The sequence below is a fragment of the Aquiflexum sp. TKW24L genome, assembly GCF_023502205.1.
GTDB lineage: Bacteria > Bacteroidota > Bacteroidia > Cytophagales > Cyclobacteriaceae > Cognataquiflexum.
Map to the genome: position 1 here is coordinate 57,672 of NZ_JAMFLG010000011.1, position 57,671 is coordinate 115,342.

Genomic DNA, 57,671 nt, shown 5'->3' on the forward strand with positions numbered 1-57,671 from the left:
TCCAAGATCCACCAAATACAAAGACCTGATCAAAGAAAACAGGATCGATCCATCTGTGCCGATTTACCAATATGACCCAAGTGCCAATGGCGTAGATGCAGTCACCTCCGCCACAGCCAAGTATTTTGCCAACAAAGGATTACTTTGGACCTACAGGGATGGCAAAAGGGTAGACTCCACATTCCTTCACCTCAGAGAGTGGATGAGTTGTATCCGGAATGGCGGCAATCCAAGTTGTGGGATCACGGAGGGATTTGAAGAAGCCATCACAGCACATATGGGTGGACTTTCTTACAAAATTGGTAGAAGAATAGAATGGGATGCCGAGAATGAACAGATCATCGCCCTACCTGGTGAAAACCTTGATGAAATTCTCGTTAACAATGATGATGTCTTTCTTTCACTAAAATAAAGGATTGATAGATTAAAAATTTGATGGGTTGTCAGAAATGGCAACCCTTTTTTTATGAGATGCCCTTCAACCCAAAGGGTATAAAATTTTTAGTTTAAGAAAAATTAGGTTTATTTTAGGCTAATCATTTCAAAAAAAAAATCATGTGCTAGGCTCAATAATTAAAGTGGAAATTACAAAGTTTGGCTTTGTTAAAATTTTGGATAAGATGGAAAATGAGAGTTAGTATTGTAAGGAAATGGAAAGATTTCTAAAAAGGCCAGAGAACTGAAATGAATGTGATTTGATCTAGATTTTAGGAGAAGTTAAGCGATATTGAAGCGTATATTAGAAAGTGATTGATCATGTAATGAAAAATAATGAAAGCTAGAGACTTACTTCTATACCATACCGAAGATCATAAAGTAAACGTGTCTGTTTATTTTCAAAATGGGAGTTTTTGGTTGACGCAAAAAGCCATGGCAGAAATGTTTGCTGTAAATGTACCTGCCGTGAGCAAGCACCTTAAAAATATATTTGATACAAAAGAATTGGATGTTGATTCAGTTGTTTCCATTTTGGAAATAACTGCCTCAGATAGTAAAACATATTCCACCAAATTTTATCGGCTTGAGGCAATCTTGGCAGTTGGATATCGTGTGAATTCCATACAGGCTACCGATTTCCGGAAATGGGCCACCCAAACCCTCAATGAGTTTATCGTTAAAGGATTTTTGTTAGATGATGAAAGGCTCAAGCAAGGCAAGAACTTTGGGCAGGATTTTTTTGATGAATTACTGGAACGAATTCGCGAAATCAGAGCCAGTGAACGCAGATTTTACCAAAAAATCACCGACTTGTATACCTTGAGCACTGATTATGACAAAGAAAGCCAACAGACCAAAGACTTTTTTGCGGCTGTTCAAAACAAGTTACATTGGGCTATTACCGGGAAAACTGCTGCCGAAATTATTTATACCGAAGCAGATGCAACTAAGCTATATATGGGTTTGAAAACTTGGAAAGCTGCTCCTGAAGGGAAAATAATAAAAAGTGATGTGGTAGTTGCCAAAAATTACCTTGCATACCAGCATATTGCAGAGTTGAATAGGATCGTTTCGGCCTATTTAGACTTGGCAGAAAACAATGCACAAAGAGGGATTGCCTTTAATATGTTGCAATGGACATCCTTTCTGGATAGGTTTTTAGAACTTTCCAATTATCCCATTTTAAGAGATAAAGGAAAAGTATCCATGCTTGAGGCGAAGCTTAAGGCAGAAGGGGAATATGATAAATTTAGGGTTGTTCAAGATCAGAACTATGAAAGTGATTTTGATAGAGAGATAAAAAAGCTAAAACCATAAGGATTATATTTCAATATCTAGGGTTAATGAGTCCCATTGAAATGGTTACGCAATATTTTTTGAATAAATCTCTCCTAGAGAAAGTCATAGTCATGAGGGAGTAAATTTAGATTTTGAGGGAATAAATACAGCTGTGAAGGGACAGTCTTAGGAATTAACTTCCTTATTTGACAGAAATAGGGTTTTTCTGAATAAAGAAGTGGACATTCATTATGGCAAAGCATTTTTTAAGGTAGAGATGCTATGCAAGGCAAGCATAGATATTCCTAAGTCGAATAGTTTAATCAATTAAACGATCGCTTCTTCAGACTCAGACCATTTTTTATACCCATTCCCAACTTTCGATTAAATTTCCCCTTAATTTCAACAAGCCAAAACAGTCTCCGATGCTCCAATTAATTGAAAACGCTTTCCGATATGATGATCGATGCGCCATCGTGGATCAAACTGATTCATATTCATACCGAAACCTTTTGGACAGGAGTAAGGTAATCGCTCTAAATCTCCTGCAAGGAAAAGAGGACCTTGGCCAAATGCGGATTGCCTTCATGATAGCACCGGGCTTTGATTATGCGGCGGTACAATGGGGAATATGGCGGGCAGGAGGCATAGCGGTACCGCTTTGTGTCACTTATCCTTTTCCTTCCCTCCAATATGTGGTGGAAAATACTGTCGCCGAAATGATCATTTGCGGTCCGGAATATGAAGAAATCCTGTCGCCCTTTTCTATGACACCGAACCTCCGGTTTATCAGGATGTCAGGTTTATCACAGAATGAATCAGGTGAATTGCCGGAAATAGAAAACCATAGAGGCGCGATGATTCTCTACACAAGTGGGACGACAAGTCTGCCCAAAGGAGTCCTGACCACCCACGCCAATATCGAAGCACAGGTCAGTACCTTGGTAGAGGCCTGGCAATGGAGTTCTACGGATTACACCCTTTCGATTCTGCCCCTACATCATGTTCACGGCATTATCAACGTCAATTCCTGTGCACTTTGGTCAGGAGCGACGGTAGAGTTTTTACCCAGTTTTGAAGCAAACAAGGTTTTTGAAATTTTCAATGACGGCAAGGTCAACGTTTTTATGGCGGTTCCCACCATTTATTTCAAGTTGATTGCGCACTTTGAAAACCTCCCTGAGACCGAGCAAAAGAAGGTTTCGGAGAGCTTGAAAAAATTCAGGTTGATGGTGTCGGGTTCGGCGGCGCTCCCTGTATCGGTGATGGAAAAGTGGCACGGCATCTCCGGACATTACCTGCTCGAAAGGTACGGCATGACCGAAATCGGCATGGCCATCAGCAATCCTTATGAAGGTGCTCGACGGGCAGGATATATTGGAATGCCACTCAAGGGAGTTGAGGTGAGACTTTGCGATGAGGCTGATAGGATAATTCCATCGGACCAACCGGGAGAAATCCAGGTCAGGGGCGGCAATGTATTCAAGGAATATTGGGGAAAACCTGAAGCCACAGCAAAAGCATTTACATCAGACGGTTGGTTCAAAACGGGCGATATCGCTGTAGTAGACGACGGCTATTTCAAGATCCTCGGAAGGGATTCGGTGGACATCATCAAATCCGGAGGATACAAAATCTCAGCTTTGGAAATCGAGGAAGTCCTCAGGAAATATCCGGGCATCAAGGACTGTGGCGTGATCGGGATCCCCGATGAGGAATGGGGGGAATTGGTAGGGGCGGCTTTGGTAACAGAATTGGAAGTAGATGTCAATGTGCTGAATATCTGGATGAGGGAAAGAATGCCGGCCTACAAAACGCCAAGAAAGTACCTCGTGGTGGAGGATTTACCTCGCAATGCGATGGGGAAAGTCACCAAAAATGAATTGAAAAAGCTGTTTTAACCTGAAAATATGAAAATAATTTACGGAGTCGCCCTTTTGGCACTTTCCTATCTGATCGGGCAGTGGTTGGGTGAGTTTTTTGGAAGTCTGCTCGGGATTAATGCCAATGTAGGGGGAGTAGGGTTTGCGATGATCATCTTGATGGTTTTGAAAGAATGGTTTATCAAAAACAGTTGGATGAGTCCTGATATCGATTTGGGCATCGACTTTTGGAACAAAATGTATATCCCTGTAGTCATTGCCATGGCGGCGAGTCTCAATGTCAAATCGGCGGTTTCGACAGGTACTTTGGCCATTGTGGCTGGGGCAGTTCCGGTGGTGGTTTCATTTTTTATTTTTCCATTGATCCTCAAAAATTTTCATAAAAACTGAGATGGAGATATTCCTGAACTTGGTAGAGAAAAACAGTCTGATTGTAGGCTTTTTGGTGATCGGGATCATTGTGGCTTTGTCCGAGCTTTTTTCCAAAAAGGTATTGAACTCCAAAATACCGGGATCGGCAATTGCCATTTTCTTGGGCTTGGTACTCGGGTATGTGGGCGGGGTATTTACTGGAGGAGAAAAGGGATTGGCAGACATTGCTATTTTCAAAGGAGTTGGGATTTTGGGTGGCGCCATGTTCCGGGATTTTGCGATTGTCGCCACGGCATTAGGGGCAAGTTTTTACTTGGTACGGAAGGCGGGTTTGTTGGGAATGATTTCTTTGTTTTTTGGAATAGGCCTTTTCTTTTTGATGGGAGTTTTGCTTGCCTATGCTTGGGGATATCGGGATGCGGCGAGTCTTTGCACGATCGGGGCTGGTGCTTGTACCTACATCGTGGGTCCGGTGACCGGTGCGGCGGTGGGGGCAAGTTCGGAGGTGATTGCGCTGAGTATTGCCGCGGGCGTGGTCAAGACCATTGCGGTGACCGTCATTACGCCAATTGCTGCCAAAAAGATAGGCCTGAACAGTCCGGAATCCGCCATGGCATTTGGAGGATTGATGGGAACATCTAGTGGAGTGGCTGCCGGATTGGCTGCAACAGATCCTAAGTTGGTGCCTTATGGCGCGGTGACTGCGACTTTCTACACGGGCTTGGGATGCCTGATCTGCCCTTCGCTGTTCTATATTTTGTTGGAAATGATTTTTTGATGAAAAAAAGATGACAATCAAAGAAGTTTCTCTTGACCAAATTCTCCCGATCCGCCAACAAGTCATGTGGCCTGATAAGCACATTGATTTTGTCCGAGTTTCGGAAGATGAACAAGGGATTCATTTTGGATTGTTTGCAGAGGGAAATCTGATTTCGGTGGTTTCGGTTTTTATCCACGGGCAGGAAGCCCAATTCAGGAAGTTTGCCACCTTGGAGCAGTATCAGGGAAAGGGATATGGTTCGAGACTTCTCCAATACATTTTTGATTTTTTGGAGGAAAAAAAAGTAAGCCGAATCTGGTGCAATGCAAGGATTTCAAAAGCAGGTTTTTATCAAAAATTCGGAATGAATACCACCGCAGCCGCTTTCGAAAAAGAAGGGATGGAATATGTGGTGATGGAAAGAGTTTTTGAAAAGCAAGGTTTTTGATATTATTCCGAAAAAATTTTCGCCGATTTTTAATTTTTTTTACCAAAAAAAACTGGATTGCCATTCTTTTTCCGCAACCGTTATAGATCGGGTGAAAATCAAGATTTGAACCCATTTTTCCATCAAAATATGCCGTTTGGGGGCCATTGGGCCAATTCATCGATTGGTAAGTGTTGAATTTTTAGAAGAATATTTTTCTATTTTAGAATTCCCAAAATGAGTTTTCTCCATTTTAGACAAAATCAGAATTTACCTCACCCAATCAACCTTCCCTGCATGAGCAAACCACGGCTTTCCTTTCAACAGATCATCAATATGAATGTCGGTTTTTTTGGCATTCAATATAGCTTCGGCCTGCAGCAGAGTGCAGTCAACCCGATTTATGACATGCTTGGCGCACAACCGCATGAAATCCCGATCTTGAATCTCGCCGGGCCGATGACGGGATTGCTGATCCAACCTATCATTGGCGCTTTGAGTGACAGGACATGGAGCCCAAGGTTTGGCAGGAGAAAACCCTTCTTCTTCATAGGCGCAGTTTTTTGTAGCATCTGTCTCTTTCTGTATCCATTCAGCAGTTCGCTTTGGATGGCGGCTGGCTTACTTTGGGTATTGGATGCGGCCAACAATACGGCGATGGAACCTTACCGTGCCTTGATTGCTGACAAACTTCCCGAAGAACAATATGCCACAGGTTTTTTGTCCCAAAGTTTCTTTACCGGACTGGGGATAACCCTCGCCAATATTTCCCTCTTTATTTTTCAGATGTACATTCCCGGTACGGCCGGGTCGCTGCCTGTTTGGGTGTATGCTTCCTTTTTCTTGGGATCGATTTGTTCCATAACCTCTGTGGGATGGAGTATCTACAAAACCCCCGAGATTCCACCGAGTAAGGAGGAGTTAGCTGTCTTGAATGAGAAAAATAAGGGTTTACCAAATCCTGTTATCCAGTTTTTCCTTTCGGTGTTTACCGCATTGTTGGTGTATGTTCTCTTTGCCTTGCTTTTGATTCCTTCGATTTTTGACAGGACTTTGATTCCTCGTCTGATTACCTCGATGGAGAAAAATAAATATTCCCGCATCGTTTTCGGCGAAAATCTGGAAATCATCCACTCAGTCGTAGACATGCCATCAGTGATGTGGAAGCTTGCCGTGGTCTACCTTTTCCAATGGTATGCGCTTTTTGTCTATTGGCAGAATGCCGCCAAAAGTATCGCCCAATCAGTCTGGAAAACTTCCCCTGCGGAGGATATGAAGCTGTTTGAAGAAGCAGTAGGATGGACCGGACTCGTCAATGGCTGGTATAATGTCGTGACCTTTATGTCCGCATTCGCACTAGTCGGGGTAGCCAAAAAATTTGGTCCCCGCAAAGTCCATTTCATCTGCCTGATTCTGGCGGGACTTGGTTTGCTTGCATTTCCCCATATCGAAAATAAATATGCCCTGCTCGTTCCTATGACCGGATTTGGTGTCGCTTGGGCGAGTATGATGGGTATCCCTTACCTGCTCGTGGTCAATGAAATCCCCAAAGAAAGATATGGTGTCTACATGGGGATTATCAATATGATGATCGTGATTCCGATGATTCTACAGACCTTGAGTTTTGGATTTATATCCAAATATATCCTCAGCAACGATCCCGGGTTTGCCATTACTTTTGCCGGGGCGTTGTTGCTTTTGGCAGCATTGGCCACATTGAGAATCAAAGAAACCCATGATATCGATACCGCATCAGCCCCGATGGGAGGCGGACATTGATATTCGTGCTGTTGTTTAATTTTAATTCAAAAAGAAAAAAATACCGTTTTCCATGGCCTCAGACCATTCATTGACAGACTTCATCCGCAATATTCTTTCTGCCAACAAGCTTGAATTATCCATCAAAGACAAAGCTTTTATCACGCGGCTGAATGCCGGAATGGCTTCGATCACCCACTTATACTATCAGATTTACAGTACCCATCCCAAAAAGGATGAACTCTTTGAGCAATTGATAGCGACTCTAGTCCGTGCCTATCAATCCCGGGAAAAAGACCTGCGCAAAAGGGATGAAGAAAAAGCCAAGAAAGGTCATTGGTTTTTGAGCAATGAACTTGTCGGTATGAGTCTCTATGTAGACCGTTTTGCGGGGAATCTGCCGCTGCTTAAAACCAAACTTCCCTATCTGGAAGAACTAGGAGTAAACTTCCTGCACCTGATGCCGATTTTTGAAAGTCCTGAAGGGGAAAGTGATGGCGGATATGCTGTTTCGGATTTTCGAAAGGTGGACAAAAAGTTTGGTAGCCTTGAAGATTTGATTGGGTTGAGAAAAGAAATGCAGCGAAAAGGAATGTACATGATGTTGGACATTGTCCTCAACCATACTTCCCACAGGCATGAATGGGCCGAAAAAGCCAAAGCGGGAGATTCCTATTACCAGGATTTCTTTTACATGTTTGAAAACAGGTGGATTCCAAATCAATACGAGGAGAAAATGCCTGAGATTTTTCCCGAAGCTGCACCCGGCAATTTTACCTATGTGGAGGAATGCCAAAAATGGGTCATGACGGTATTCCACAATTACCAGTGGGACCTCAATTACATGAATCCTTTAGTCTTTAGGGATATGTTGGACAAAGTGCTGTTTTATGCCAACCTCGGCGTAGATGTGCTGCGGGTAGACGCGCCGGCATTTATCTGGAAGCAAACAGGGACTACTTCGCAGAATCTTCCTCAGGTACATACGCTACTTCAGTTGATCAAGGAATGTGTCCTCGTGGCCGCTCCCGGAATGGCGATATTGGGAGAAGCGATTGTAGCGCCAAAGGAGATTGTCAAGTATTTTGGAACAGGAGATTATACAGCAAAAGAATGTGATTTTGCCTACAATGCCACCCATATGGCGGTGCAGTGGGATATGCTTGCCACCGGCGAAACAGATGTGATGCTTGCCGCCCAACATGCGATTTTGGAAAAGCCCTTTGGTACCTCTTGGATTTCTTATACCCGATGCCACGATGATATCGGGATGGGTTATGAAGATTATATGATTGAAATGACCGGTAAATCACCCTTCAGGCACCGCAGGTATTTGATGGATTATTATTCCGGAAACCTCCCCGGCAGTCCTGCTCGGGGAGCTTTATTTTCTTCTAATCCTAAAACAGGCGATGCCAGAATCAGCGGAACCTTGGCTTCTTTGTGTGGCCTTGAAAAATCACTATATGAAAATGATTCTTACGGGCAAGACCTTTCCATCCAAAAAATCATCCTCATGCAGGCGCATTCTCTATTTCTTGGTGGCTTGCCGATGTTGTACTATGGGGATGAAATCGGTTACACCAATGATTACAAGTTCAGTGACGATCCCGGAAAAAGCTACGACAACAGGTGGCTGCATCGGCCATTGATCGATTGGGAAAAAGCAAATAAGAGAAAGGTGGAAGGAACGATCGAAAACAGGATTTTCTCGCAAATGCAGGCCCTGATCAAGATCCGAAAGAAACTGCCTATGATAGGAGATTACAAAAACCTGACATGGATATCTCCGCACAACACCCACATCGCCGCTTTTATAAGGACTTTTGAAGGAAAATCATTTTATGGGGTTTTCAATTTCAGTGACAAATACCAAAATCTGACTTGGTTTGCATTTAGGGAAAAAGGAGAGTCACCCGAATCACTGTTCGATCATTGGTCACAAAAAGAAATCAAGGTTGGTCCTGATCATGAATACCTTTGGCTCGAACCTTACCAGTTTTGTTTATTGGAGCCAATTACTCAGGTTTAGGATAATGTCAAATAGGTTTTTTGGAGGATATATTTGATTAAATGTAAGGAATATCTGTAAGGAGGTCTGAAAAATTCCACTGATCAAAAATCAATACCTTCAGGTTTTTTAAAATAATACATTGCTGATAAATGATATAAGAGAATATTTTTCTCATTCATTTCAAGCCTATTTGAAAAACCTAATTTTGCTTACTTTGAACCCGCACCTGAATTTGACCAAAAACCTGAGCAAGGTTGTGGCAGTTTTTCTACTTCCGGTTTTACTTTTTATCTCCCCTTTGCTCATGGCGCAGCAGGGAGGCAAGGGAAAAGTGACAGGAAAAATCACTGATTCCAATTCAGGAAATCCACTTTCTTTTGCCACAGTAGCCATCTATAAAAGCCCCGAGCAGCTTGTCGAAGGAAATATCACGGATGAAAAAGGGGAGTTCAGCATCGACATTCCTTTTGGAACTTACTATGCTTTGGTCGAATTTATGGGTTTTGAGCCTTTCAAAAGTCCTGAATTTGAGGTTTCCAAAGAGCAGCCGGTTTACCGTTTTGCATCTCTCCAACTCAGTCCGACCATGAGCAATCTGTCGGAGGTGGTGGTGGAAGGTGAGAAGGCTTTTATGGAACTTGCCTTGGACAAAAGGGTATTCAACGTCGGACAGGACCTTGCCAATGCCGGAAGGACGACTGCTGATATATTGATGAACCTGCCTTCGGTGTCGGTAGATACGGAAGGAAATGTCAGCCTGAGAGGATCGGGAAATGTGAGGATCCTGATCGATGGGAAGCCTTCAGGTTTGGTCAGCTTCAAAGGCAGCCGCGGACTGCAGCAACTGCCGGCGAGCATGGTCGAAAGCGTCGAAGTCATCACCAATCCCTCCGCAAAGTATGAGGCCGAAGGGATGGCCGGGGTGATCAATATTATTTTGAAGAAAGACAACAACCAAGGCTTTAATGGGTCTTTTGAAGCTACAGTGGGCGATCCTCTCAATATTGGATTGGCTGCCAATCTGAATTATAGACATAAAAAAATTAATTGGTTTGTCAATTATGGCTTGGCTAAAAGGCGACAGCTTCGTAATGGAACATTATTTCAGGAAGCGTTTGGGGGAGATACCCTTTTTATTTCTGACCAATCCACCTCAGGTGTAGTCAATAGTCTGAATAACAATATCCGGGCGGGATTGGATTACTATTTCAATGAAAAAAGCATTTTGACAGGTTCGTATCTATGGAGAAGAAGTGATGCGCATAGGATCACCGATATCAGGTATGACGATTACATTTTTTCTAAAGACAATCTCCAGAGCTACAGCAAAAGAAGGCAGGATGAGACCGAAATGGAGCCCAATTCGGAGATTATTGTGAGCTACAAGCGCTCCTTTGAGCAGAAAGGACATGAGTTTGTTGCGGCCTTTACCTACTTGGATTATTGGGAAAATTCTGATCAACTGTTTACCGAGGAAACTTTCTCCCCTGAAGGGATTATGGACCCAAGCCAATCCTTGGTGCAGACTTCGATCAATGATGAGTTTGAAAAGCAATACCTTATCCAGATCGATTACACCAAACCAATTGGCACGGGTGGAGGAAAATTTGAAACCGGATTGAGAAGCAGTTTTAGGAATATGGAGAATGACTTTATTGTGGAGGAGCAAAATGAAAACGGTGATTTTTTCCCCATTCCATGGCTGGATAACATCTTTCTTTACGAAGAAAATATCCATGCCCTGTACGGCATTCTCGGAAATAAGTCTAACAAATTTAGCTACCAAGGAGGTTTGCGTGCGGAATTGACGGATGTGACGACAACTTTGGTCAAAACCAATGAAGTCAACCCGAGGAATTATATCAATTTATTCCCCTCCGCGCACCTGACTTACAATGTCAATAAGGAAAACGCAATGCAGATTAGCTACAGCAGGAGAGTGAGAAGACCTGTCTATAATGACCTGAGTCCATTTGTGACGTTTTCGGATGCGAGGAACTTCTTCAGTGGCAATCCTGACCTAGAGCCGGAATTTACCGACGCTTTTGAGCTTGGACACATCAAATATTTTGAGAAAGGATCTCTTTTTTCCACAATTTATTACCGGGATACCAAAGACAAAATCGACAGGATCAGGACAGTCGATAACCAAGGAAATGCAGTCACCATCACAGAAAACCTGAATTCAGAATTGGCTTATGGGATTGAGTTCACAACAGATTACGCCTTATTTTCTTGGTGGAAAGCAGATGTCAATTTCAACTTTTTCCATGCCAAGATAGATGGAAGCAATATTCAGGATGATTTTGTAGCGACGACTTACTCGTGGTACGCTAGGCAAAATTCACGTTTTATTTTTGGAAAAGGATATGATATCCAATTGAGGGCAAATTATCAGGCAAGACAAAAAACTGCTCAAGGAGTTAGAAAATCCATCTTTTTTATGGATTTGTCGGGCAGCAAGGACGTATTGAAAGGAAAGGGAAAACTTATTCTGACTGTGGCGGACATTTTTAATTCTAGAAGAGACAGGTACATCGTTGAGGGAACAGGATTTGTCACAACTGGAGATTTCCAAAATGTGGTCAGACAGGTCAATTTGACTCTAAATTACAGAATTAAGTAAGTCAAAATTTTCTTGTCCTTTTTTCCAGTTTCCCGATTTTTTCCTTAAACTGGAATTCCAGTTCATCGATAAAAATCAGCGGATTTTCATAAGTTTGAAGGACATGGTAGAGGTAATTACTTTCTAATTTTTGAAGTTGTTTGGCCAAGTTCTCTTTTTTGGAAAGCAATGCTGCCATCCTGATTTTAGGATCTACGGAAGGCAAGTCAATTGTCCGGTTTTCGAAAGTAGGATGCGCTAGGACGATGTTTTGGTAAAAATTTAGCAATGCTTCCAGATCACCATTTTTATATATTCCATTTAGCTGTGCGGTGAGGTCAGTAGCCGTCTTGATTGCATCTTCTTCTCCACCCGGACCAAGTTTGTCGGGGTGGACCTGAACGACAGCTTCCTTGTAAAGACGCTTCAGTTCCTGCCCTTCTCCTGCATTGACCTCTTGAACAGACTTATATCCTGGTTTTGAGGGTATCAATTGAACCGGTTCTTTGTAATTTTTCCCTCGCTTTTTTTGTTCGAGTCGCTTCGCTTTTTTCAATTTTTGTTTCTCTTTCATTTTTTCGTTCAACACAGTCAGGCGGAAAATGAGGGAATTCAATTTGAGTCGGATGGAATTTTCATAGTTATTTATTTCTTCTCCAATTCTACTAATCTTTTCTTCTAATTGGGAAATATCATCATTAAGTTTTTGGATCGAACCGTCTTTTGACGCCGAATTTTTTTTGATTAAATCACCCATGATTTCTTTATAAATTAAGAATAGTTGAGGCTTGGTTTTCGGGAATTTGGGATTTTTTTTTGATAAAGTTCGAATATTGGGAACTGGTTTGAAAAAAAATTATTTTTTTTCAAAAATTTTTTTGGCCAGTTTTTTCACTAATCCCCGAGTTTAGCAAAATTGGCAAAAACTGGTTTTAGCACTTTTTTGGAATTCATCACTAGTCCTTTGCACTTTATGCTCCTACTGCTCAGAATCGCCATTTTGGTAAAAATTAATTTGAACGATTTCCTTTTTTCATAGTCATTTTTTTATAAAGTTTCTGTAAGTAAGATTCTTGAAAAATTATTATGATTTCCAAACTATCTATGTACTTTAGCCTAGTAATTGACTGTTTTGTCAGAATTTGCTGACTCACCCTTGGCATTGTAAGTGGGAAAATAGCCGAAAAGCCCCTAGTAAAAAATCGATATAACTCTATCTAAATCGCCTCAATCCTAGCTTGTCTTAGTTAATTAATTTCTACTTTAAATAGATTGTTCATGAAGCAATTTTGCAAACAATCTGTATTGCTTGTCATCCTGTATATTTCCTGGTTTCAACTACAAGCATCACCAGATTTTTTTTATTCTTCCGTGGAGTCTTCCAATTTTGCCAAAAATTCGGGAGATGGCAATCATGTGCTTTTTGCTACCGATAGCCATGCATCCAAAGTGGAAAGGTTGGCTGATGCGGCCGCTGGTTTGGAAGTATTCAAAGTTTCCAATGTGATCATTGTTCAGGCTGGTGGAGAAATTCTTTATACCATCAGTGTTTTCAACGGGGGTCCTGATGTAGCAAATAATGTTACTGTGACAGATGTACTTCCGGCGGGGACTTCCTTCGTGTCCGCCACCAATGGAGGTACCTTCCAATCGGGGACTGTTACCTGGTCATTTCCAACTATTGCACCGGGTCTGACTGAGGTTTTGACTGTAAGGGTGTTGGTCAATATCGGAGTAGAAGAAGGTACAATCCTCACCAACATAGCACAAGCTTCAAGCCCTGATGATCCAGGATCACCAAAGGTATCCAATAATGCCGATGTAACGGTGCTGAAGGGCATCATGCCAATAGTGGTGATCAATAAAGTGGCTAATAAATCTATAGTGAGATTGGGAGATACCATTATTTACACCATCTCAGTTTCTAATGCAGGAAATGCTTTTGCGACCGGGGTCAGTGTCAGGGATGTGCTTCCAGCCGGGACAGCCTTTGTATCAACCGACAGGGGAGGTGTACATTCCAATGGAATAGTCAATTGGAACATTGGACTGCTTTCTCCTGGACAGACAGTCGTGATTACTTTGGAAGTTCTGGTAAATGGAAATTTTGTCGGTGGTGAGGTAATCACCAATACCGCATCAGTCACAAGTCCATCTGATCCTGCAACACCCAAAACTTCTATCCCTAGTGATGTAACAGTGGAGGAGGTGAAACCGGAACTGGCAATCACCAAAAAAGCCAATGCACCAACCGTATTTGCCGGCGAATTTATCTCTTACACAATTGAAGTGACAAATATTGGGACAGGACCGGCCACGAATGTGACTGTGACTGACCAATTGCCTTCCGGTACCTTTTTTATCTCAGCTAACAATTCTGTGACTCATAATGCTGGTTTGGTTACTTGGTCATTGGGAACAATCAATCCCGGAAATACAGTGACATTGAATCTGGTGGTTCAGGTGGGCCTGACTGTGCCAAATGGAACAGTTATCATTAACGGTGTTTCCGTGCAAAGCCCTGATGTCGCCGCGCCGGTATTGAACCAGCCTGACCCGGAAAATGAGGTAACGGTTATTTCCTTACCGGAATTGACGGTATCCAAATTGGCTGCTGCACCAAAAGTCAATCCTGGAAATAACATCACCTATACCATCACAGTATCTAACCTTGGAACAGCCAGCGCCCAAAATGTAAGCGTGACAGATGTGCTGCCGACAGGTACTACTTTTGTGAGTGCCAGCAACGGGGGTGCACACTCCAATGGTACAGTTACTTGGACCATTGCCAATCTACCCATTGGGGAGCAGGAAGATTTGACACTTGTTGTAAATGCAGCTGCAAACCTCACTGACGGCACAGAGCTTCCCAATACTGCATCAGCGGTAAGTCCTGCTGATCCGACTAACATTGTCACTTCCCCTCCAAGTATTGTAATTGTTGAAGTGATTGCACCGGTATTGGACATCACAAAACTTCCGGGTGCATTTGCTGCCAATGCAGGCGAGAACATCACTTATACAATTACCGTCCGAAATACAGGAAATGCGCCTGCCAACAACCTCATTGTAACGGATTCCCTGCCTACGAATACAACTTTTGTCTCTGCAGACAATGGAGGTGTATTTGCATCCAACTTAATCACTTGGACTTTGGGTACCTTAGAAGCGGGAAGTTCGATCAACCTTATTTTGGTGGTTAAAGTGAATCCAAGCGCTCCGGTTGGGACAAGAGTAAAAAACATTGCTTTTGCTAATAGCCCTGATAATCTGGATGGACCTGTGGAAAGCAGCGATGATCCGGGTCTGGAAGTGGTGATTCAGAATTTGGCTGAGCTGCAAATTACCAAAACTGCAGATAGACCCACCATCAGGTCTGGCCAAAATATCATTTATACAATTATAGTTACCAATAATGGCCCTAGTGATGCCCTCGGAGTAGTGGTAAATGATGCACTACCTTCAGAGACTACTTTTGTCAGTGCCAACAATGGTGGTGTTTTTGCTAATGAAAATGTCAGTTGGCTGGTAGGAACCATAAAATCCGGAGAGCAAATCACACTTCAGATGACGGTAACCTCCTCGGCTTCTTTGACAGATGGTGATGTTATCAGCAACGTGGCTACAGTCAACAGTCCGTCTGATCCTGCCGGAACCAAAACCTCGGCACCAAGCTTGGTCACAATTGACAACAGCTCCCCAATATTGGAAATCACCAAGATTCCAAATACTACTGCGGTTAATGCAGGAGAAGAGATTGCTTATACGATTACTGTTAAGAATTCAGGAAATGCTCCCGCTACGAATGTTAGCGTCACTGATGATTTACCGGAAGGGACAACATTTGTAGCCACAGGAAATGGAGGAACACATAATTCAGGGATTGTTACCTGGTCTTTAGGAACCATGGCGCCGGGGGATTCGATCATTTTGGTCTTGGTGGTAAAAGTCAATGCCGATGTCCTATCTGGAACCAAAATCATGAACATTGCCATCGCTGATAGTCCGGACGATTTCAATGACCCCATTGAAAGTAGCCCCGATCAAGCCCAAGAGATTACCATTTCCACTTCAGCAAATTTAACCATTACCAAATCCGCAGGAGCACCTGAAGTTTTGGCCGGTGGAGAAATAGTATATACCATTTCAGTTCTTAATAACGGACCAAGTGTAGCGAGAAATGTGGCCATCACCGATGTGTTGCCCGCAGAAACGACCTTTGTCAGTGCCAGTAATGGTGGATTAAATACCAATGGAACGGTTTCATGGAACATACCGTCTATAAATCCTGGCCAAAAGATTGATTTGATATTGACAGTAAATGCTTTGGCAACGCTAACCGACGGTCAGGTCATTGCCAATATTGCGACTGTGACATCACCAACAGATCCTGCAAGTCCAAAAGTCTCCGTCCCTAGCATAGTTACCATCAATAATTCTCTGGAAGATACAGAAGTGACTGTATCCAAAGTAGCCTCGGTAACCTCTGCCTCACCGGGAGAAATGGTCGAATATTCTATAGTGGTGACCAATACCGGTGAGTTTAATGCAAAGAATCTTATCATTACTGACACGATTCCTGATGGATTGGTGCCTTTGACCGCTTCGAATCTTGGTGTAATTGTAGACAACATTGTGACATGGAACATCCCGATTGTTGCACCTAATGCTTCCCTCACCCTGACAGTTTCAGTGATGGTCATTTTGGAAGAAGGTTCAGTTGTCAATGAAGTGTTGGTGACAGGAACTAATTTTGTGGATGTGGAGGCAGCCTCTCCTCCACTTACAGTAAATCAGGTGGATCTTAAACTGACCAAAGAAGTTTCTGCCAATATTGTCGCAAAAGGAAGGTCTTTTTCTTATAAACTTTCTGTCGAAAATGTAAGTGAAACAAAGGCCACAGTAGTCATTTTAAGTGATACTTTACCACTTGGCGTCAAGTATAAAAGTGCTACAGCGTCTAAAGGAGAAGTCAGTTTTGATATCGCTGCCAATGCAGTGGTACTTGAGATAGACGAAATTCTCCCTGCGGAAAAAATCACACTTGAAATTGAGGTAATAGCTGAGTCAATCGCCAGCATTGTCAATGTGGCTAATGTGGACTCCAATGAAAAAGATTCTAATCCGATAGACAATACTGCAAGTGCATCCCATCGCCAATTGGACTTCTCGATTCCAAATGCTTTTTCACCAAATGGTGACGGGATCAATGAAGAATGGGTAGTCAAAGGCCTATTGGATATCTATCCAAATAATAGACTCGTCATTGTGAACAGACTTGGAGTCGAAGTCTATAAAACCAACAATTATAAGAACGATTGGAATGGGCAAGGAGTAGGAGAAGGCACTTATTTCTACCAGCTGAGCCTTACCTCACAGGATGGAAGAGAGGAAGTTTTCACCGGTTATCTGACCGTAATCAAGTAGAATTATGAAAAAATTATCTATTTTATTTTTCTTTATGGTGATGTTTTCCCAACATTTGTTTGGACAGCAAGTGCCGCAATTTAGCCAATACATGTTCAACCCATTGTTCATCAATCCTGCCTATACCGGATATAAGGAGCAACTGTACCTCCAGACCTATTATAGAAAACAATGGACAGGAGTAGACGGAAGTCCCGAAACTTTCGCCATCGGTGCGGATGGTTACCTGCCCGAATCTAGGATTGGAGTCGGCTTGGTCGGTGTGGCTGATAAGATCGGCGCCCAGCGAACCAATGCAGTCTATGGAAATATTGCCTATCACCTTCACATTGCACAGTCAAGTTACCTGAGCTTTGGGATGGGGATTGGCTTGATTGGATCGATGATAGACGGGCAGATGCTTACTACCGGCAATCCAAATGATCCAAGTATCCCAGCTGTCAAAAACCAGATTTCCTATCCAGATCTCAAATTAGGGCTGTTTTATTATGATGACAGCAAGTTTTTTGGAATGGCGGTGGACAATATGATTACACCGATGAATGAATCAGAAAATACAGATATATTCGTCGATCCTAGGACACATTTTTACCTTACCGGTGGTGGATTGGTAGAATTATCTCCAGATTTTGCGCTCCGCCCGACCTTCATGATGATAGAAGATTTCAATGCCCCTTCCAGAATTGACTTGACAGCCTCTATGGTCTACAAAGAAAAATTCTGGTTTGGGACCACTTACAGAACAGCCTTGGATTATGCCAACCGGGCCACTTCTGACAATTTAAAAAAAGGAACAGCCGTAGTCTTTCTATTTGAGTTCTTTGTCAAAAACGGACTTAGAGTAGGCTATGCATATGATCATAACATTACAGGATTCAATGTCAGGAATTTTTCCACGCACGATATTTCGATAGGGTACATGTTTGCCCCAAGTCTCGTCAGGGTGGTTTCTCCAAGACATTTCTAAATACCAAAACCATGAATAAAAGATACCTACACCTCCTATTTTTAGTCCCGATCGTGGTTGGGACCTCCTGCTCTTCATACAACAGTAGTATCAAAAGAGCCAACCAACACCTTGAGTTATTTAATTTCAAGGATGCTTCCTATGAGTTTGGCGAAGCATGGGAAAAGAAAGAAGACAATGAAACGGCCAGAGGCCTAGCCTATTCCAATTACAAAATGAGGGATTTTGGCAAAGCGGCTGCATGGTACCGGTTCTTGGATGACAAGGGCGAATTGACCACTGAGGATTCTTACCAATATGCCGAATCATTGATCGCCAATTCAAAATTTGACGAGTCAGCCAAAGTGTTGGACAAGATGATATTGAAAGATGGTGAAATCGGTAAGCAGCCTAAATGGATGATGCTAAGAAAATCATCAGGAGAGGCAAAATCAATTTTGAACACGCCTTCAAAGTATCAGATCAAACCTTTAAAATCCTTGAATACAACTTATTCGGAATTTGGGCTTACGATCGACGAGGGAGTGATTTATTTCAGTTCAGATCGCCTTTCTGACAAAAAAACAGGAGGAGGCTTAACAGATAACCTCAAAAACCAAAGGTATGGCTGGACAGGCAATGGATTTTTGACAGTCTATGAAGGGAATCTAAATGAAAAAAATGATGACTTGGAAAATATTGTTTCTTCCAAGGTCTTCAAAAATGAAAACCATATTGGCCCGATTCACAAGTCGGGGAGTATGATGTTTTATACCGTGACGGAAGCCGGAAATGAAACCAACAAAAGAGAAGGAAGACGCTTTGGATTGACTTTGTATCCAGAAATTTTGTATAGAGAAAAGAAGACAGATGGAACATTTGGCGAAGCAAAATCACTGAGCATCAATTCTTCCTTAAAATATGCCGTGGCTGATCCATTCTGGGATGAAAGCAAAAAGAGATTGTACTTCTCTTCTGACATGCCGGGAGGCTTTGGTGGAAGTGATATATACTATCAGGATTACTTAGGAAATGGCCAATGGTCACCTGCTGTCAACCTTGGGAAAGATATCAATACCTTCGGAAACGACAGGTCCCCTTTCATCTATGATGATATCTTTTACTTTTCTTCCGAAGGATTCGGTGGATTGGGTGGATTGGACATTTATAAATCTAATATGGTGGGAACCTCATTTTCTACCCCCCAAAACCTCGGTGTCCCTTTCAATTCCAATAAAGATGATTTCTTCTTTTTCAAAGACAGATCACGGAATGGGCAGGTATTCCTTACTTCTGATAGGAATGGAAGTGTAGGATTGGATGACATCTATTATGTGGAGGAGCTTGAAGAAGAGTTCTTTACTGTCACAGGAGTCGTGAAGGATAAAGAAACCGGAGAGCCGATAGAAAACACAGTTGTAACCTTGACGGATACTGCCTCAGGTGTCAATACCTCTGTGGTGAGTGATGACAAAGGAAGGTTTACTTTCTTCTTGCCGCTCAATAATACATACACCATTGAAACTGTCACTTCTGGGTATTTTAATCAAGTAAAAGAAGGATTCTCCACCAAGCCTAACCAAAACAATAAATTGGATCTCAATGTATTCTCAGAGAAGGTTTCCTTTGAAAAAGGCATCAGAATTTTTGATATCTATTATGATTACAACAGTGCAGCGATCAGATCGGATGCTTCCATTGAATTGAGGAAAATCATCGAGGTCATGAGGGACAATCCGCAGTTTAGACTTCAGATGTACTCCCACACCGATTCAAGAGGAAAGGCAGAATACAATGTGAAGCTGTCAGAGACAAGAGGTCTGTCAGTGATGAACTACCTGAGTACCGAGGGTATCGCTTCGAGAAGAGTGAGGTCTGTAGGAATGGGAGAATCAAGACTAGTCAATGACTGTGTGGATGTCGTGGAATGCGACGAAGAAGAGCACCAAAGAAACAGAAGGACTGAATTCGTCATCATGAACTTGGCTTCCTTTGAAAAAGATCTTCCTTATGAATCCTTCAAATTTGAAGATCCGGACCAAAAAGAAAGAATAGAAACCCTTGCCGTTCCTGAACTCCAAGCCGTACCGGTCAATGTGGAAGTGGTGGTATCTGAAGTGGAAGATGACGAAATTGACGAATCCGTTTCGGGTGCTTACACTGTTACCCCATCCAACAATTTCAACCATTATATCATCATCGAAAGCTGGCAAACAGAGTATATGGCAAGTTTGAGAGCCAAGGAACTTTCAGGTACCTACAAAGTCAACGTGGTACCACCAACAGACGGAACTTCCAATTACAGGCTTTCTGTGGCAGTATATCCAAGCATGGAAGAAGCCGCAAGGAATGTGAACAGGTTCAGAAAAGAATTCAATGACGAGACCATCTGGATTTTGGCTTATTGATGCAAAAGGAATAATGACAGATGACCCCTGCCTGCCGCAGGGATGACGGGTGTCTGCTGCTTTTGAGCATCTGAACTAGGCCTTAGCAAATTTAGCCTTACAGTAAAAAAATAGCTTAAATCGGGCTATTGAATTGAAAATTAATTTCCCGCAGTTCCCTAATTTGAATAGGTAAAACCTGTTTAGATTTGGGAACTGAGGGATTTTTTAATTTTTCTTGTAATTGAATGCGAAAAAAGAAAGATAAAAATTCCATCCTGAATTGTCAGTCGTTTGATTTTGTGTCCACAATTTTGGTCCACTAAATGGATTGGTTTGGTGTCAAATATTGAACAATCTATATTTTTAACTTCAAAATTTGCTTTTTTAAATTAAAAGCGTTAGATTATTTGGAGTTTTTCAATTATTTCAATATAATCTAACCTAACATTTTATGAAACAGATTTTGTTAACACTGATTGTAATAGTTATTGTCGGTGGGACTGTCCATGCACAGTCAACGGCTACGGCCACACCTGACCCAGGAATTACGGTTTACATGTACCGCAAGGTGCCTGATGACAAACGGGATGAATTTATCAAAAGAGAGACTACGTATTGGGCTGAAATGGTACGCAAAGAAATCCCGAAAGGTAATATCACATTCTGGGCGCTCCTTGAAAAAGTGGGTGGTTATGATATGGAAAATTCCTCGAATTTTCTTTTCGTAAATACCTTCAAGGACATAGACGCGCTAAATGACATGTGGGGCAATATCACGACAGCATTTCCGAACGTAACAATGGATAAAATGGAGACCAATTCCATTAGCACCACCACCAGCGTGTTGTTTCTCAGGAATACCGGTTGGCAGGAAGCCACCGGTGTAGTAGCAGATAAGGATTTCAAATTTATTAATATGATTTATCACAATTCTTCGAATCCTAATGCGTTCGTTGAACTGGAAAATAAACATTGGGGACCGTTCATTAAAACCGTCATGGACAATAACCAAACCGGCCAACGAGGATGGGGTAATTTAGTTGTGCTCTCACCTCGTTCCAATAAAATGAATTTTAATTCAGTTTCAATAGATGTTTACCCAACCCTGAAAGAAGCACTGATGCCTACGTGGGATTCCAAAATAGTTGTTCCCGAAGGTCTGACTGAAATCGGTAAAATGGAAACCGCCCCAAGAAGTCAGGTAATCTATCGGATTGTCAAAGTGGTTAATTAATTTTATTGGTCCTGATAGGAAGACTACATCCGCTGAAGTAGTTTTTCATATTTAAGAAAGCCCTTTTATTAAGGGCTTTCTTCTTTCAGTTAGGTTGATTGTTAGAGTCTGGTTGTCCCCACTTTATCGGCAAGCTGTTCCTGTGTTATAAGAAATGAAAAAGTTTTATATGATGGTCCAATAGGTTTTGAAGTTTACTCATAAATTTTAAAAAAAAGCCAGGTTCTTACCTGACTTTCAATTCTTCTTTTTAGCATTTTCAATTTAAACCCCACCAAATAAACCCTGAAGTTCAAAATCCGCAGCTATGGACTTTGGACCATGGTCTGTCAAACTATCCCTCAATCCTCCACCAAAGTGAATACCATCTGACGGAATTTCCAGCCTGTTTCCTCACCGATTCCTTGGGTTTGTTTCATGAGGATACCGATGATTTTTTCCTCCGGATCGGCAAAATATTGGGTATTGAAATAGCCTCCCCAATCGAATGTTCCTACACTTCCTTCACCTCCTTCTGCGATTCCTTTCTCATTGACCACACCAAAAGCCAACCCGTAATGCTTTCCGCCGCCCCAAAGATTTCCGGTCTGGTTTTGCATCATGGTTTCGATGGTAGTTCGGCTGAGGATCCTGACACCGTTAAGTTCGCCGCCATTGAGGTACATCTGAAGGAAAGTAGCATAATCCTTAGCAGTGCTGGAAAGTCCTGCCCCTCCTGAGAAGAATCTTTTTGCACCGGTAATGGGGTAATTGGGATCATAGAATGTGGTCGGAAAACCTTCCCATTTACCATTGGTTTTGCGGTGGATGGTTACCAATCTTGAGGCTTTTACCTCAGGAAGGTAAAACCAAGTATCCTGCATGCCCAAAGGTTCAAACAAACGCTCCCTCAAAAACTGATCGAATGGCTTGCCTGACACGATTTCTACCAAATAACCCAATACATCCAATCCTTCGGAGTAAGTATATTTTTCTCCCGGATGATGGTGGAGTGGCAGTTTGGCCAACTTCTTCACATTTTCACTGATGCTGATATTTTGGGTAGTATAGAGGTCAATGATGCCGGCTTTGTTATAGATCATCCTCATCCGTTCGTCTCCATCAATCACGCCATAACCCAAACCCGAAGTATGGGTCAACAGGTGGCGGATGGTGATTTTCTTGTTGGCGGCAACTGTCGTGTAGGAAGTGTCGCCATAGCGGAAATTCTGCAAAACCTGCGGATTTTTGAATTCAGGGATAAATTTCGAAATCGGATCGTCCAACCTGAATTTCCCTTCTTCCCACAGCATCATCACAGCTGTGGAGGTGATGGCTTTTGTCTGGGAAGCGATCCTGAAAATCGCGTCTTTCTGCATGGCTTTGCCGGATTCCACATCTGCAAATCCTTTCGCCGAGTGGTAGACGATTTTACCGTTGCGGACGATGAGCGCTACCAAACCCGGTAATTCTTCATTTTTGATGGACTCCTCCAACATGGCATCCAATTTCTTTAACCGTTCGGGGGAAATGCCCACGCTTTGGGCTGCAGCTTCTGATAGGGGAGGAGATTTTTTGATGGAGGTGGTTTGGGCTATTCCAAGTATGCAGATAAACTGAAGTGTCAATACAAGAATGGTTTTTCTGGTTATCGAATTCATGTTGATTTTGTGTTTAGGGATTGGAAGAAAAGCAAATATTTGAAACTTAAAATTGAAATCAATCATCAATCAGAGAATAAACCATTTGTTTGAATTTCCATCCTGTGGGTTCATTTCCGCCTAATGTTTGCTTGAGAATGATGCCAATGATATTTTCTTTTGGATCAGCGAAATATTGCGTATTGAAAGCACCTCCCCATTCAAAGGTCCCAAGACTCCCAAGTCCGCCTTTTGCTATGGTTTTTTCGGAAGTGACAGCAAAGGCAAGTCCATGATAGGTGCCTACATTTTCGTCTAATTCAACAGATTGGTTAGCCATCATGGTCTCTATCGTATTCCTGCTCAGAATCCGGACTCCATTGTATTCTCCACCATTAAGGTACATCTGCAAAAACTTAGCATAATCCATGGCCGTACTGCTGAGCCCTCCTCCTCCTGAAAAAAGGCTTTTTGATCCTGATATCGGAAAGGAGCTGTCCCAACCCATGTTTGGATCAGGTTTGATCCATTTACCTTCGTGGGGAACATGTACCTCTACTAAACGTGGAGCTAGGTTTTCAGGCAGGTAAAACCAAGTATCCTTCATTCCCAAAGGTGAAAAAATCCGTTCCTGAAAAAATTTATCCAATGGCATCCCGGAAACAACTTCCACCAAATAGCCCAAAACATCAATGCTCATGGAATATCTAAATTTCTCGCCAGGATTCTGAATGAGGGGTAATTTCGCCAATTTCTTAATGTTTATCTCATTCGTCATTCCCTTGGTATCAAAAGCCTCAACGATTCCTTCTTTTTGGTAAATCATCCTTATCCGCTCATCCTGATCAATGCCTCCATAGCCAATCCCTGCACTATGGGTCAATAGGTGGCAGATGGTGATCTCTTTGTTGGCAGCTACTGTCGTGTAGGAGGTATCACCATAGCGGAAATTCTGCAAAACCTGCGGGTTTTTGAATTCAGGGATGAATTTCGAAATCGGATCGTCCAACCTGAATTTTCCTTCTTCCCACAGCATCATCACAGCAGTGGAGGTGATGGCTTTTGTCTGAGAGGCAATTCTGAAAATGGCATCTTTCTGCATGGCTTTTCCTGATTCCACATCTGCAAATCCTTTTGCAGAGTGGTAGACGATTTTACCATTGCGGACGATGAGCGCTACCAAACCAGGCAATTCTTCATTTTTGATGGACTCCTCCAACATGGCATCCAATTTCTTTAAGCGCTCGGGAGAAATGCCCACACTTTGTGGAGTGGCTTCAGATAGAGGAGGTGATTTTTTGAGTGAGGTGGTTTGGGCCATTATGCTTGAACTGACCAAAAGACAGAGCAAGAATTGGAAGATTGATCTTGGGTTGATGTTCATAGGAATGGGATTGAAAATGGTTTATTAAGATAATGAAAAAGTCTATTTTATACTGTCAATGATATTTGTACGGTCGTTTATTTTGGTTTTTTGTTCTCAAATGCCTGTTCGAAATTGGGGACACAGTGGAAATCAAAAAAAAAAAATGTAAAAAATGGCTTTTAGAAATCTTTCATTTATACAATCGGTAAAATCCATAGGGTGCGTTTTCTTATTTTTAGATTCAAGAAATCCAAAGCAGGCCTATGTATTTGATCCAATTTATTTTCTTCTTAACCTTCATTTTTGGCGGAGTCGAGACTGTCGAACATTCCCAAAGCGAAACCCACATCCGCATCAACCAACTCGGTTACCTGCCTTTTGATACCAAAGTTGCGGTAGTTTTCAGTAAGAATACTGTCAAAGAAAACTTCCAACTCATCAACCAAGCCACCGGAAAAGTAGCTTTGGAAATCAAGCCCGAAAGACTCCAAACCAACGAATGGGGAGGTTTCCTCTATTGGGAAGCGGATTTTTCTCAAGTCACCGAACCTGGAGATTATTTACTGAAAGGCAAAAAAAGCAATACCCAATCCGCAGTTTTTCCGATCGGGGAGGGGACCTACTCCGGACAACAGGAATCTCTCTTGGAATTTATGCGGCAACAGCGCTGTGGTTACAATCCCACTTTGGACATGGTCTGCCATGAAAAGGACGGACGGACTTTCTTTGGTCCGATGGCAGACAGCACCTATGTGGACCTGAGTGGCGGCTGGCACGATGCCGGCGACCAACTCAAATACCTCATCACTTCCAGCTATGCTACTGCACACATGCTGATGGCTTATGAACTGTATCCCGACAGGTTTGAGGACAAGGTAAATGCCTTGGGTCAATCCGGTCCAAACGAAATAGCAGACGTGTTGGACGAAGCCAAGTGGGGGCTTGATTGGATTCTCAAAATGCATCCGGCACCTAACCAACTTTTCCATCAGGTAGCAGACGACCGGGACCACCGGGGATTCAAGATTCCAAATCAGGACAATGCGGATTATGGTTGGGGTGCCAATTCCTACCGGGCAGCATACTTTGCAACGGGCAAGCCACAAGGCCTGATGAAGTACCAAAGCGAGGCGACCGGAATTGCCAACCTTGCGGGAAGAAGTGCTGCGGCTTTGGCTTTGGCGGCAAGGATCTGGGAAAAGGATTTGAAAGATCCTGAGTTTGCCGAGACATGCAGGAAAGCGGCCATTTCCCTTTATCAAATGGGTAGGAAGCAGGAAGGCTACCAACAGGGTAATTCCTACGGTGCACCTTACCGCTACAATGAAGAAACCTGGGCGGATGACATGGAATGGGCTGCCGCCGAATTGTATAAAACCACCAAGGACAAAACCTACCTGGAGCAAGCCAAAAAATATGCGGTGCTGAGCAATACGGCTGACAGTTGGACCGTCAAAGATTCTGCTTCCCATTACCAGTTGTATCCATTTATCAACATGGGACATTTTGCACTTCATGGAGTCGTGGATGCGGATTTCCAAAAAACCTTGGAGGGATATTACCTTGACGGAATCAAATATACCCTGAAGCGGGCACAGCAAAACCCTTTTCACGTGGGAGTTCCTTTCATTTGGTGCAGCAACAATCTCTTGACAAGCTTGGCGACTCAGGTGATTTTGTATGAGAAAATGAGCGGAGACAAACAGTTTGAACCCTTTTTGAAGGCACAAAGGGATTGGCTATTTGGTAGAAATCCATGGGGAACATCGATGTTTACCATGATGCCTGAAGGAGGAGAATATCCCGTCGAGGTGCACACAGCGCCCTTTGTGATGTTGGGCATGCAGGTGCCCGGAGGATTGGTAGATGGACCGGTCTATACTTCGATTTACAAAAACCTGTTGGGTTTGACGCTTTTGAAACCGGATGTTTTTGCCCAATTCCAAAATGAACATGTTGTCTATCATGACGATGTGGGTGATTACAGTACCAACGAACCCACCATGGATGGCACCGCCGGATCTATTTTGATGATGACATATTTTAGTAGGTGAAAAAGTCCATTGTCCACAGTCCATAGTCCACCTGCGTTATTATAATTGGCATTTACAGAAAGGGGAATGACATATTGGAATATTGAGGTTCAATAGAAATGTGGCTTTAGCCCATTCACAAATAAATGCCAAGCAAAAAATGGGCTTTAGCCAAAACAATGAGATTGGATGTAAGAAGGTGGATAGGATTTGGCTAAAGCCGGGGAGATCGCTGCTTTTATTTCCCCTCCAGCTAAAGCAGGAGGAAATTTAATAAAAAAAGCCCCAAAATCGGGGCTTTTTCTATAGTTAAACGGGTTTATAAAAACGACTAAAGCATTTAAATGATATTAGTAGATATTGGGATAAAATTTGATATTACTTTGATCAAGCATCAATATCCAACAAATCAATTTTTTGAATATCCATCAATATCTTTTCATATTGACTTACTGAATCCAAATTTCCTTTCCTCTTTTTCCTGCATCCGGAGGTCAAAAACCATGCACACATTGCGGATAAATGGAAGCCCGGTTGACAGGATTTTGATTCCCTTGGCGTCAAATTCGATGATTCCCTCTTCGGCAAAAGTTTTCAGTTTATCCCAATTCCTTTTTCCCAAGACAGAATAGTAACAGAAATTCCATTCCGCTTCATGGTTGCAGATCAGTTTCAAAATCAGGTTTCTGGTTTCGATGTCTTCCTTGCTCATGAGATGCCCTTTGCTGATGGCAAAATGTCCCAAGCTGATTTGTTCTTTGTAAAGGTCAATTTCCTTGGTGTTTTGGGCGTAGGCATAATACACATCGGAAATGGAACTGTTGCCTAAGCCAAGCAAAATTTTGGAAGGAGATGTAGTATAACCCATGAAATTACGGTGGAGGGTTTTGTTTTTCTTGGCGATATAAAGCGGATCATTTTCCAGTGCAAAATGGTCCATCCCAACCTCCAGGTATCCCATCTCTGTGAGGATCTCTTTTCCTTTTTCGTAGAGGTTTCTTTTTTCTGATTCCTTGGGGAGAAATTGCTCAAAACTTTTTTGAGCAGGAAATGCCGATGGCAGGTGCGCGTAGCTGTAGAAGGCAATGCGGTCCGGTTTGAGTTCGGCCACTTTATCAAAAGTAGCGCTGATCGTCTCGGTTGTCTGATGTGGCAAACCATAGATCAGGTCAAAATTTACCGATGTGTAGCCTATTTCCCGTGCTACATCGGTGGCTTCCTTGACCCGCTCGAAGGGCTGAATGCGGTGAATGGCTTTTTGGACTTCCCCGTTGAAATCCTGAATGCCGTAACTCACCCTTCGGAAACCCAAATCAAACAAAGTCTTCAAATGTCCGCGCGTAGTATTGTTGGGATGTCCTTCAAAACTGAATTCGGCATCGGGCATGACTTCTGAACTTTCGATGATTATTCCCAACATTTCTTCCAATGATTCAGGGGAAAAAAATGTGGGTGTCCCCCCTCCAAGATGGATTCCGGCAAGTTTGGGTTTTGTATCTAATATTTTCAAATAAGCATCCCACTCATTCATGATAGAAGTGATGTATGGCGTTTCTACAGCGTGGTTTTTGGTAATCCGCTTGTTGCAGCCACAGTAGGTACAGAGGCTTTCGCAATAGGGAAGATGGATATAAAGTGTGATTCCTTCCGAATCTCCAAAGTCTTCATAGGCCTTTTTGACCAAACTGATCCAACCCCGTTCATTGAGGTCGTCTGCCCAGAGTGGTACTGTCGGGTAGGAAGTGTAGCGTGGCGCGGGAACGTTATATTTTTGAAGAAGATCGGCAGAAATATCAGTCATGTTAATAATTATTTCCTACAAATCTCCCTTTTTTAGCTACCGATTTTTATGACCAATGCTGCTGTATAAGATGATAAATGTCATGGTTTTTCTTTTTTTGGAAATGGTTCTTAGAAATTATCCTTCGCATTTTTGTTCAAAGAGACTGACATATTTCACTATGTTATTCTTGAAAAAATAAGGGAGATATATTTTCACATCAATCCCGAAAGGGATTAAATACCTTTAGGTTATTTACCCCGGATAGAATCCGGTGTCGGCTGAAATCCTGAAAATGGCAGACAACCCTGATAGGGGTTGAATAAATAGCAAATACAGATTTTTAACCTTACTGAATCTTCCTTTACAATTCTTATTTTCAAAAAGTAAAAATCCTAACAGAAAGAAAAGGATGGACATTAAAGCTTAATTTGATATTTTTAGGATCAACCAACCATCCAAACCCATGAAAACCCATTCCACTGACAGTTCCCGAAGAAAATTTTTAGCCAAATCAGCGACACTCGCAGCAGGTTCTGTATTTCTCAATGGTATTGCTGAAGCACTCACCCTCCACGATAATCCTGCTGCAAAAATGAAAATTGCGCTCGTTGGTTTGGGAGTTCGTGGATCCAATATGTTTGGGAGAGACGTGCAAAACGTTTATAGGGATCAGATCGAATTTGTAGGCCTATGCGATATCAATCCCGGCCGTTTGGAATTTGGAAAGAAGCATCTTGGGGTAGATTGCCCGCTGTTTACAGATTTTGACCAAATGCTCGCTGAGCGCAAACCGGACGTGGTCATCGTCACCACGATGGATTCTACCCACCACATCTTTATCATCAAGGCCTTGGAAGCAGGGATCAATGTCATCACCGAGAAACCAATGACTACCGATGAGGACAAGTGCCAAGCTATCCTGGACGCCGAGCGCAAATCCGGCAAAAAGGTCATCGTCACCTTCAATTACCGCTATTCTCCCCACCGTCAGCGGATCTTTGAAATCCTCCGCAACGGAGAAATCGGAGACATCACCTCCGTGGATTTTCATTGGTACCTCAATACTTCCCACGGAGCAGATTATTTCCGCAGGTGGCATGGGTACAAAGCCAAAGGAGGAACATTGCTCGTCCACAAATCCACGCATCACTTTGACCTGCTCAATTGGTGGTTGGACTCGGATCCTGAGGAGGTTTTTGCTTACGGCGCTTTGGAGTTTTATGGGAAAAACGGCCCTTTCCGCGGCACGAATTGCCGTCCCTGTCCGCACAAAAACAAGTGCGATTTTTATTGGGACATTACCAAAAGTAAGCACATGGTCGACCTTTATGTCAACAATGAGCACCACGATGGTTACCTTAGAGACGGTTGTGTATTTAGGGAAGATATTGATATTTATGATAAAATGGCCGTTCAGGTCCGGTATATGAATGGGGTGCAGGTGAGTTATTCACTGACGACATATTCACCCTATGAAGGTTACCGCATCGCCTTCAACGGTACCAAAGGCCGCGTGGAGGCTTGGATCAAAGAAAGCCAACCTTGGGAGGAAAAGGAGGAGGACGAAATCCGCCTGACCAAAAATTTTGGAGAAACAGAACTCATCGTGATTCCACATGGAGGTGGTGGTCATGGGGGTGGAGATACCCGTCTCAAAGACAAACTTTTCCTAGATCCCAATATGGCCGATCCTTACAGCCAATCTGCCGGAACCCGTGACGGGGCCATGTCCATCCTTGTCGGCATCGCCGCCCGCAATTCCATCGAATCCGGCAAGCCCATCAAAGTCGCCGACCTGACTGATATTGAATTGAAAAAAAGCGGGAGGGGGAAGTAGAGGAAAGGGACGGAAGTCAGAAGACGGAAGACAGAAGAAGAGTAGGTGGTTGAATGGAATCAAGTTTTAAAAACAAGGTATCAAGTATTAAATACCAAGTATCAAGTACAAGGCAGTAGGACTTGAGAACACGAGAAGTTGGACAACCAGATAACAATTAGAACCACTACAACAACTACAACTACAACATTTACACCTGTCTGCATTGTTAAAACCACTTACCAAATTACTACACCTTCACTCTCCCATCCATATCTTCTCTGTCTTTTTCGGGGAAAAGGGGGAATTTGACAGGTTTGTTGTCGCGGGTAGACCGGTAGATGGCGGTGAAAAGCTCCACTGTTTTCCGTCCTTCTTCTCCAGTGATTAGGGGTTCTCGACCTGCTGTAAGCGCATCCAAAAATTCCTCAATCTGCTTTTCGATATAATAAACTGTAGGATCAATGCTGTTGAATATCTCTGTGTCTTCTCTTGTCCATTCCGCAATCAGATGTTCCTCTCCCGGAACTGTCCAAAGGTCATTGACCGGAGGCCCGGCAATGCTCGAAACGCCGGCGATAAACATGGCGCCGGCCTCAGGGGTGACGCCTACGGAAGCGCCGTTGCTACCGTGAATCTGCACTTTGGTATGGATTCCAGGTTTTTGGCAGTTGCTGAGGAAGATGCTTCCCAGACCTCCGTTTTTGAATTTGACGATTGCCAAAGCTGTGTCTTCCACTTCGATATAAGGATGGGTCATATTGGCCCAAGTACCATATACTTCATCGATTTCTCCCATCAGCCAAACAAGGAGGTCTAGCTGATGCGGTGCCTGATTGACCATCACGCCGCCGCCTTCGTGTTCCCATGAACCTCTCCACGGATCGGATTTGTAGTATTTCTCATCTCTCCAACTCAGCATGTTGATAGTACCGAGGATGGGCCTGCCAATTTTGCCATCGTCAATGGCTTTTTTCAATCTGATCACGGGTTCGTAGAATCTCCTTTGGCTGATCGTCCCAAGTTTCTTGTTGTATTTTTTACCCGCAGCAATCATCACATCACAGTCCTCCAAAGTTGAAGCCAAGGGTTTTTCGACAATCACATGTGCGCCTGCTGCCATGGCTTCGAGAGTGGGGTCGAGGTGGTTTGGATGTGGTGTGCAGACCATGACGAGGTCGAGTTTTTCCTTTTCCACCATCTCCGTGATATTGTCATAGGCATTGACGCCATATTCCGAAGCAAAAGATTTTGCTTTGTCCAAAGTCCTGCTGAACACCGCCGCAAAATCCGAGGTTGGCAGGTGCTTCAATGCTTTGGCGTGAAGGTGAGCGACTTTGCCGCAGCCGATGATTCCGGTTTTATACATATTGCTTAGGGTTGAAGGATTACTTTGTTTAGGCCGGGTTCTTTGGCATACAGCCTTTTGAACCAAGCTGCACCATCTTCTAATTGGGCTGTCGCACTCAGTAAGGAGTCCACATCGACGAGCCCTTTTTCGATCAATTCGAGGACGATGCCGTATTCTCCCGCAATGGCACAACTGCCTTGCAAGCGAACTTCACGGGTGACAACAGCCTGAAGTGGGATTTCTACTTTTGGAGAAATATTGCCCACCAAGGTCACTGTGGCGGCTTTTCTTACATTTTCAATAGCCATTTTGATCGTTGCACTGACACCTACAGCTTCGAAAGCGACATCAGCACCACGGTTGTGGGTGAGTGCCAAAATGGATTCGTGGATATTAGAATCGGTAGCAGAATTAAAAGTATGGTCAGCCCCAAATTTTTTGGCAAGGGCCAATTTTTGGTCATCGATGTCAATGGCGATGATGGTACCTGCATTGGAAAGTTTGAGCAACTGCACCAAAAATAGCCCGATCATACCTGTGCCCACTACCAAAGCGGTGTCACGGAGATTGATGGGCGTGAGGTCGATCGCATGGGCCGCGACAGCCACTGACTCCACCATAGCGGCTTGCTCGAAAGTAACCGAATCCGGCAAATGGTAAAGGATATGTTCAGGCACAACGACAAATTCCGCAAAAGCGCCGTGTCTCTTATATTCCTTGGGAGAAACCCCAAGCACCATCCGGCTGTCGCTGAGGTTGTATTTTCCTTTGAGTGTGTACCAATCGTCAAGGTCATAAACCGTGGAATCGAAGGTAACCCGGTCGCCGACCTTGTAGTTTTTGACTAAAGAGCCAGCTTCGACAATCACTCCGGATGCCTCGTGGCCCATGATCAGGGGAGGATTTCTCCTTCCCGAACTCCCGTCAAAACCATGGATATCGCTCCCGCAAATTCCGCAGGCCTTGACTCTGACCAAAACCTCATTGGGTTTGTATGTCGGTTCGGGCATGTCTTTATACACCAGATTATTGTAGGATTCCAGTACCAGCGCTTTCATATTCAGGGGCAAAGAGTTAGAAAATAAAAATAAGGGAAATTTTGAAGAAATAGGAAAGCTTATGGTCGAATGGACCAATTAGATGCGGAAAGGATTCCGCTCCATAAATTTCTATTAATTTCAGTACAAATAAATGGTTAGAATTTCGATGAACGACATTTATTGACTCTTTTTATAAACCAATTTTTCACAAAAATCCTTACATTTAATTAAAGTTACGGTTATGATTAAAGAAACTGAGTTAAGAAACAGGCTTTCCAAAAAAATCAAACAGATACCTTCAGATAAACTGGAGTTGTTGGAGAATTTTATCCTTAAGCTTGAAAACCCTACCTTAAATAAAGAAGAGATTTTGTCTTTTTCTGGTTCATGGAATGATTTGGATAAGGATATAGCAAATGACTTTACTGAAAGATTGATTGCAAGAAGAGAAAACAGTAAAAGAAGAATAGATGGATAGAGTAATGATTGATACTGATATCCTTTCATATTTTTTTAGAGGAGATCAAGAGTAAAGATTAAATTCAAGGAATATTTAGAGCATTGATTTACTGATTGCCGGAATAGCTATTGAAAATAATTTGACATTGGTAACCAATAACGTGAATCATTTTGGTAGAATAAGGGATTTGAAAATTCAAAATTGGAAAAGCAAATAGTCTGATTTCCTGAGCCAATCGATATGCCTAATTATTTCCAATCCCAGTCTTTCACCAACGCTGATTTTGAATCTAAGCCTTTTGTCAAAGGGGAATATGAGTCGTGTGTTTTTAAGGGCTGTGATTTAGCAAATTCAGACTTGTCAGGTTCAATTTTTATAGAGTGTGAATTTTTGGGTTGTAACCTGCGCATGGCAAATCTTTTCAAAACAGCCTTTAGAGAGGTCAAATTCAAAGACTGCAAGTTATTGGGTTTGCGATTTGACAAATGCGAAATCATAGGATTGGTCTTGGGATTTGAGAATTGTGTTTTTGACCATGCTGCATTTTACAGAACAAAGCTGCAGAAGACGGTTTTCAAAAATTGCAGGTTGAAGGAGGCTGACTTCTCAGAGGCGGATTTTAGTGCTTCGGTTTTTGATGGCTCTGATCTTTCGGGGGCGGTTTTTGACAATGCTATTTTAGAAAGAGCTGATTTCCGGCTTGCTTCTAATTTTAATATCGATCCTGAGCGCTGCCGAATCAAAAAAGCGAAATTCTCTCTCGAGGGACTCCCGGGATTATTGGGAAAATATGGGATTGAAATTGGTTAGTTAACCTCACTAGTTCAAGTCTTCAGACTTGGACTTCCGAATTCACTTCATTATTTTTACCGCAATAGACACGAAGGCTTCGCAAAGGTCGCAAAAGGGGATTGATAATAAAATTTACCACAGAGTTCCCAGAGAACTCAGAGATAAGGGGGCATCATTCATAATTCTGAATTCGTCATTTATTTTCCTCTACGTCTTTGCGTGGGTTTCTTTTAGATTTCTCTCTGCGTTCGAAATGAAAAAGGGGAAGTTTTTCTTTCTTCGAAACATATTAAGAGATCCGACTTCTTTCTCTTTTTTTTGTCTCAGCGTCTTTGCGTGAGCAATAAAAAACACCTCCAGTCTTGAACCAAAAATCACATTTCCTTAAACTCCACCTTGCTGATGATATCCAAAGTCACGTGAAGCATCACTGCAGCCACTATGAATATTCCCATGCTGATACCGATCATACCATAGACAAACTGACTGGAAATGATGAATCCAAAAAGTCCTGCGGCGAGGGAAGGCAAAATCCCAAATAAAAACACGCCACCGATAATTACCGGTTTGATAAGCTTGCGGTCCCAACCTTCCTCAAACCCCACCTGCGTTGTCAGCGTAATCGCAAAACCCGTCAAGTAAAATGCCACCATACTATAAGGAAACAGCAATATCAATCCCCAGCTCAAGCCCGCTATCATCACTGTGGGAACTATCAGAATCACCGCAAAAATCAAGGTCTGATAAATGTCCAACTTGATCATGTTCCAGAATTTGGAAGGCCATGATGCGGGAATTAAAATGAAATATGGTTTTTTCAAATCTCCAACGCTGGATCTCCCCATTCCAGCCATAAAGTAAAAACCGACCATCATCATCAAATAGGCATAGATGATCTTGTGTGAAAACCAATCAAAATTAGACAATACGGCCATGATGATGGCAATCGCGGCAAATCCCAATCCATACAGTCCAAATAAAGGATGAAAATCCTGTCTCGAACTGTGGACGTAATTTCTCCAATACAGCGCTGTAGCGCCGATTCCAAAATCTTTCAGGTCCAGTTTTTTATTGAGATTCAAACTACCTGTGGATTCTGAGGCTTGTTGCTTTCCTTTTGCTTTTTCCTTTACCTCTTCATTTGATTGGGTAGAATCGAGTACATCTTCGTAATAGTGTCCCGCATGAGCCATTACAAGTTGTACAATAATCAAAAAGGATAATATATATACTCCAATGAAGCCAAGTGAAATCCAGATACTCTCATGACTTAAATAAGTAATGATTCCACGGCTCCAACCTACAAGAGGGAAGAAATCAAACCAAGAAGAACCAATCCAGGCAAACATTCCTTGCCAGAATTTTTCTGCCATCATACCGGGAATCAAGACCATCAAGAAGAGAATCACTCCTAGTGCAAATACACCGTTTTTGATATACCCGAGGATATTATATTTGGTATTGAGGGTGTAGATCAAAAACTTGATGGGTGACAGAATAAAAAAGAATAGGGTCACACCTATGGACATCAAAGCCAAATTCCAGAAATTGAGGTCAAAGACATCATTGAGCTGCGCAGTACTGTAAATGACGAATAGGAAAGATCCACCCAATGAAGGAATAATTGATCTTATCATGTAGTACATCAATAATTTCTGCGGGGAAACAGGCGAGGTAAAAAGCAGGTTTACATCGGCCATGCTGAAAAAGCTGATATTTTTCTTGGTAGCCCTAAAAAGTTGAAACATCAGGAATGCCAAAGCCAATAAGGTAATTCCCCCTGCAATATTCTGAACTGCAAAATCCACTTGCTCCAATTGCCCTGCAGCATCCTGAAGGTCCCCGATTTCTTCTTTACTGATCTCTGTCTTTTTACCGGTTCTACGGAAATAGAAGAAACTGAAATAACCCAACACAAATACGTAAGGCAACAGCCTCAGGGGATTTCTGAGAATCAGTTTGATGTTATTGACCAGGATAAATAGGTCCTTGCGAATTAGAAGTTTGAACTCATACATCTTTGGTCAATTCTAAAAAGAGGTCTTCTAAACTTGAATCTTGGGTGCTATCAAATGCTGTTTTGAGGTTGGCAAGTGTATCATTACCGATGATATTGCCATCTTTCATGATCATGATTCGATCAGCGATGGTTTCGACGCTGTCGATGAGGTGTGTACTGACCAAAATGGTTTTGCCCTGATCTTTGAGTTCGCGAAATATTTTTTTGGTGTTTTTGATCGCTTTTGGATCTAAACCGATCATAGGCTCGTCAAAAAACAATACCTGTGGATCAGGCAGCAAAGCACAACAGATAGAGACTTTTTGGCGCATGCCTTTTGACAAATCCCTTCCAAGTTTGTCCGCCTTGTCAGTCAGGTCATAGATTTCCATAAGTTCGGCCGCTTTGTCTTTCCAATCCTTGATGCCATAAGCCTGGGCGATAAACTGCATGTGTTCTTTGACCGTGAGCAGGTCATAGACATGGGGTGTTTCCGGGATATACGAGAAATATTTTTTTGCCGCTACTGAAAGATGGTCATGGCCGGCGATCTGGATCTCACCGGCTGTCTTGCGGAGCAGACCCACGATACATTTCATGGTGGTGCTTTTTCCTGCCCCATTGGGACCCAGAAGCCCGACGACTTCTCCGCCTTGTAATGAGAAACTGATGTTGTTGACGGCATTTTGTTTGCCGTATTTTTTGATTAATCCCGAAACCTCAAGCATGATGGATTACATAAAAATTTTTGATCTTCGGCAAATGTAACGCCTTCAGCGGATTTTGGTTTAGCACTTGACGATAAACGTGGATTTTCTTACATTAACAAGCATAATTCAAGATTACTTGAAAAAAACCACCCTTCAATATGTTCAGAATGATGCTTTTGAGATTCTTGATTCGTAAAAGGTCAAATAATTTCCATTTCAAAAAATAAACCCCCATTTCAATACCAAGCTGTTGAAAATGTACTCTTCCCTACGAACGGAACTGAATCCCGGAGGGATGGAGACATCTCTGAATGATGAAAAACCAATTTCTTTTGATCCCTCATAAAAGTTTGCTTCCTGCCTTTTGTATCCAATACTCAAGACAGATGCATGTTTTCCTTTTTTTGATTGGCGTCGGATTCCTATGCTCGGGTTCAAAAACAAACCTCCTTCATACCAGGACTCTGTCCACTCGGTTTCTACTCTTTTTTCCAACATGGCTGAGGCAGCCCCCAAGTCCATTCCAGCAAATAAGGTATGTCTTTTGCCTTTGTCCATGAAACCTCTCCAGCCTAAGCCCAATGGCATCAGGGTGAGATTAGGATAGGTATCCACTCCCACCAAAAATCCCGTGGCATGGTATTTATTGATCCACACGCCATTCAATGTTTGGAATGAAAAATTGACCCGTGTCGTGTATTCTTCAAAAAGGGTCTTCACCTGCCCGAACGAAGTGCCAAAATCTGTTTGGCTGAAAAAGGTTTTTTCTTGGGAATAGGCTTTTCCCAAAAAAGAAAAGAAGATCAGAAAAAGAAGCAGTGTTTTCTTCATTATCTCGATTTTGAATGGAAATACAACCCTCCAAGGGTTCGAAACCCTTGGAGGGTTTAAAGTTTTTTATAAATCAAACAATCACAGGATTTTTGACCTGAATGCAGCTTAGCGGTTTGAGTACAGACGGAGTGGAATAATCAAACTGACAAACCCCGTCGGGGCCGATTACAATCAATGATTTTGGACCAGGAATGATGTCCACGGATTTCATTGATTTCAAAAATTCAAGCTGATTTTTGTCGATGTTCATCACATCAGCCACATTGAAGCTTTTGAGGCCATGTTGTCCTTCAGCGATATAGAGGTAATCACCTGCAAGGGCCAAACCATGCGGATTCAACATGGTATAGGATTTCAATAACTTGGGATTGTAAGGATCTTTGATGTCCAATACCTGCAATTCATTAACTCCCTGACGGCAAAATTCGCCATTGCGGAGCGTCACAAATGCATAATTCTCATTGACGACTACAGGATCGCAGGCTGTGAAATGGGAATATTCAGCCATTTTTTTTGGATCTGAAGGCGTACTTGCATCATAGATATGCATGCCGGTGGTTGAACCGATGAAGAGTTTTTCCTGAAAAGGGAAAATGGTTTCAATTCCCCATCCTAACTCTATGTTTTTGATAAAGGTGGGCTCATCTTCTTTACTGACATCAAAAACCCTCAAGCTGTGTTGGTCCACTGCATATAAGTGTGCGCTCATCAGGGTGAATCTCGCCATGGAACCACCCTGACCATAACTTTGGCCCCCTCCTTTGCTACCGGAATCATTAGCAAACGACGAGAACTCCGGTCTTCCCCACCATCCTCCCCAGCCCCACATCCTATCGGATTCGCTCGTCAGGACAGTATCTTTCCAGGTGATGATTTGTCCAGTGTCAAAATTGGAATACATGCTTTTGAATACATCTTCTTCCCTTCCAACCATTTTGATACTCCTCACGTCACTGATATCAAAAGACAAGAGATCTACATAGTTGTCTGCATAAAGGATGTTGCTGTTGATAGCAAGATCTACATTGCCTGGGATATTGATAAAATTGAGGTTCTTGGGAGTAGCAGGATTGGAGTTGTCCAATATATGGATTCCCTTTTGCGGTTCATTGATAAATAGGTAATCCTCATAGATGTAGATTTTGCCGGGATTATCCAATTCTTTTCCAGGTTCTATGATGATGTCCGCCTCCCTTACAGTACTCATTTGGAGATAGACCGGAATGGAAGTTTTGTAAGAATAGGTGTTGGTAACCTCGTCATGACAGGAAGGCAACACCAAAAACATCATAAAGGCCAATACTAGATGGAGGCTTTTGCCGAATGTGGGGTTAGTGTCTTTTTTCATAGTGGTAAAATAATTGGTGTAGGATAAAAACAGTTTGTCAAAAGTTTGTATCCCCTTGACGATCTATAGTGTCATAGTGCTACAATGAGTATTAAAAAAAATGTAAAAACTTTTACTGGCAGAAATAAAGTTGGTATTGAAGCTAAAATCCAGATTGATCGTTTGCAGCTCTACAGGGAAATTCTCCTACCCTAGTCAAGCTTTTTACTCAATTTCCGCTCAAAATTTTCAAGGAGCTTTATGAATTTTTTGGCAATTTCTTCGGCAAACTCGCTTTGGAAATCTTCGGTGTAAAGCGGGCTATATTTGATTCTTTCGATGATCATATCAAGCCATCCCTTGCCGTCATCTATGAGTTCCTCATTAAAAGCCTCCACTGTTGCTTCCCTCGATCCAGAAAATGAATGTTGTCTACCCTGTTTTTTGAAGTATTCCGCAATGGTTTTCAAGGCAAGTTCATGGGTCAGCTCAAAAGTGCGGATGACCTTTTTTTGCATTTTCGCATCCATAGGTGCGGTTTTGTAGAGCCTTACAACTTCTTGTAATTCATCAAGAGCATCCTTGTAGTCGTCAAAGCATTTTTCGCAGGTAGGAGGAGCTATTTTCATAAGTAGTGGTGTCGATTTTGGAGTACAATTTATCTTCAAGAAGTTGATTGCGAAACCATAATTTAATTAAATTATCTCACATTATAGGACTGCATGAAAGGTTGACCACTTGGGGTGATGCCTTCGAGCCTTAACCTACCACTGAATTTTTCTAAATATTTCCCTACAGCTTCTGGATTTGTAGCAGGTTCACCATTGATCAATGTGATAACAAATCCATTGTTTAATCCCAGGTCCCTGAGATATCCTCTTGTCAACGCTGTGATTTTGATGCCGTAATTGATTCCGAACTTGTCTTTTTCAATGGTATTGACGGACTCTAACCTTGCACCAAGCAAATTGGACGTATAGTATTCTCTTTTGATGACTCCGGTGGTTCCTTCCAGATTTTGAAGGGTGAGGGTTGCAGTCTTGAGTTCATTTCCCCGCTTGAATTGTACACGCACTTTGTCTCCGGGTTTGTAATACGAAAGGACTTCCTCAAAGCTTCCTTTTCCAGTAATGTCAATATTTTCTATCCAAGTCACCACATCATTTTTTTGCATGCCGGCTTTTTCTGCGGCGCCTTCCCTGACCACATGGGTCACGATGACTCCATCCAGTGAGGGTAATTTCATGTCTTCGGCGAGTTCGGGTGTGATTTCCACCACATCCAATCCTGGAATGGCTTTTTGCACTTCACCATACTTGATCAGGTCAGTGGCGATTTTCATAGCGATGTCCACCGGCACCGCAAAACCATATCCTGTGTAGGATCCCGTCCTGGAAAGAATCGCTGTGTTTATACCAACCAATTCCCCATTGATATTGACCAAAGCTCCACCTGAGTTCCCGGGGTTGATAGGGGCATCTGTTTGGATAAAAGATTCCAAAGGAAATTCACCACCCAATATATTGATCTGTCTTTCCTTGGCAGAGACTATACCGGCGGTGACGGTAGAAGTCAGGTTAAATGGGTTTCCAACAGCAATCACCCATTCACCGATTCTTAGTGAGCGGCTGCTGCCCATAGATATTGCAGGCAGACTCACCCCTTCGACTTTCAGTACTGCAATGTCTGTGTTCTTATCTGTTCCGATCAATCTGGCAGGATAAGTTCTTTTTTGGTGGACGATTTCGATGGTTTCTGCCCGGTCAATGACGTGGTTATTGGTGATGATATACCCGTCAGCGCTGATGATTACTCCTGAACCTGTACTGACTCGTTGCGTTGGTTCTGTTCCAAAAAAATAGTCGAACATGCTGTAACGCCTTTGGTCCGTACCGGAAAAGTTTTTGATAAATACCACTGAAGGCGTGCTTTTTTCGGAAGCTTCGACAAAGGAAACCGGTGCATTTGCATATGCAGCCGCCTCTCCTGAATTATTGACCTGATAGGTGGAGCTCTTTGGTATTTCCAAGGCCGTATTTTTGGGAAATTCCTCCCTGGGGCTGAATTCATGAAAAGCCCATGCGCCCATCAGACCCGCTGAAAAGGCTAAAAGAACTGTCTTTGCATTTTTGATCATATTCTCCATAACGGTGTGCGCTGATTTTGGGTTGATCCTTTTGGGTATCGGTTAATTTGCCACCGATTTGCATGCCAAATTTAGCCCTTTTCAAAAAGACTGAAAAATTTGGAGGAAAAGTCCATTAACCTTGTAATTTTGTCATGTCAATAAGGGAATTTATCAGACAGATAGACTTTGTCCCTTGCTAATGCAAAATGAATTGATGTCAGGAAAGAAGAATGTAGCCATCCTTGGCTCTACAGGAAGTATAGGAACCCAGACCCTAGAGGTCATCAGATCACACCCCGAAAAATTTCAAGTAGAAGTCCTGACTGCCCAAAATAACGCAGATTTATTGATCAGTCAGGCTATTGATTTTCAGCCCAATTGCGTGGTGATAGCCAATGAAAGTCTCTATGAGAAGGTGCGGGATGTTTTGCTCCCATTGGGTATCAAGGTTTTTGCCGGAGAAAAAGCATTGGCTGATGTGGTTACTATGGAGACCATAGATATAGTGCTGACTGCACTGGTTGGATACTCCGGATTGATCCCCACCATGAAAGCCATCGAGGCAAGAAAGGCGATTGCCCTTGCCAACAAAGAGACCTTGGTGGTCGCAGGCGAATTGGTGACCAAATTGGCAGGTGAAAAAGGCGTGAACATTTATCCTGTCGATTCCGAACATTCCGCTATTTTTCAATGTTTGGTAGGTGAATTTCACAATCCAATAGAGAAAATTATCCTTACTGCCTCGGGAGGACCATTTAGGGGAAAAGACAGGTTGTTTTTGGAATCTGTGACCAAAGCCCAAGCCCTAAAGCATCCAAATTGGGATATGGGAGCCAAGATCACCATTGATTCTGCTTCTTTGATGAACAAAGGTCTTGAGGTAATCGAAGCCAAATGGTTGTTTGGATTGTCCAAAGAGCAGATTGAAGTGGTGGTACATCCACAATCGATCATCCATTCTTTGGTGCAGTTTGAAGATGGAAGTATCAAAGCACAACTTGGGCTACCGGATATGCGTATCCCCATTCAGTTTGCCTTAAGCTACCCAGATAGGTTAAAGGCAGACTTTCCAAGGTTTGATTTTGCCAAATATCCAAACCTGACTTTCGAGCAACCGGATATTGAAACTTTCCGCAATTTGGGTTTGGCTTACGAGGCACTTGCAAAAGGAGGAAATTCACCTTGTATCCTAAATGCTGCCAATGAAATCGTTGTGGCTGCATTTTTGAGGGAGGAAATTGGATTTCTAGAAATGTCTGACATTATCGCCGAAGCAATGGCCAAAGCGGATTTCGTCAAGAACCCGACACTGGAAGATTACATTAATACGGACAAAATGTCCCGTATCATCACTCAAGAATTAATAAAGAGTAAAGTATAATGGATACACTGATCATGGTAGCCCAATTGATATTGGGGTTGTCAATTTTAGTAGGCCTGCATGAGTTGGGCCACTTGCTTACCGCCAAAATGTTTGGCATGAGGGTGGAGAAATTCTCCATTGGATTCCCTCCAAAAATCATTGGATTCAAATGGGGTGAAACGGAATATTCCATAGGAGCAATTCCTTTGGGAGGATTTGTCAAAATCTCCGGGATGGTCGATGAATCTATGGATACAGAGCAGCTTTCATCCGAACCTCAGCCTTGGGAGTTCCGCTCCAAACCGGCTTGGCAGCGTCTGATTGTCATGCTCGGCGGTATCATCGTCAATGTCTTTACAGGAGTTTTGATTTTCGTAGTCCTAGTCTACCAAAGAGGCGAGACTTATTATTCAAGAGACCAAGTCATACAGAACGGAATTGTTGCTTTAGAAATCGGTCAGCAAATTGGATTTAAGGATGGCGACAAAATATTGGACATCAATGGATTGCCGTATGAAAGCATCAATGAATTAAGTGGGGGAGAGGCGTTATTGAGCAGTGGTGGATTTTATACCGTAGACCGTGGTGGAGAAATCATCAAAATCGAAATCCCAAGAGGTTTTATCAATTCTTTCAACAGTGAGCAGGCCATGTCCAGCTTTATCAACATTAGGGTTCCTTTTGATGTAAGAGAGGTTTCTCCTAACAGCACTGCGGAAAAGATAGGACTGAAAGTAGGTGACAAAATCATTGAAGTCAATGGCGCGCAGATCGCTTATTTCAATGATTTACAAAGTTCCCTTGCTGATTTGAAAGGAAAAGAAGCCACTTTGTTGGTGGAAAGAAATGGTGAAACCTTAGAAAAATCAGCCCAAATTTCTGAGGAAGGAACGATCGGAATTGCTGTAAATCCATTACTTGAACCCGTTGTCAAAAAATATGGTGTAGGTGAATCCATCACCAAAGGTACACAGCGTGCATTTGGAGTAGTTATTGTCAATGCCAAAGCTTTGGGGAAAATGTTTACCGGAGAAGTTTCTGCCAAAAACGTAAGCGGTCCGATCGGAATGGCAAAGATTTATGGCAACAATTGGGATTGGGTAAAATTCTGGAGTATCACAGGTTTGATATCTATGATCTTGGCCTTTATGAACCTACTACCCATTCCGGCACTAGATGGTGGACATGTGGTATTTTTGCTGTATGAAATGGTGTCAGGTCAGGCCCCTTCGGATAAGTTCTTGGAAAATGCACAGAAAGTGGGGATGGTTCTGCTTCTTGCACTGATGGTATTTGCCATTGGGAATGATATTCTAAAGCTGTTTACAGGACCTTAATTTAATTTGAAATAAAAATTTTAAAGGGGAAGAAAATTATTTTCTTCCCCTTATTTTTAAATATTAGTTTTTTGGGTATCATTGTTTCGTTAATCACCTTAAAGCCCAATTATGAGAATTAGTGCCACCCTTATTTTGATTCTGGCTACCTGCCTGTTTTCATTTTCCCAAGATTCTTTTGCTCAATCTGGAAAACCAAAATCCGGGTATAAATAATTGCTTAATAAGACTTCGTCTCCAATTTAAATCGTCATTTATAAAAAATTGTATGAAAAAAATAATCACCCCTTTACTATTGGTAGTTTTTTTAAATCTTATCTGTAATTATTGTTTTGCTCAAATTGAAAAAAAGGACTATGTTATTTTTTTATCCGGGGAAATTATCCCGGGAAATGTCAAAAAACCTTTGGACCCCAGAAGGTATCAGGATTTGGAATTTTCTATAGATGGAATTTTTGACACTATATTTAAGCCTGAAGATATCCGTGGTTTTAAGCTTGCAAATGGAGCAAAGTATAGAGCTGCCATTCATCCAAATACAGGTGAAACAGTTTTTTTTGAAGAGATTATTGTAGGAGAGAAGAGTTTTTTGGGTTATAAAGATCAGTTATTTATCGAATTAGAAGAAGGGTTAAAAAAACTTGAATTTAGTCAAAATAAGGATGTAAACATGAGGCAGGTAAATACTGAATCATTTGGGTATATAGGGCTGTTGACATATGGTCTAGGGACTGACATGGAGTACGAATTTGTCGAAAAAATAAGGAGTGTTAAACCAAGGAAAAATGAGATTAAAGAATTATTTAAGGAATATCACGAACTGAAAGGGTATACTTTTGAAGAGTTTGGGGCGGATTATCCGATCCTAAGGATTAGCCCCAGTATTGGCCTAGGATATAACCAAATGTCTCAAAGCGTCAACGGAACTTACGCCACTGTCGAGCCGGTCAGCAGTTCATTGGCAATCAACGCCTTGGTAGACTTTCATCTGGTCAGGGATGCACCGAGGTTTTTTATTACTTCAGGTCTTATTTTTCGAAAGTTTGAGGCGAAGATGAATATTGATTTCCCGGTAATGGGCGGCCGTTTTGTTCTCTATGAAAATTATGAACTCAACAGTATTGGTATCCCTTTGTTGTTCAATTATTATTTGGCTGGGAATGATAAGTTTAAAGTTCATACCGGAATCGGGATGAATTATAGATTACTTAATAAAACCACCAATGAAATTTCAGCTGAAGCCCGAAGATCTAACGGGGAATTAATTGAATCATTTAACCCCCAATACCTTGATGTAGGCAATAATATTGGATTACTGATGAGATTAGGGGTGACCACAAGTATCACATCAAAAACAGCATTGGTATTAGAAGGCCAATTCCATAGAATGTCCAGGTATGGGGAGATTTTTGCATCAGCTCCCGGTGCCCAATCTTCCGGGCACTATAAATATTCTTTTCATGGTTATTCTCTGAACGCTGCGATTAAATTTTAATAAAGCCAGTATTTGGGAAGTAACGTGCGTGAATGCAAATGATATTACTTCACTTATTAACCTGCCAATTTGTACTTTTAATATCCTTGGCATATTCATTGATTTTATTGGAGGAACCTTCTTAACTTGGAGGTTCTTCTTTATTTTATTAATTACTTGACAGCTTGTCTGTCATATTGTCCTTTATGAAGAATTTCGAAAACCAATTATATCAATCAATGATTACAGGTGACTATGCAGGCGAAGGCGATTTGATCCAACTGATCGCTGACGACGAAGACGAAAGTCTACAGCAGCCGGAGAATTTTTCCACTGATATTTCTATTCTTTCTGTTCGCAATACAGTGCTATTTCCTGGAGTTGTCATACCGATCACAGTCGGAAGGCAGCGTTCGATCAAACTAGTCAAGAAAGCCCAGAAAGGAGACAAACTCATTGGTGTCTGTGCGCAAATCAATGCCCAAAATGATGATCCTTCTTGGGAAGACATTTACCATGTCGGAACCTTGGCTAAGATCATCAAAATGATCATTCTTCCTGATGGCAATACCACCATTATTATTCAAGGAAAAAAGAGGTTCCGCATCACTGAGACTACCACTGAGGATCCCTATTTTATTGCCAAAGTGGAATATTTGGAAGAGAATTTCCCCAAAAATAGCAAGAAAATTAAAGCTCTCGAGGAATCATTAAAGGATTCTGCGGCCAAGATCTTGCACCTCAATCCTGAGATCCCGAGAGAAGCCCAAGTGGCTCTTGATAATATTGACAATACAGCGTTTTTGACCCATTTCCTTTCTTCCAATATCAATGCTCCGGTGGAAGCCAAGCAAAAACTGTTGGAAATCAACGATGGGGTAGAAAGGGCTACTTTGTTGCTTGAGTTTATGATGAAGGACATTCAGATGCTCGAACTCAAAAGCGAGATTCAAAAGAAAGTTCATACAGATATCGATCAGCAGCAACGGGATTATTTTCTCCGTCAGCAAATGAAGGTCCTTCAAACCGAACTGGGCGAAGAAGGTCCTGAAAAAGAAGTGGAAGAGCTGCGTACCAAAGGTCTTTTGAAGAAATGGCCAAAGGAAGTTGCCCGGCATTTTGAGAAAGAATTGGACAAAATATTAAGAATCAATCCTTCAGCGGCAGAATACCCCATCGCACTGAATTATGCCGAAACATTGGTCGAGTTGCCTTGGAACGAAACAACCGATGATAATTTTGATCTGAAAAGAGCCAAAGCCATTTTGGACAAAGACCACCACGGAATTGAAAAAGTTAAAGACAGAATCATTGAATACCTAGCTGTATTAAAGTTAAAAAAAGACCTTAAAGGTCCGATTTTATGCCTGTATGGTCCTCCGGGAGTGGGTAAAACTTCTTTGGGTAAGTCCATAGCTACAGCTTTGGGTAGGAAATATATCCGAATGTCTCTAGGTGGCCTTCATGATGAGGCCGAAATTCGTGGACATCGGAAAACCTATGTGGGTGCCATGCCTGGTAAGATTATCCAGAACATGAAGAAAGTCAAATTCTCTAATCCAGTATATGTATTGGATGAGATTGACAAGCTGAGTTCTGATTTCAGAGGAGATCCTTCGTCTGCGTTTTTGGAAGTGTTGGATCCTGAGCAAAATAGCACCTTTGTGGACAATTACCTGGAAGTAGAATATGACCTTTCCAAGGTGCTGTTTATTGCCACAGCTAATTCTTTGGACACCATCCAACCTGCCCTAAGAGACAGAATGGAGATTATTGAAGTGACAGGATATACGCTAGAAGAAAAAATTGAAATAGCTAAAAAACATCTTATTCCTAAGCAAAGGCAGGAACACGGCTTGAAGGCAAAAGATATACAGTTTGATAGGGCAGCTATCGCAAAAATTATCGAAGACTACACAAGAGAATCCGGTGTGAGAAATCTTGAAAGAGCAATAGGGAAGGTGGTAAGAAACCTTGCTAAATCCATTGCTATGGAAGAGGAATACCAAAAGAAAATTACTCCTGAAATGGTCAGAAAGATCTTGGGAGGTGAAATCTTCGATAAGGAAATGTATCAGGATAACAGTACCGCCGGTGTGGTGACAGGCTTGGCATGGACGTCGGTAGGTGGAGAGATCCTGTTTGTGGAAACATCACTGAGTAAAGGGAAAGGAAAGTTGACACTTTCCGGTCAATTGGGAGAAGTCATGAAAGAATCAGCCATGACAGCACTTTCGTACCTTAAATCCAAGGCAGATAAATTAGGAATTGATGACCGGTTATTTGACTATTATGACCTTCATATCCACGTGCCAGCAGGAGCAGTTCCGAAGGATGGACCATCTGCAGGGATCACGATGCTGACCGCAATGGCTTCTATATTTACCCAAAGGAAAGTAAAATCCAAAACGGCCATGACTGGAGAGATTACCCTCCGTGGTAAAGTAATGCCGGTTGGTGGGATAAAAGAAAAAATCCTTGCGGCTCGAAGGGCAGGAATCAGAGAAATTATTCTTTGTAAAAATAACAAAAGAGACATCGAGGAAATCGACAAGGAGTATATCAAAGGGGTAGAATTTCACTTTGTAGACAAGGTGGAGGAAGTGCTCGAAATAGCTTTGATGAAAACTAAAGTAGATGATCCTATGGTTTTTTCTTTTCCAAAAGAATCTGAAAACAGTCGTCTGATCGCCTCTTAAACTGCGTTGACCTACTATTCTATTTTGTGAAAATGTAGCGCCAGTTCGCTTGAAGTCAGGCGTTCTTCCAATTCCAAAAAGAATTTCGAATCTGAGGATGGATCCAAAATTTTGGGATTTCCACCTCAATAAATTGAATAGAGAACGTTTTAACGTTAACGATATGAGAAATGATTTTAGTGATTTGACTCCAAAGCAGATTGTAGCGGAGCTTGACAAATACATCATCGGACAGCATGATGCCAAACGAAATGTGGCGATTGCTCTCCGCAACAGGATCAGGAGAATGAATGTCAAAGGAGATATCCAAAAAGATATTGTCCCAAATAATATACTTCTAATTGGCTCCACGGGGGTTGGAAAGACAGAAATAGCAAGAAGGCTTGCCAAAATTGCCAATGCTCCATTTACCAAAGTTGAGGCTTCCAAGTTTACAGAGGTAGGATATGTGGGAAGAGATGTGGAAAGTATGGTCCGTGACCTCGTAGAACAGTCTGTTCATTTGGTCAGAGAAAAGAAAAATGAGGAAGTCAAAGGCAAGGCTGCCGATGCGGTAGATGAAGCCATCTTGGACATCCTGATTCCACCGGTGAAAACAGCGGGATTTGCCCGCCCAGCAGTTTCAGGTTCGATAGATTTTAACCCCGAACAGGCGCCGGATGATGAGCTGAATGAAAGAACCCGTGACAGATTCAGAGAGAAACTGAAAAATGGGGAGTTGGAAGACCGTAAGGTGGAGATCAATGTCAAGCAAAGCCCTCCCGTCGGAATTGGAATGATCGGAAACGGCATGATGGATGATGCCAGTATGGCGGGGATTCAGGATATGATCAGCGGCATGATGCCGAAAAAAACCAAAAAAAGAAAGGTTACCATTGGCGAAGCACGAAAAATTCTGATGGAAGAGGAAACCTCCAAGTTGGTGGATTTTGATGAAGTTAAGGAGGAAGCCCTACGATTGGCTGAAAATAATGGAATTATTTTCATAGATGAAATCGATAAAATAGCCTCAAAAAGTGGCAAAGGTGGTTCGGGTCCTGATGTGAGTAGAGAAGGTGTGCAGCGGGATTTGCTTCCCATCGTGGAAGGAAGTGCTGTAACTACCAAATATGGTGTTGTTAATACCGACCACGTTTTGTTCATCGCAGCAGGAGCTTTCCATGTGGCAAAACCATCGGACTTGATTCCGGAATTGCAGGGAAGATTTCCAATCAGAGTAGAATTGAACAGCCTTACAGAGGATGATTTCTATAGGATATTGAAAGAACCCAAAAATGCGCTGACTAAGCAATACCAGGCATTGTTCGAGACAGAAGAGGTATACATAGACTTCAATGACGATGCTATACGGGAGATCGCCAAATTGGCTTTTCAGATCAATGAAGAGGTTGAAAATATTGGTGCAAGAAGACTTCATACTGTCATGAGTCATTTACTCAATGATTATCTTTTCGAAGTTCCAGATACTATTGAGGCTAATTCCAAAATTATGATTACCCAAGAAATGGTGCAGGATAGATTGACCTCTTTGGTAAAAAACAGGGACCTTTCTCAATATATTTTATAAAAGAATTTAGAAATTCTTGTTTTTACTCCAGATTTTAAAGCATGATCAAGCTTTGAAATCTGGAGTTTTGTTAAGTACCCAATTTCAAAAAATTAATATTTGAGCCATGTCACAAGGATCACTTTTTATAATCACGGGTACAAGCAAGGGAATTGGCAGAGCTTTGCTCACCCAGTTACTTTTAGAAAGTACAAGTAGGGTTATTGGAGTTTCAAGAACCAATACAGAAGTTACCCATCCTAATTACCAACATATTTCATGTGATTTGACTGATTTTGAGGGGATGGAAAATTGCTTGGAAAAGATTTTTCCTGATGGGGAATTTGAAAGCATTGTTTTGATCAACAATGCAGGTTGGATAGGTGAAATCGCTCATATGGGAAATTTGTCTAACCAAAGCATCCGTCAAATATTTGAAGTCAATACAATTGCACCTGCTATTATGATGAATGCTTTTGTCAAAAAACACACACAGATGAAGGGTGCGAAAAGAATTGTAGTGAATGTAAGTTCGGGTGCGGCTTCCAAATCTCTTGACGGTTGGTCAGGTTATTCTGCTTCTAAGTCTGCCTTGAATATGCTGACCCAGACGGCACAGACTGAAGCTGATTTAAATCAAAACGGAATCAGATTTTTTGCAGTTGCTCCGGGTGTAGTTGATACGGAAATGCAGCTTGAAATAAGAAATGCATCCTCTACTGATTTTTCTTCATTACCAAAATTCATAGGGTTAAAAGAGAATAATCAGCTAAGTAGTCCTGAATATGCGGCGGATAAAATATTGTATTTAATTAAAAATGCAGAAAAGTTTGAAGGAGTGATTCAAGATGTGAGGGATTTCTAAAGATACTTCTTGCAATATTTAGAGCGATAATTTAATCCTTCTTCGGATAATCAAATAACCAGATTTTCGCATTTTTTGCACTTATTTCCTCCCAACTTTTGACGTCGAATTTGAATCCAAATTGGCCTGATGTTGGAAGATTATCTATTTCACCTCCAAGTTTCCAGATAAGGTCATTCAATCCTGGATTGTGGCCAAACAAAAATAAAGTTTTGATACTTTCATCAGTTTTTTTTATTTCAGATAGGATTTGTGATACCGATCCGTGGTACAGTTCCTTGGTAAATTCAATCTTTTTAGGTGAAAAATCAATCTCCTTAGCCATGATGATCGCGGTGGCTTTTGCCCGCTCTGCATCAGAAGAGAGGATGGCATCAGGGAAGATATTTTCTTTTTTCAATCTCTTTGCCATTTTTGGCGCATCTTTTAAACCTCTCTCAGCAAGTGGTCTGTCATGGTCGTTTAAGAAAGGATCATCCCAAGAAGATTTGGCATGCCTGATAATAACAAGCTTTTTCATAAGGGCAATTTAGCAAAATAAATTTTTGTTTTGTCAACTAGTATATTTACATTTAAAGGACATTTATCCACAAAATCTTAAAATTTATCATGCTTACCGGAACAGTAAAATTCTACAACGATGCAAAAGGATTCGGTTTTATCGTTGATGACGAGTCTCAGAATGACGTTTTTGTCCATGCCACAGGATTGGTAGACAAAGTAGCCCAAAATGACAAAGTAACCTATGATGTTAAGGACGGTAAAAAAGGCCTTAATGCTATTAATGTAAAAAAGTTATAGTAGTTGTTTTGCTTGATGTTTAAAAAAAGGTCTGAAACTTCTGTTTCAGACCTTTTTTATGCACTTGTGGGAGTTATTTTTTTGAGTTTTGTCCTTTCATAGACTGATATTGATTCAAATTTTTCATCAATATCCACACCGGACAAATAATCATTGATCAATTCCCGTAATTCCTGAAAGGAAAGGTTATGAAGGATTTTTCCATTTTTAGCCAAGGAAACCTGACCTGTTTCTTCCGATATAATCAAAACAAGTGTGTCTGTTGCTTCTGACATTCCTATTCCTGCACGGTGTCTGAGCCCAAATTGTGCCGGAACTTCACGCTCTGTCACAGGAAGAATGCACCTTGCCGCTTTCACCTTACCATTGTATATGATCACTGCGCCATCATGAAGGGGGCTGTATTTATTAAAAATAGAAATCAGCAACCTTTTAGATATCTGAGCATCGAGAATATCTCCGCTTTCTGCATAGAATTTCAGTTCAGTATTACTTGATAAGACCATCAAAGCACCGGTATTTGTACCTGAAAGACTTTTGGACGCTTCGATGATTGGATTTATATTAAAAGCATTGCTTTCCCTTTTTTTCCAAAAGAGCAATTCCTGAAAGAAATTTTCATTGGAAAGAAAAGAAGAACGCCCAATTATAAGAAGGAATTTACGGATCTCAGGAGCGAAGATAATGATCGCTGCAATTACACCGACACCCATAAATTGGCCAAGGATAATGGAAAGAAGTTCCATTCTCAAAGCACTTACCATCAGGTAAATCAGATAAATAGATAAAAACCCAAGAAAAATTTTTATAGCGACACTGCCTCTCAATAGTTTGTAAACCTGATAAATAAGGATACTTACCAAAGTGATATCGATGATATTTACGATGGAGATTTCTAAAAATCCTATTTTGAAAAGTAATGTCAAGGGTAGATTTCTTTATATAGTTTTACAGTTTCTTTTGCCTCTTTCACGTCATGAACTCTCAAAATGTTTGCTCCCTTAATTAACGTGGCCATATGGAGTGCTGTTGTTCCGTTAAGTGCTTCATCGGCGGTAATACCCAATTTTTTGTAAATCATTGATTTCCTGGAGATTCCCACTAAGATCGGAGCTTGAATTGTTTTAAAATAAGCCAAATTTTTGAGAATCCAATAGTTTTGCTCCAAAGTTTTAGAAAATCCAAATCCAGGATCAATCAATACATCTTTAATGCCAGCTTTCATGCATAGGTTCAGTTTTTTAGAAAAATAATGCATAATTTCTGTTAAAATATTATGGTAATCAGAATTTTGTTGCATCGTCTTTGGAGTACCATTCATGTGCATAGCGATATAGGGAACGTTTAGCTTTCCGACTTTTTCTATCATCAATGGATCAAGTTCACCGGCGGAAATATCGTTGACAAAATCAGCTCCTGCGGCAACTCCCTCTTCTGCCACTGTGGATCTGAAAGTATCAATGGAAATCAGGATGTCAGGAAATTCATTTTTGATTTTTTCAATCGTTAAAATGGTCCTGTTTAATTCTTCCTCCAATGAAACATCTTCTGCCATGGGTCTACTGGAATAGCCTCCTATATCTAAAATGTCCACCCCATCGAGAATCATTTTTTCCGCAACCTTCAAAAACCCTTCTCTGGAATTAAGAACCCTGCTTTTTTCAAAAAAAGAATCGGGAGTAAGGTTCAAGATTCCCATAATCCAAGGTCTATCCAAAACCATCAGCTTTCCTTTAGAGCAGAATGTTATTTTTGTAGGAAATAATATATCTTCGGAGGCGGAAGTTGGTTGAAGATCAGAAATCATTAAAATTGGAAATACATTGAAAACGCAAACTGTCAGCGAATATAATCAAGTTATCGCCCATTGTAAAGAACTCTTTAAGAAGAAAACCCAGGATTATGGAACAGCATGGCGAATCCTTAGACTTCCTTCTATCACCGATCAGATTTTTATAAAAGCTCAACGGATCAGATCTATTCAAGAAAATGGTAATCAAAAAATCAATGACCCTATTGTTGATGAGTTTGTGGGCATTATCAATTACTGCCTTATCGCTTTGATTCAGATTTCGTACAAAACCGATTCTAGATTGGAAATTCCTTATGCCGAGTTTGAGCCATTATATGATAAATGGGTAGAGGATACAAGAAGCTTGTTGGAAAACAAAAACCATGATTATGGGGAGGCTTGGAGAGATATGCGGGTATCTTCCATGACAGATATCATCTTGATGAAACTTTACCGAGTGAAGCAAATCGAAGACAATCAAGGGATGACTTTAGTTTCTGAAGGAATTGAGGCCAATTATCAGGATATGATCAATTATGCTGTTTTCTGTTTAATAAAATTGAATTATCATGCTTAAGCAAAGCGCTATATATATCATCAGGTTTTTGGTAGGAGGCCTGTTTATTTTTTCTGGTCTGATCAAGGTAAACGACCCTGTCGGTACTGCTATCAAATTGGAAGAATATTTTGATGTATTTTCTAATGACATCGCTTCTTTTTTTTATTTATTCAAAGATTATGCATTACCGATTGGCGTGTTTTTGGTTGTGTCAGAAGTTGTATTGGGAGTAATGTTGATTTTGGGAGTAAGGCTAAGGTTTACTGTTTGGGCATTGGGCGTCATGACTTTGTTTTTCACTTTCTTGACCTTTTATTCGGCATATTTCAATAAAGTCACCGATTGCGGTTGCTTTGGTGATGCAATCAAATTAACTCCTTGGGAGTCATTTACCAAAGATGTGATCTTGTTGGTTTTGATAGGAGTTCTTTTTCTTTTCAGAAGAGACCTTTCCAATGACGGCCCTTCATGGGCCAAGTGGACAGTACGTGGCAGCTTGGTCCTTTCAGTATTATTGGCGATAACGGCCATCCGGAACCTGCCATTTATAGATTTTAGAGCCTACAAAGAGGGCGTTGATATACCTTCAGCAATGCAGCCATCTGCACCCTTGCAGTATAATTACATCATGAAAAAGGATGGTCAGGAAGTGGTATTGGATCAATACCCAACAGACGAATCTTACGAATTTGTAGATATGGTTTTGGTCAATGAAGATGCGCTCCCCAAAATATCAGATTTTGCAGTATGGAATGACGAAGGTGATTTTACAGAAGGTATTTTGACCGGAAATAAGGCAGTGATCTTTGTGACGTTTATGGGAAAAATGAACATCACCCATCTTGAAACAATTGATGCCATGATTGAGGGGCTTCAGGGAAGTGAGATTTCACCCATTCTAGTTGCAGCTTCCTCAGTGGAGGAAATTGAAGCTTTGATTTCATCACGAAATTGGGGAATAGAAGGCTATCAGGGAGATGCCACAGTCATTAAGACCATCATGCGTTCCAATCCTGGGATTATGCTTATTAGAGATGGAGTGGTATTGAAGAAATACCATTACAGGAATACCCCGAGTCCTGAGGAAGTTAAATCACTTTTTGCTGAATGAAATCACCATTGAAAATTGCATTGGTTGGAATGCCTGGCTCAGGGAAATCGACTTTCGGTAGGCAAATAGCCAAGGAACTGAATTTTGGATTTATTGATTTGGATCATTTGATTGAAAAAGAGACAGGCAGGAAAATCAAAGACATTTTTGGTTCGGAGGGGGAGGGGAAATTCAGAGAATTGGAGACATATTATCTAGAAAAAACATTAAATGGAAGAGAAGGAATCGTTTTATCAACCGGAGGTGGTACGCCCTGTTTTAATGATAATATGGAGATGATCAACCAAAAAGGGGTTTCAGTATACCTTGATGTATCCTTGGAAGAGATCAACAAAAGATTGCTCAAAGACCAAACCGGCAAAAGACCTATGTTTGCAGGATTGGATCAAGGGGAAATTATTTTGAAATTGAAAAATCTATTTTTACAACGAGAGTCTTTTTACCTAAAGTCAAAAATAATACTCAGTGGAGATGATATTTCCACTGAGCATTTGATGTCGGAATTGATGGGGTATTTTAGAAATTAAACCCAAAAGTCAGGGTTCCTGTGGTGATATTGTTTCGGATTTCGGTAAATGGACCTATATTAAATCCCCCGTCTTCCAAAAAGAAGGAATTATAAAGCTGGTTAAAATTGGTTGAAGACAAAGCAAAATCTGCATACATGGATTTTAATCTTACTCCAAAACCACCGGTAAATTGTTGTGTTTTACTGTCAAAGCTACTGTTGATAAAAGGATCTCCGTAGAATCCATATCCGCCTCTTACCCTCCAAATATCAAACCTAAATTCACCACCGACCCGATAATTCAGGGTTTGCCCGTATAGAGCCCGGATCTGTTGATTATCTGCATTTGCATTAAAGTCCCTTGAATTGATTCTACTTTTACTATAATCGAGATAGTCAATATCTGCCGTAATGAATCCACTTTTTCCTATAAAAAATGTAGCGCCCCCGCTCAGTCTTAAAGGCGTGTTCAGGTTGTAACTCCCTATGGTTATCGGTGTAGATGCCTCTTCTCTTCCAAGTGTGATATTTTCTTCCTCAAAAAAGAAGTTATCAAAATTGTTGACCATCCTAGCTTCATATTCTTCATTGAAGGTGTACCAAGTCGGAGACTGAAAGTTTATACCAAGGTTCAATTGGTCAACTGGCTTAAATATTACGCCTAAATTAATATTAGCTCCGAATCCATTCATTGAGAGTCTCTCATCGATGGTCGAATTTAAAAGTGGCTCATTGAAAAATTCTTCACGATAATTTTTTCTTGAGGTATATGAAACTGAGGATAAACCTAATCCTGCACCCACAAAAAACTTATTCAGAAAGTTTGCCCCATAAGAGAGAGACGTTTGACTTATTCTTCCTTCTGAAATCACTGTCTCATCCTGAAATGGGAAACCAAGGACAAATGAATCATATTCTGTTGGGTTATTGATTGGGTTTCCATTTTGATCAACGGTGACCGGATTGATTAAGAAAGTCTGGTAGGCCAATCCTGTAAGGCCCATGTTTTCAATCTGGGATTCAGGTATCCCATTTGCCTGTTGAAGAAAATAATCTATGATAGAAACATCACCTTCTATATCCGAGAAGAAGCCAAACTGGCTATTAAAATGATTCATTCTATTAAAACTGATCCCAAACGATCCTCCTTTGAATGCACTTGTATTTAAGGCACCCTGTTTTGGATTACTTATTACAAGACTCAAATTAGGAAGTGCGAAATTTCCTGTTCTTTCGGTCTGGATTTGTCCAAGGAAATTAGATTCTGTGTTCCAAGTTCCAAAAGAAGGAGAAAAGCTAAACTCTGATCTTCTAAAAAAACCCAATCCAGCAGGATTGGTGTGGATATTTGATATGTCTCCACCCAATGACATTTGGGCTCCACCAATTCCAATTATTCTGGCAGAGCCTGTGGAGTTAAATTGGCTGAATCTCAAAGCATCTTTATAATACCCGAATTGGGCATATCCTGAAGATGTACCAAAAAAAATTAAAAAAACTCCCAGAAATAATTTTTTTGTCAATATCATAAAAGCAATGTGGAAATATAATCTTATTAATAACAGGGCAATAAGTCAATCTATCATACCTCTATAAAAAAAGGGGGATTACCTTCCCCCTCTACCTCCTCTGGATCCACCGGAGCTCATGCCCCCACCTCCCCCTCCGCCGCTACGGCTTGGGGTTCCCATGCTACCACCACTTCTACTCGGTGAGCTGAAAGAAGGAGAAGAACTTCTGCTTGGAGCGGACATGTTGCCACCTCTCGAAGGTGTCGACATGCTACCACCCCTTGAAGGTGTAGTAGACCTATTATTATTGTTTATAGTGTTTCCCCTATTGTACGAAGGATTTGCACCCCGATTTGTGGGATTAGTGCTCGTTCCCCTATTGTTGAAACTAGGTGAAGTAGTACCCCTATTTACAGTTCCATTTGATACGCCAGAATTTCCTCGTGAATTGTAGGTTGGCCTTGCATTATCTATTCCGGTTCTGTTGCTTGGTCTTGTTGCAGCTGCTGAACCGACATTTCTATTCCCCGCTGAAGCAGAGTTAGCAACCCTACTTCTTGAATTGTTATAATAATCGTTTTGTGATCTGCTGAAATCTCGTCCTGCGGTTCTATTGTTTACTCCCGTTGACCTGTCTGGATTAACGGCATCTCTTCTTGCGGCTCTAGTTGTTGATGGGTAATTTGTACCTCCTCTATTTCCTCCTGAAACCATTCCTGAATCTCTACCGGGTCTTCCACCTCTAACGACTTGACGACCATTTTCACCACCCCAAGCACCTCCTCCCCATCCGGGAGCACCCCAACCCATACCTGGTCGTCCCCAACCCCACATTCCACCACCCATCCATGGGTTCATCCAAGGGTTACCCCACATTCCACCCATTCCCCAGCCCATACCCATTCCCATATTCCATCCCCACATAGAGTTCCATCCCATACCCATTCCCCACATTGGCATACCCCATCCCATTCCCATTCCCCACATCGGCATTCCCCAGCCCATACCCATTCCCATCATTGGCATCCCCCATCCCATTCCCATCATTGGCGATCCGAAACCCATGCCAAAACCTACGTTTACATTCATTCCACTATTGAAACCTGCACCGTTAACTCCTGCGCCTGAACCATAGAAATTATTGTAAACATTTACATTGGGATTTGATTCTTGAGCTTGTGTGTCATCAAAGTAAACTTCGCCCGTATTGTCTACTGCACTTTGAGACTGATATTTTGCTATATATTCTGGATTTACATTCCTAGCCGAAAAATTTTCTTGTTGAAATTGCGTAGGATCCACAGTATTCAATTGG

The 57,671-nt window shown here is 41.7% G+C and carries 44 protein-coding genes (2 of these 44 cut by a window edge); 27 read left to right on the forward strand and 17 right to left on the reverse strand.

What is annotated here, in order from left to right:
- The 9 genes from M3O96_RS09435 to M3O96_RS09475 all read left to right on the forward strand — a co-directional run.
- Positions 1-412 carry the final stretch of a Gfo/Idh/MocA family protein gene (locus M3O96_RS09435; protein WP_249720099.1) on the forward strand. Its footprint begins 1,223 nt before the window's first position, so only the last 412 of its 1,635 coding nucleotides appear in the window; its start codon lies beyond the left edge, outside the window; it ends in the stop codon at positions 410-412.
- Between the two features lie 359 nt (positions 413-771).
- Positions 772-1,755, forward strand: coding sequence for a virulence RhuM family protein (locus tag M3O96_RS09440; RefSeq protein WP_249720100.1), 984 nt, complete (start codon positions 772-774; stop codon positions 1,753-1,755).
- A gap of 386 nt (positions 1,756-2,141) precedes the next feature.
- Positions 2,142-3,617 (forward strand): acyl-CoA synthetase, encoded by a 1,476-nt coding sequence (locus M3O96_RS09445; protein WP_249720101.1) that lies wholly within the window; start codon positions 2,142-2,144, stop codon positions 3,615-3,617.
- A 9-nt stretch (positions 3,618-3,626) separates the two neighbouring features.
- Entirely contained in the window at positions 3,627-3,989 is a 363-nt protein-coding gene (madL, locus tag M3O96_RS09450) for a malonate transporter subunit MadL (RefSeq protein WP_249720102.1), read from the forward strand.
- A 1-nt stretch (position 3,990) separates the two neighbouring features.
- A complete protein-coding gene (madM, locus tag M3O96_RS09455) occupies positions 3,991-4,749 on the forward strand; it encodes a malonate transporter subunit MadM (protein WP_249720103.1) in 759 nt (252 codons plus the stop codon).
- 10 nt (positions 4,750-4,759) lie between these two features.
- Positions 4,760-5,179: a GNAT family N-acetyltransferase gene (locus tag M3O96_RS09460; RefSeq protein WP_249720104.1), complete on the forward strand. Its 420-nt coding sequence runs from the start codon at positions 4,760-4,762 to the stop codon at positions 5,177-5,179.
- 276 nt (positions 5,180-5,455) lie between these two features.
- The gene (locus M3O96_RS09465; RefSeq protein ID WP_249720105.1) at positions 5,456-6,937 is read left to right on the forward strand and encodes an MFS transporter; all 1,482 of its coding nucleotides are present in this window, start codon (positions 5,456-5,458) and stop codon (positions 6,935-6,937) included.
- A 52-nt stretch (positions 6,938-6,989) separates the two neighbouring features.
- Positions 6,990-8,948 carry an amylosucrase gene (locus M3O96_RS09470; protein WP_249720106.1) on the forward strand — a complete coding sequence of 653 codons (1,959 nt, stop codon included), beginning with the start codon at positions 6,990-6,992 and terminating at the stop codon, positions 8,946-8,948.
- A 286-nt stretch (positions 8,949-9,234) separates the two neighbouring features.
- Positions 9,235-11,556 carry a TonB-dependent receptor domain-containing protein gene (locus tag M3O96_RS09475; RefSeq protein ID WP_249720197.1) on the forward strand — a complete coding sequence of 774 codons (2,322 nt, stop codon included), beginning with the start codon at positions 9,235-9,237 and terminating at the stop codon, positions 11,554-11,556.
- A gap of 1 nt (position 11,557) precedes the next feature.
- Here the strand turns inward: M3O96_RS09475 and M3O96_RS09480 are convergent, their stop codons facing one another.
- A complete protein-coding gene (locus M3O96_RS09480) occupies positions 11,558-12,292 on the reverse strand; it encodes a J domain-containing protein (RefSeq protein ID WP_249720107.1) in 735 nt (244 codons plus the stop codon).
- A gap of 521 nt (positions 12,293-12,813) precedes the next feature.
- Between M3O96_RS09480 and M3O96_RS09485 the strand changes: the two genes are divergently transcribed.
- The 4 genes from M3O96_RS09485 (at position 12,814) to M3O96_RS09500 (ending at position 21,532) form a co-directional block, all read left to right on the forward strand.
- Positions 12,814-16,962: a CLIPPER-2 domain-containing protein gene (locus M3O96_RS09485; RefSeq protein ID WP_249720108.1), complete on the forward strand. Its 4,149-nt coding sequence runs from the start codon at positions 12,814-12,816 to the stop codon at positions 16,960-16,962.
- A gap of 4 nt (positions 16,963-16,966) precedes the next feature.
- Entirely contained in the window at positions 16,967-17,929 is a 963-nt protein-coding gene (locus M3O96_RS09490; protein ID WP_249720109.1) for a PorP/SprF family type IX secretion system membrane protein, read from the forward strand.
- Between the two features lie 11 nt (positions 17,930-17,940).
- Positions 17,941-20,316, forward strand: a complete 2,376-nt coding sequence (locus M3O96_RS09495; RefSeq protein ID WP_249720110.1) for an OmpA family protein — start codon at positions 17,941-17,943, stop codon at positions 20,314-20,316.
- A 433-nt stretch (positions 20,317-20,749) separates the two neighbouring features.
- On the forward strand, positions 20,750-21,532 hold the full coding sequence (locus tag M3O96_RS09500) for a hypothetical protein (RefSeq protein WP_249720111.1): 783 nt from the start codon (positions 20,750-20,752) through the stop codon (positions 21,530-21,532).
- A gap of 341 nt (positions 21,533-21,873) precedes the next feature.
- Here the strand turns inward: M3O96_RS09500 and M3O96_RS09505 are convergent, their stop codons facing one another.
- Both M3O96_RS09505 and M3O96_RS09510 read right to left on the reverse strand, forming a co-directional pair.
- A complete protein-coding gene (locus tag M3O96_RS09505; protein ID WP_249720112.1) occupies positions 21,874-23,172 on the reverse strand; it encodes a serine hydrolase domain-containing protein in 1,299 nt (432 codons plus the stop codon).
- Positions 23,173-23,230: 58 nt separating this feature from the next.
- The gene (locus tag M3O96_RS09510; RefSeq protein WP_249720113.1) at positions 23,231-24,472 is read right to left on the reverse strand and encodes a serine hydrolase domain-containing protein; all 1,242 of its coding nucleotides are present in this window, start codon (positions 24,470-24,472) and stop codon (positions 23,231-23,233) included.
- A gap of 308 nt (positions 24,473-24,780) precedes the next feature.
- Here M3O96_RS09510 and M3O96_RS09515 point away from each other — a divergent pair, with 308 nt between their 5' ends.
- Complete coding sequence (locus M3O96_RS09515; protein WP_249720114.1) at positions 24,781-26,571, forward strand: glycoside hydrolase family 9 protein; 1,791 nt, start codon at positions 24,781-24,783, stop codon at positions 26,569-26,571.
- Between the two features lie 418 nt (positions 26,572-26,989).
- Here M3O96_RS09515 and hemN read toward each other — a convergent pair whose 3' ends face one another.
- Positions 26,990-28,351, reverse strand: a complete 1,362-nt coding sequence (hemN, locus tag M3O96_RS09520; protein WP_249720115.1) for an oxygen-independent coproporphyrinogen III oxidase — start codon at positions 28,349-28,351, stop codon at positions 26,990-26,992.
- A 445-nt stretch (positions 28,352-28,796) separates the two neighbouring features.
- Here hemN and M3O96_RS09525 point away from each other — a divergent pair, with 445 nt between their 5' ends.
- Positions 28,797-30,170, forward strand: a complete 1,374-nt coding sequence (locus M3O96_RS09525; RefSeq protein ID WP_249720116.1) for a Gfo/Idh/MocA family protein — start codon at positions 28,797-28,799, stop codon at positions 30,168-30,170.
- Positions 30,171-30,399: 229 nt separating this feature from the next.
- Here M3O96_RS09525 and M3O96_RS09530 read toward each other — a convergent pair whose 3' ends face one another.
- Together M3O96_RS09530 and M3O96_RS09535 are read right to left on the reverse strand one after the other, a co-directional pair.
- Complete coding sequence (locus tag M3O96_RS09530; RefSeq protein WP_249720118.1) at positions 30,400-31,518, reverse strand: Gfo/Idh/MocA family protein; 1,119 nt, start codon at positions 31,516-31,518, stop codon at positions 30,400-30,402.
- Between the two features lie 5 nt (positions 31,519-31,523).
- Positions 31,524-32,558 (reverse strand): galactitol-1-phosphate 5-dehydrogenase, encoded by a 1,035-nt coding sequence (locus M3O96_RS09535; protein ID WP_249720120.1) that lies wholly within the window; start codon positions 32,556-32,558, stop codon positions 31,524-31,526.
- Positions 32,559-32,781: 223 nt separating this feature from the next.
- Between M3O96_RS09535 and M3O96_RS09540 the strand changes: the two genes are divergently transcribed.
- Positions 32,782-33,018 (forward strand): hypothetical protein, encoded by a 237-nt coding sequence (locus tag M3O96_RS09540; RefSeq protein ID WP_249720122.1) that lies wholly within the window; start codon positions 32,782-32,784, stop codon positions 33,016-33,018.
- A gap of 222 nt (positions 33,019-33,240) precedes the next feature.
- Positions 33,241-33,810 carry a pentapeptide repeat-containing protein gene (locus M3O96_RS09545; protein WP_249720124.1) on the forward strand — a complete coding sequence of 190 codons (570 nt, stop codon included), beginning with the start codon at positions 33,241-33,243 and terminating at the stop codon, positions 33,808-33,810.
- A gap of 356 nt (positions 33,811-34,166) precedes the next feature.
- Here M3O96_RS09545 and M3O96_RS09550 read toward each other — a convergent pair whose 3' ends face one another.
- From M3O96_RS09550 to M3O96_RS09575, 6 genes are all read right to left on the reverse strand, one after another.
- Positions 34,167-35,810: a putative ABC exporter domain-containing protein gene (locus M3O96_RS09550; protein ID WP_249720126.1), complete on the reverse strand. Its 1,644-nt coding sequence runs from the start codon at positions 35,808-35,810 to the stop codon at positions 34,167-34,169.
- Positions 35,803-36,519 carry an ABC transporter ATP-binding protein gene (locus M3O96_RS09555; protein ID WP_249720127.1) on the reverse strand — a complete coding sequence of 239 codons (717 nt, stop codon included), beginning with the start codon at positions 36,517-36,519 and terminating at the stop codon, positions 35,803-35,805. Before M3O96_RS09555 ends, M3O96_RS09550 begins: the two co-directional genes overlap by 8 nt.
- 198 nt (positions 36,520-36,717) lie before the next feature.
- Positions 36,718-37,332, reverse strand: coding sequence for a hypothetical protein (locus M3O96_RS09560; RefSeq protein WP_249720129.1), 615 nt, complete (start codon positions 37,330-37,332; stop codon positions 36,718-36,720).
- Positions 37,333-37,405: 73 nt separating this feature from the next.
- The gene (locus tag M3O96_RS09565) at positions 37,406-38,683 is read right to left on the reverse strand and encodes a hypothetical protein (RefSeq protein ID WP_249720131.1); all 1,278 of its coding nucleotides are present in this window, start codon (positions 38,681-38,683) and stop codon (positions 37,406-37,408) included.
- A gap of 191 nt (positions 38,684-38,874) precedes the next feature.
- Entirely contained in the window at positions 38,875-39,291 is a 417-nt protein-coding gene (locus M3O96_RS09570) for a nucleotidyltransferase substrate binding protein (RefSeq protein ID WP_249720133.1), read from the reverse strand.
- A gap of 71 nt (positions 39,292-39,362) precedes the next feature.
- Positions 39,363-40,808 carry a S1C family serine protease gene (locus M3O96_RS09575; protein WP_249720135.1) on the reverse strand — a complete coding sequence of 482 codons (1,446 nt, stop codon included), beginning with the start codon at positions 40,806-40,808 and terminating at the stop codon, positions 39,363-39,365.
- Between the two features lie 196 nt (positions 40,809-41,004).
- Here M3O96_RS09575 and M3O96_RS09580 point away from each other — a divergent pair, with 196 nt between their 5' ends.
- The 6 genes from M3O96_RS09580 to M3O96_RS09605 all read left to right on the forward strand — a co-directional run bounded on the left by M3O96_RS09580 (position 41,005) and on the right by M3O96_RS09605 (position 50,074).
- Positions 41,005-42,171 carry a 1-deoxy-D-xylulose-5-phosphate reductoisomerase gene (locus M3O96_RS09580; RefSeq protein ID WP_249720137.1) on the forward strand — a complete coding sequence of 389 codons (1,167 nt, stop codon included), beginning with the start codon at positions 41,005-41,007 and terminating at the stop codon, positions 42,169-42,171.
- Positions 42,171-43,490 (forward strand): RIP metalloprotease RseP, encoded by a 1,320-nt coding sequence (rseP, locus tag M3O96_RS09585; protein ID WP_249720139.1) that lies wholly within the window; start codon positions 42,171-42,173, stop codon positions 43,488-43,490. The genes M3O96_RS09580 and rseP overlap by 1 nt, the downstream gene beginning before the upstream one ends.
- Before the next feature lie 268 nt (positions 43,491-43,758).
- Positions 43,759-44,985: a hypothetical protein gene (locus M3O96_RS09590; RefSeq protein ID WP_249720140.1), complete on the forward strand. Its 1,227-nt coding sequence runs from the start codon at positions 43,759-43,761 to the stop codon at positions 44,983-44,985.
- Positions 44,986-45,170: 185 nt separating this feature from the next.
- Positions 45,171-47,663 carry an endopeptidase La gene (gene lon, locus M3O96_RS09595; RefSeq protein WP_249720142.1) on the forward strand — a complete coding sequence of 831 codons (2,493 nt, stop codon included), beginning with the start codon at positions 45,171-45,173 and terminating at the stop codon, positions 47,661-47,663.
- Positions 47,664-47,826: 163 nt separating this feature from the next.
- Positions 47,827-49,230 (forward strand): ATP-dependent protease ATPase subunit HslU, encoded by a 1,404-nt coding sequence (gene hslU, locus M3O96_RS09600; RefSeq protein ID WP_249720144.1) that lies wholly within the window; start codon positions 47,827-47,829, stop codon positions 49,228-49,230.
- Between the two features lie 106 nt (positions 49,231-49,336).
- Entirely contained in the window at positions 49,337-50,074 is a 738-nt protein-coding gene (locus M3O96_RS09605; protein WP_249720145.1) for an SDR family NAD(P)-dependent oxidoreductase, read from the forward strand.
- A 31-nt stretch (positions 50,075-50,105) separates the two neighbouring features.
- Here M3O96_RS09605 and M3O96_RS09610 read toward each other — a convergent pair whose 3' ends face one another.
- Positions 50,106-50,594, reverse strand: coding sequence for a SixA phosphatase family protein (locus tag M3O96_RS09610; RefSeq protein ID WP_249720147.1), 489 nt, complete (start codon positions 50,592-50,594; stop codon positions 50,106-50,108).
- An 89-nt stretch (positions 50,595-50,683) separates the two neighbouring features.
- Here M3O96_RS09610 and M3O96_RS09615 point away from each other — a divergent pair, with 89 nt between their 5' ends.
- Positions 50,684-50,875 (forward strand): cold-shock protein, encoded by a 192-nt coding sequence (locus M3O96_RS09615; RefSeq protein ID WP_113926186.1) that lies wholly within the window; start codon positions 50,684-50,686, stop codon positions 50,873-50,875.
- Between the two features lie 56 nt (positions 50,876-50,931).
- Here the strand turns inward: M3O96_RS09615 and cdaA are convergent, their stop codons facing one another.
- Positions 50,932-51,801 (reverse strand): diadenylate cyclase CdaA, encoded by an 870-nt coding sequence (gene cdaA, locus M3O96_RS09620; protein ID WP_249720149.1) that lies wholly within the window; start codon positions 51,799-51,801, stop codon positions 50,932-50,934.
- Positions 51,798-52,682, reverse strand: coding sequence for a dihydropteroate synthase (gene folP, locus M3O96_RS09625; RefSeq protein ID WP_249720152.1), 885 nt, complete (start codon positions 52,680-52,682; stop codon positions 51,798-51,800). Before folP ends, cdaA begins: the two co-directional genes overlap by 4 nt.
- 16 nt (positions 52,683-52,698) lie before the next feature.
- Between folP and M3O96_RS09630 the strand changes: the two genes are divergently transcribed.
- From M3O96_RS09630 to M3O96_RS09640, 3 genes are read left to right on the forward strand one after another with little or no spacing between them, the layout of a single operon-like run.
- Positions 52,699-53,244 (forward strand): DUF1599 domain-containing protein, encoded by a 546-nt coding sequence (locus M3O96_RS09630; protein ID WP_249720154.1) that lies wholly within the window; start codon positions 52,699-52,701, stop codon positions 53,242-53,244.
- A complete protein-coding gene (locus M3O96_RS09635; RefSeq protein ID WP_249720156.1) occupies positions 53,237-54,337 on the forward strand; it encodes a BT_3928 family protein in 1,101 nt (366 codons plus the stop codon). Before M3O96_RS09630 ends, M3O96_RS09635 begins: the two co-directional genes overlap by 8 nt.
- Positions 54,334-54,864, forward strand: coding sequence for a shikimate kinase (locus tag M3O96_RS09640; RefSeq protein ID WP_249720158.1), 531 nt, complete (start codon positions 54,334-54,336; stop codon positions 54,862-54,864). The genes M3O96_RS09635 and M3O96_RS09640 overlap by 4 nt, the downstream gene beginning before the upstream one ends.
- On the opposite strand, the gene M3O96_RS09645 is transcribed toward M3O96_RS09640, so the two are convergent.
- Positions 54,854-56,374, reverse strand: coding sequence for an OmpP1/FadL family transporter (locus M3O96_RS09645; RefSeq protein ID WP_249720160.1), 1,521 nt, complete (start codon positions 56,372-56,374; stop codon positions 54,854-54,856). The genes M3O96_RS09640 and M3O96_RS09645 overlap by 11 nt on opposite strands.
- A 78-nt stretch (positions 56,375-56,452) precedes the next feature.
- On the reverse strand, positions 56,453-57,671 hold the 3' portion of the coding sequence (locus M3O96_RS09650; RefSeq protein WP_249720161.1) for a hypothetical protein. Its footprint extends 179 nt past the window's final position; only the last 1,219 of its 1,398 coding nucleotides appear in the window; its start codon lies off the right edge, out of view — the gene reads right to left on this strand; the stop codon is at positions 56,453-56,455.

What these genes read in the sequence shown, in the direction of transcription:
- M3O96_RS09440 (WP_249720100.1), top strand. Translation starts at nt 772, where the DNA reads ATGAAAGCTAGAGACTTACTTCTATACCATACCGAAGATCATAAAGTA.
- M3O96_RS09445 (WP_249720101.1), top strand. Translation starts at nt 2,142, where the DNA reads ATGCTCCAATTAATTGAAAACGCTTTCCGATATGATGATCGATGCGCC.
- madL (WP_249720102.1), top strand. Translation starts at nt 3,627, where the DNA reads ATGAAAATAATTTACGGAGTCGCCCTTTTGGCACTTTCCTATCTGATC.
- madM (WP_249720103.1), top strand. Translation starts at nt 3,991, where the DNA reads ATGGAGATATTCCTGAACTTGGTAGAGAAAAACAGTCTGATTGTAGGC.
- M3O96_RS09460 (WP_249720104.1), top strand. Translation starts at nt 4,760, where the DNA reads ATGACAATCAAAGAAGTTTCTCTTGACCAAATTCTCCCGATCCGCCAA.
- M3O96_RS09465 (WP_249720105.1), top strand. Translation starts at nt 5,456, where the DNA reads ATGAGCAAACCACGGCTTTCCTTTCAACAGATCATCAATATGAATGTC.
- M3O96_RS09470 (WP_249720106.1), top strand. Translation starts at nt 6,990, where the DNA reads ATGGCCTCAGACCATTCATTGACAGACTTCATCCGCAATATTCTTTCT.
- M3O96_RS09475 (WP_249720197.1), top strand. Translation starts at nt 9,235, where the DNA reads ATGGCGCAGCAGGGAGGCAAGGGAAAAGTGACAGGAAAAATCACTGAT.
- M3O96_RS09480 (WP_249720107.1), bottom strand. Translation starts at nt 12,292, where the DNA reads ATGGGTGATTTAATCAAAAAAAATTCGGCGTCAAAAGACGGTTCGATC.
- M3O96_RS09485 (WP_249720108.1), top strand. Translation starts at nt 12,814, where the DNA reads ATGAAGCAATTTTGCAAACAATCTGTATTGCTTGTCATCCTGTATATT.
- M3O96_RS09490 (WP_249720109.1), top strand. Translation starts at nt 16,967, where the DNA reads ATGAAAAAATTATCTATTTTATTTTTCTTTATGGTGATGTTTTCCCAA.
- M3O96_RS09495 (WP_249720110.1), top strand. Translation starts at nt 17,941, where the DNA reads ATGAATAAAAGATACCTACACCTCCTATTTTTAGTCCCGATCGTGGTT.
- M3O96_RS09500 (WP_249720111.1), top strand. Translation starts at nt 20,750, where the DNA reads ATGAAACAGATTTTGTTAACACTGATTGTAATAGTTATTGTCGGTGGG.
- M3O96_RS09505 (WP_249720112.1), bottom strand. Translation starts at nt 23,172, where the DNA reads ATGAATTCGATAACCAGAAAAACCATTCTTGTATTGACACTTCAGTTT.
- M3O96_RS09510 (WP_249720113.1), bottom strand. Translation starts at nt 24,472, where the DNA reads ATGGCCCAAACCACCTCACTCAAAAAATCACCTCCTCTATCTGAAGCC.
- M3O96_RS09515 (WP_249720114.1), top strand. Translation starts at nt 24,781, where the DNA reads ATGTATTTGATCCAATTTATTTTCTTCTTAACCTTCATTTTTGGCGGA.
- hemN (WP_249720115.1), bottom strand. Translation starts at nt 28,351, where the DNA reads ATGACTGATATTTCTGCCGATCTTCTTCAAAAATATAACGTTCCCGCG.
- M3O96_RS09525 (WP_249720116.1), top strand. Translation starts at nt 28,797, where the DNA reads ATGAAAACCCATTCCACTGACAGTTCCCGAAGAAAATTTTTAGCCAAA.
- M3O96_RS09530 (WP_249720118.1), bottom strand. Translation starts at nt 31,518, where the DNA reads ATGTATAAAACCGGAATCATCGGCTGCGGCAAAGTCGCTCACCTTCAC.
- M3O96_RS09535 (WP_249720120.1), bottom strand. Translation starts at nt 32,558, where the DNA reads ATGAAAGCGCTGGTACTGGAATCCTACAATAATCTGGTGTATAAAGAC.
- M3O96_RS09540 (WP_249720122.1), top strand. Translation starts at nt 32,782, where the DNA reads ATGATTAAAGAAACTGAGTTAAGAAACAGGCTTTCCAAAAAAATCAAA.
- M3O96_RS09545 (WP_249720124.1), top strand. Translation starts at nt 33,241, where the DNA reads ATGCCTAATTATTTCCAATCCCAGTCTTTCACCAACGCTGATTTTGAA.
- M3O96_RS09550 (WP_249720126.1), bottom strand. Translation starts at nt 35,810, where the DNA reads ATGTATGAGTTCAAACTTCTAATTCGCAAGGACCTATTTATCCTGGTC.
- M3O96_RS09555 (WP_249720127.1), bottom strand. Translation starts at nt 36,519, where the DNA reads ATGCTTGAGGTTTCGGGATTAATCAAAAAATACGGCAAACAAAATGCC.
- M3O96_RS09560 (WP_249720129.1), bottom strand. Translation starts at nt 37,332, where the DNA reads ATGAAGAAAACACTGCTTCTTTTTCTGATCTTCTTTTCTTTTTTGGGA.
- M3O96_RS09565 (WP_249720131.1), bottom strand. Translation starts at nt 38,683, where the DNA reads ATGAAAAAAGACACTAACCCCACATTCGGCAAAAGCCTCCATCTAGTA.
- M3O96_RS09570 (WP_249720133.1), bottom strand. Translation starts at nt 39,291, where the DNA reads ATGAAAATAGCTCCTCCTACCTGCGAAAAATGCTTTGACGACTACAAG.
- M3O96_RS09575 (WP_249720135.1), bottom strand. Translation starts at nt 40,808, where the DNA reads ATGGAGAATATGATCAAAAATGCAAAGACAGTTCTTTTAGCCTTTTCA.
- M3O96_RS09580 (WP_249720137.1), top strand. Translation starts at nt 41,005, where the DNA reads ATGTCAGGAAAGAAGAATGTAGCCATCCTTGGCTCTACAGGAAGTATA.
- rseP (WP_249720139.1), top strand. Translation starts at nt 42,171, where the DNA reads ATGGATACACTGATCATGGTAGCCCAATTGATATTGGGGTTGTCAATT.
- M3O96_RS09590 (WP_249720140.1), top strand. Translation starts at nt 43,759, where the DNA reads ATGAAAAAAATAATCACCCCTTTACTATTGGTAGTTTTTTTAAATCTT.
- lon (WP_249720142.1), top strand. Translation starts at nt 45,171, where the DNA reads ATGAAGAATTTCGAAAACCAATTATATCAATCAATGATTACAGGTGAC.
- hslU (WP_249720144.1), top strand. Translation starts at nt 47,827, where the DNA reads ATGAGAAATGATTTTAGTGATTTGACTCCAAAGCAGATTGTAGCGGAG.
- M3O96_RS09605 (WP_249720145.1), top strand. Translation starts at nt 49,337, where the DNA reads ATGTCACAAGGATCACTTTTTATAATCACGGGTACAAGCAAGGGAATT.
- M3O96_RS09610 (WP_249720147.1), bottom strand. Translation starts at nt 50,594, where the DNA reads ATGAAAAAGCTTGTTATTATCAGGCATGCCAAATCTTCTTGGGATGAT.
- M3O96_RS09615 (WP_113926186.1), top strand. Translation starts at nt 50,684, where the DNA reads ATGCTTACCGGAACAGTAAAATTCTACAACGATGCAAAAGGATTCGGT.
- folP (WP_249720152.1), bottom strand. Translation starts at nt 52,682, where the DNA reads ATGATTTCTGATCTTCAACCAACTTCCGCCTCCGAAGATATATTATTT.
- M3O96_RS09635 (WP_249720156.1), top strand. Translation starts at nt 53,237, where the DNA reads ATGCTTAAGCAAAGCGCTATATATATCATCAGGTTTTTGGTAGGAGGC.
- M3O96_RS09640 (WP_249720158.1), top strand. Translation starts at nt 54,334, where the DNA reads ATGAAATCACCATTGAAAATTGCATTGGTTGGAATGCCTGGCTCAGGG.
- M3O96_RS09645 (WP_249720160.1), bottom strand. Translation starts at nt 56,374, where the DNA reads ATGATATTGACAAAAAAATTATTTCTGGGAGTTTTTTTAATTTTTTTT.